Annotated in this window: 59 protein-coding genes and 1 other RNA gene (2 of these 60 running past the window's edge); 23 read left to right on the top strand and 37 right to left on the bottom strand. The window is 44.2% G+C overall.

What is annotated here, in order from left to right:
* The 4 genes from pepF (ACE1TF_RS13420) to ACE1TF_RS13405 all read right to left on the bottom strand — a co-directional run.
* On the bottom strand, window positions 1–1340 hold the 5' portion of the coding sequence (gene pepF / locus ACE1TF_RS13420) for an oligoendopeptidase F (RefSeq protein WP_375017441.1). It extends 457 nt beyond the left edge of the window; only the first 1340 of its 1797 coding nucleotides appear in the window; its start codon is at window positions 1338–1340; the stop codon falls past the left edge of the window.
* 47 nt (window positions 1341–1387) lie between these two features.
* Complete coding sequence (locus ACE1TF_RS13415) at window positions 1388–2329, bottom strand: ATP-grasp domain-containing protein (protein WP_375017439.1); 942 nt, start codon at window positions 2327–2329, stop codon at window positions 1388–1390.
* Between the two features lie 293 nt (window positions 2330–2622).
* On the bottom strand, window positions 2623–4431 hold the full coding sequence (pepF, locus tag ACE1TF_RS13410) for an oligoendopeptidase F (RefSeq protein ID WP_375017437.1): 1809 nt from the start codon (window positions 4429–4431) through the stop codon (window positions 2623–2625).
* Window positions 4428–5357 (bottom strand): ketopantoate reductase family protein, encoded by a 930-nt coding sequence (locus tag ACE1TF_RS13405; protein WP_375017435.1) that lies wholly within the window; start codon window positions 5355–5357, stop codon window positions 4428–4430. The genes pepF (ACE1TF_RS13410) and ACE1TF_RS13405 overlap by 4 nt, the downstream gene beginning before the upstream one ends.
* A gap of 118 nt (window positions 5358–5475) precedes the next feature.
* Here ACE1TF_RS13405 and ACE1TF_RS13400 point away from each other — a divergent pair, with 118 nt between their 5' ends.
* The 6 genes from ACE1TF_RS13400 (at window position 5476) to ACE1TF_RS13375 (ending at window position 10662) form a co-directional block, all read left to right on the top strand.
* Window positions 5476–6648, top strand: coding sequence for a pyridoxal phosphate-dependent aminotransferase (locus ACE1TF_RS13400; RefSeq protein WP_375017464.1), 1173 nt, complete (start codon window positions 5476–5478; stop codon window positions 6646–6648).
* Window positions 6649–6662: 14 nt separating this feature from the next.
* Window positions 6663–7448, top strand: coding sequence for a carbon-nitrogen family hydrolase (locus ACE1TF_RS13395; RefSeq protein WP_375017433.1), 786 nt, complete (start codon window positions 6663–6665; stop codon window positions 7446–7448).
* Between the two features lie 15 nt (window positions 7449–7463).
* Complete coding sequence (locus tag ACE1TF_RS13390) at window positions 7464–8330, top strand: fumarylacetoacetate hydrolase family protein (RefSeq protein WP_375017431.1); 867 nt, start codon at window positions 7464–7466, stop codon at window positions 8328–8330.
* 18 nt (window positions 8331–8348) lie between these two features.
* Window positions 8349–9140, top strand: coding sequence for an SDR family oxidoreductase (locus ACE1TF_RS13385; RefSeq protein WP_042396678.1), 792 nt, complete (start codon window positions 8349–8351; stop codon window positions 9138–9140).
* A gap of 407 nt (window positions 9141–9547) precedes the next feature.
* Window positions 9548–10003, top strand: coding sequence for a dTDP-4-dehydrorhamnose 3,5-epimerase family protein (locus ACE1TF_RS13380; RefSeq protein ID WP_375017429.1), 456 nt, complete (start codon window positions 9548–9550; stop codon window positions 10001–10003).
* 89 nt (window positions 10004–10092) lie between these two features.
* Entirely contained in the window at window positions 10093–10662 is a 570-nt protein-coding gene (locus tag ACE1TF_RS13375) for a histidine phosphatase family protein (RefSeq protein WP_042396674.1), read from the top strand.
* Here ACE1TF_RS13375 and ACE1TF_RS13370 read toward each other — a convergent pair.
* Window positions 10657–11628: a YeiH family protein gene (locus ACE1TF_RS13370; RefSeq protein WP_375017427.1), complete on the bottom strand. Its 972-nt coding sequence runs from the start codon at window positions 11626–11628 to the stop codon at window positions 10657–10659. The two genes, ACE1TF_RS13375 and ACE1TF_RS13370, sit on opposite strands and share 6 nt — an antisense overlap.
* 104 nt (window positions 11629–11732) lie before the next feature.
* On the opposite strand from ACE1TF_RS13370, the gene ACE1TF_RS13365 reads away from it, so the two are divergent.
* From ACE1TF_RS13365 to ACE1TF_RS13320, 10 genes are all read left to right on the top strand, one after another.
* Window positions 11733–12635 (top strand): LysR family transcriptional regulator, encoded by a 903-nt coding sequence (locus tag ACE1TF_RS13365; RefSeq protein WP_042396671.1) that lies wholly within the window; start codon window positions 11733–11735, stop codon window positions 12633–12635.
* 11 nt (window positions 12636–12646) lie between these two features.
* Window positions 12647–13456: an inositol monophosphatase family protein gene (locus tag ACE1TF_RS13360; RefSeq protein ID WP_375017425.1), complete on the top strand. Its 810-nt coding sequence runs from the start codon at window positions 12647–12649 to the stop codon at window positions 13454–13456.
* Window positions 13457–13469: 13 nt separating this feature from the next.
* Complete coding sequence (gene purU, locus ACE1TF_RS13355) at window positions 13470–14354, top strand: formyltetrahydrofolate deformylase (RefSeq protein WP_375017423.1); 885 nt, start codon at window positions 13470–13472, stop codon at window positions 14352–14354.
* Window positions 14355–14431: 77 nt separating this feature from the next.
* Complete coding sequence (locus ACE1TF_RS13350; RefSeq protein ID WP_375017421.1) at window positions 14432–14746, top strand: c-type cytochrome; 315 nt, start codon at window positions 14432–14434, stop codon at window positions 14744–14746.
* A 194-nt stretch (window positions 14747–14940) separates the two neighbouring features.
* Window positions 14941–15882, top strand: a complete 942-nt coding sequence (locus ACE1TF_RS13345; protein WP_375017419.1) for an ABC transporter substrate-binding protein — start codon at window positions 14941–14943, stop codon at window positions 15880–15882.
* Between the two features lie 10 nt (window positions 15883–15892).
* Window positions 15893–16819 (top strand): ABC transporter substrate-binding protein, encoded by a 927-nt coding sequence (locus ACE1TF_RS13340; protein WP_375017417.1) that lies wholly within the window; start codon window positions 15893–15895, stop codon window positions 16817–16819.
* A 7-nt stretch (window positions 16820–16826) separates the two neighbouring features.
* Window positions 16827–17840 carry a FecCD family ABC transporter permease gene (locus ACE1TF_RS13335; protein WP_375017415.1) on the top strand — a complete coding sequence of 338 codons (1014 nt, stop codon included), beginning with the start codon at window positions 16827–16829 and terminating at the stop codon, window positions 17838–17840.
* A 2-nt stretch (window positions 17841–17842) separates the two neighbouring features.
* Window positions 17843–18841, top strand: a complete 999-nt coding sequence (locus tag ACE1TF_RS13330; protein ID WP_375017413.1) for a FecCD family ABC transporter permease — start codon at window positions 17843–17845, stop codon at window positions 18839–18841.
* A gap of 16 nt (window positions 18842–18857) precedes the next feature.
* Window positions 18858–19655, top strand: a complete 798-nt coding sequence (locus tag ACE1TF_RS13325; protein ID WP_042396659.1) for an ABC transporter ATP-binding protein — start codon at window positions 18858–18860, stop codon at window positions 19653–19655.
* Between the two features lie 2 nt (window positions 19656–19657).
* Complete coding sequence (locus ACE1TF_RS13320) at window positions 19658–20668, top strand: NAD(P)/FAD-dependent oxidoreductase (RefSeq protein ID WP_042396657.1); 1011 nt, start codon at window positions 19658–19660, stop codon at window positions 20666–20668.
* A 163-nt stretch (window positions 20669–20831) separates the two neighbouring features.
* On the opposite strand, the gene ACE1TF_RS13315 is transcribed toward ACE1TF_RS13320, so the two are convergent.
* Together ACE1TF_RS13315 and nhaC are read right to left on the bottom strand one after the other, a co-directional pair.
* Complete coding sequence (locus ACE1TF_RS13315; protein WP_042396655.1) at window positions 20832–21185, bottom strand: tautomerase family protein; 354 nt, start codon at window positions 21183–21185, stop codon at window positions 20832–20834.
* A 75-nt stretch (window positions 21186–21260) separates the two neighbouring features.
* Entirely contained in the window at window positions 21261–22646 is a 1386-nt protein-coding gene (nhaC, locus tag ACE1TF_RS13310; RefSeq protein WP_375017410.1) for a Na+/H+ antiporter NhaC, read from the bottom strand.
* Between the two features lie 127 nt (window positions 22647–22773).
* Here nhaC and ACE1TF_RS13305 point away from each other — a divergent pair, with 127 nt between their 5' ends.
* Together ACE1TF_RS13305 and ACE1TF_RS13300 are read left to right on the top strand one after the other, a co-directional pair.
* The gene (locus ACE1TF_RS13305; protein WP_375017408.1) at window positions 22774–23229 is read left to right on the top strand and encodes a hypothetical protein; all 456 of its coding nucleotides are present in this window, start codon (window positions 22774–22776) and stop codon (window positions 23227–23229) included.
* A gap of 187 nt (window positions 23230–23416) precedes the next feature.
* On the top strand, window positions 23417–24094 hold the full coding sequence (locus tag ACE1TF_RS13300) for a DUF421 domain-containing protein (protein ID WP_375017406.1): 678 nt from the start codon (window positions 23417–23419) through the stop codon (window positions 24092–24094).
* Between the two features lie 69 nt (window positions 24095–24163).
* Here the strand turns inward: ACE1TF_RS13300 and xerS are convergent, their stop codons facing one another.
* Window positions 24164–25249 carry a tyrosine recombinase XerS gene (gene xerS, locus ACE1TF_RS13295; RefSeq protein ID WP_042396653.1) on the bottom strand — a complete coding sequence of 362 codons (1086 nt, stop codon included), beginning with the start codon at window positions 25247–25249 and terminating at the stop codon, window positions 24164–24166.
* A gap of 306 nt (window positions 25250–25555) precedes the next feature.
* Between xerS and ACE1TF_RS13290 the strand changes: the two genes are divergently transcribed.
* Entirely contained in the window at window positions 25556–25921 is a 366-nt protein-coding gene (locus ACE1TF_RS13290) for a hypothetical protein (protein ID WP_375017404.1), read from the top strand.
* Here the strand turns inward: ACE1TF_RS13290 and ACE1TF_RS13285 are convergent.
* The 14 genes from ACE1TF_RS13285 to ACE1TF_RS13220 all read right to left on the bottom strand — a co-directional run bounded on the left by ACE1TF_RS13285 (window position 25918) and on the right by ACE1TF_RS13220 (window position 36076).
* Window positions 25918–26223: a M23 family metallopeptidase gene (locus ACE1TF_RS13285; protein WP_375017402.1), complete on the bottom strand. Its 306-nt coding sequence runs from the start codon at window positions 26221–26223 to the stop codon at window positions 25918–25920. The two genes, ACE1TF_RS13290 and ACE1TF_RS13285, sit on opposite strands and share 4 nt — an antisense overlap.
* Window positions 26220–26624 carry a hypothetical protein gene (locus ACE1TF_RS13280; protein ID WP_375017400.1) on the bottom strand — a complete coding sequence of 135 codons (405 nt, stop codon included), beginning with the start codon at window positions 26622–26624 and terminating at the stop codon, window positions 26220–26222. The genes ACE1TF_RS13285 and ACE1TF_RS13280 overlap by 4 nt, the downstream gene beginning before the upstream one ends.
* A 326-nt stretch (window positions 26625–26950) precedes the next feature.
* Window positions 26951–27373, bottom strand: a complete 423-nt coding sequence (locus ACE1TF_RS13275; protein WP_042396639.1) for a GNAT family N-acetyltransferase — start codon at window positions 27371–27373, stop codon at window positions 26951–26953.
* Between the two features lie 17 nt (window positions 27374–27390).
* Complete coding sequence (locus ACE1TF_RS13270) at window positions 27391–27579, bottom strand: hypothetical protein (protein ID WP_375017398.1); 189 nt, start codon at window positions 27577–27579, stop codon at window positions 27391–27393.
* 281 nt (window positions 27580–27860) lie between these two features.
* Window positions 27861–28178 carry a hypothetical protein gene (locus ACE1TF_RS13265; RefSeq protein WP_375017396.1) on the bottom strand — a complete coding sequence of 106 codons (318 nt, stop codon included), beginning with the start codon at window positions 28176–28178 and terminating at the stop codon, window positions 27861–27863.
* A 70-nt stretch (window positions 28179–28248) separates the two neighbouring features.
* On the bottom strand, window positions 28249–29364 hold the full coding sequence (locus ACE1TF_RS13260; protein ID WP_375017394.1) for an NADH:flavin oxidoreductase: 1116 nt from the start codon (window positions 29362–29364) through the stop codon (window positions 28249–28251).
* 4 nt (window positions 29365–29368) lie between these two features.
* Window positions 29369–29875, bottom strand: a complete 507-nt coding sequence (locus ACE1TF_RS13255; RefSeq protein WP_375017392.1) for a glycosyl-4,4'-diaponeurosporenoate acyltransferase CrtO family protein — start codon at window positions 29873–29875, stop codon at window positions 29369–29371.
* Between the two features lie 10 nt (window positions 29876–29885).
* A complete protein-coding gene (locus ACE1TF_RS13250; protein WP_375017390.1) occupies window positions 29886–31004 on the bottom strand; it encodes a glycosyltransferase family 2 protein in 1119 nt (372 codons plus the stop codon).
* Entirely contained in the window at window positions 30997–32502 is a 1506-nt protein-coding gene (locus tag ACE1TF_RS13245) for a phytoene desaturase family protein (protein WP_375017388.1), read from the bottom strand. The genes ACE1TF_RS13250 and ACE1TF_RS13245 overlap by 8 nt, the downstream gene beginning before the upstream one ends.
* A 16-nt stretch (window positions 32503–32518) precedes the next feature.
* Complete coding sequence (locus ACE1TF_RS13240; protein WP_042396629.1) at window positions 32519–33397, bottom strand: phytoene/squalene synthase family protein; 879 nt, start codon at window positions 33395–33397, stop codon at window positions 32519–32521.
* Window positions 33398–33409: 12 nt separating this feature from the next.
* A complete protein-coding gene (locus ACE1TF_RS13235) occupies window positions 33410–34930 on the bottom strand; it encodes a phytoene desaturase family protein (protein WP_375017386.1) in 1521 nt (506 codons plus the stop codon).
* A 28-nt stretch (window positions 34931–34958) separates the two neighbouring features.
* On the bottom strand, window positions 34959–35156 hold the full coding sequence (locus ACE1TF_RS13230) for a hypothetical protein (protein WP_042396627.1): 198 nt from the start codon (window positions 35154–35156) through the stop codon (window positions 34959–34961).
* A 118-nt stretch (window positions 35157–35274) separates the two neighbouring features.
* The gene (locus ACE1TF_RS13225) at window positions 35275–35892 is read right to left on the bottom strand and encodes an RraA family protein (RefSeq protein ID WP_375017384.1); all 618 of its coding nucleotides are present in this window, start codon (window positions 35890–35892) and stop codon (window positions 35275–35277) included.
* Window positions 35893–35914: 22 nt separating this feature from the next.
* Window positions 35915–36076, bottom strand: coding sequence for a glycine zipper domain-containing protein (locus tag ACE1TF_RS13220; RefSeq protein WP_375017382.1), 162 nt, complete (start codon window positions 36074–36076; stop codon window positions 35915–35917).
* 152 nt (window positions 36077–36228) lie between these two features.
* On the opposite strand from ACE1TF_RS13220, the gene ACE1TF_RS13215 reads away from it, so the two are divergent.
* Window positions 36229–37452: an MFS transporter gene (locus ACE1TF_RS13215; RefSeq protein ID WP_375017380.1), complete on the top strand. Its 1224-nt coding sequence runs from the start codon at window positions 36229–36231 to the stop codon at window positions 37450–37452.
* 45 nt (window positions 37453–37497) lie between these two features.
* Window positions 37498–37914 (top strand): hypothetical protein, encoded by a 417-nt coding sequence (locus ACE1TF_RS13210; protein ID WP_375017378.1) that lies wholly within the window; start codon window positions 37498–37500, stop codon window positions 37912–37914.
* 16 nt (window positions 37915–37930) lie between these two features.
* Here the strand turns inward: ACE1TF_RS13210 and ACE1TF_RS13205 are convergent, their stop codons facing one another.
* The 6 genes from ACE1TF_RS13205 to parE all read right to left on the bottom strand — a co-directional run bounded on the left by ACE1TF_RS13205 (window position 37931) and on the right by parE (window position 45840).
* A complete protein-coding gene (locus tag ACE1TF_RS13205) occupies window positions 37931–38857 on the bottom strand; it encodes an alpha/beta hydrolase (RefSeq protein ID WP_375017376.1) in 927 nt (308 codons plus the stop codon).
* A gap of 2 nt (window positions 38858–38859) precedes the next feature.
* Entirely contained in the window at window positions 38860–39798 is a 939-nt protein-coding gene (locus ACE1TF_RS13200) for a phosphotransferase enzyme family protein (RefSeq protein ID WP_375017374.1), read from the bottom strand.
* Window positions 39799–39808: 10 nt separating this feature from the next.
* A complete protein-coding gene (locus ACE1TF_RS13195) occupies window positions 39809–40810 on the bottom strand; it encodes a D-alanyl-D-alanine carboxypeptidase family protein (RefSeq protein WP_375017372.1) in 1002 nt (333 codons plus the stop codon).
* A gap of 81 nt (window positions 40811–40891) precedes the next feature.
* Window positions 40892–41407: a metal-dependent hydrolase gene (locus ACE1TF_RS13190; protein ID WP_375017370.1), complete on the bottom strand. Its 516-nt coding sequence runs from the start codon at window positions 41405–41407 to the stop codon at window positions 40892–40894.
* Window positions 41408–41426: 19 nt separating this feature from the next.
* Window positions 41427–43871, bottom strand: a complete 2445-nt coding sequence (parC, locus tag ACE1TF_RS13185) for a DNA topoisomerase IV subunit A (protein ID WP_375017368.1) — start codon at window positions 43869–43871, stop codon at window positions 41427–41429.
* Between the two features lies 1 nt (window position 43872).
* Window positions 43873–45840 carry a DNA topoisomerase IV subunit B gene (gene parE, locus ACE1TF_RS13180; protein WP_375017462.1) on the bottom strand — a complete coding sequence of 656 codons (1968 nt, stop codon included), beginning with the start codon at window positions 45838–45840 and terminating at the stop codon, window positions 43873–43875.
* A 302-nt stretch (window positions 45841–46142) separates the two neighbouring features.
* Between parE and ACE1TF_RS13175 the strand changes: the two genes are divergently transcribed.
* Both ACE1TF_RS13175 and ACE1TF_RS13170 read left to right on the top strand, forming a co-directional pair.
* Window positions 46143–46919: a gluconate 2-dehydrogenase subunit 3 family protein gene (locus ACE1TF_RS13175; RefSeq protein ID WP_375017366.1), complete on the top strand. Its 777-nt coding sequence runs from the start codon at window positions 46143–46145 to the stop codon at window positions 46917–46919.
* 45 nt (window positions 46920–46964) lie between these two features.
* Window positions 46965–48674 (top strand): GMC family oxidoreductase, encoded by a 1710-nt coding sequence (locus tag ACE1TF_RS13170; protein WP_375017364.1) that lies wholly within the window; start codon window positions 46965–46967, stop codon window positions 48672–48674.
* 50 nt (window positions 48675–48724) lie between these two features.
* On the opposite strand, the gene ACE1TF_RS13165 is transcribed toward ACE1TF_RS13170, so the two are convergent.
* From ACE1TF_RS13165 to pabB, 9 genes are all read right to left on the bottom strand, one after another.
* Complete coding sequence (locus ACE1TF_RS13165) at window positions 48725–49138, bottom strand: CoA-binding protein (protein ID WP_042396930.1); 414 nt, start codon at window positions 49136–49138, stop codon at window positions 48725–48727.
* 355 nt (window positions 49139–49493) lie between these two features.
* Window positions 49494–50621, bottom strand: coding sequence for a THUMP domain-containing class I SAM-dependent RNA methyltransferase (locus ACE1TF_RS13160; RefSeq protein ID WP_375017362.1), 1128 nt, complete (start codon window positions 50619–50621; stop codon window positions 49494–49496).
* A 102-nt stretch (window positions 50622–50723) separates the two neighbouring features.
* An RNA gene (gene rnpB, locus ACE1TF_RS13155) (RNase P RNA component class B) lies at window positions 50724–51102 on the bottom strand.
* Between the two features lie 54 nt (window positions 51103–51156).
* The gene (locus tag ACE1TF_RS13150) at window positions 51157–51570 is read right to left on the bottom strand and encodes a ribonuclease HI family protein (RefSeq protein WP_042396610.1); all 414 of its coding nucleotides are present in this window, start codon (window positions 51568–51570) and stop codon (window positions 51157–51159) included.
* On the bottom strand, window positions 51563–51913 hold the full coding sequence (gene gpsB, locus ACE1TF_RS13145; RefSeq protein ID WP_042396608.1) for a cell division regulator GpsB: 351 nt from the start codon (window positions 51911–51913) through the stop codon (window positions 51563–51565). The genes ACE1TF_RS13150 and gpsB overlap by 8 nt, the downstream gene beginning before the upstream one ends.
* A 166-nt stretch (window positions 51914–52079) precedes the next feature.
* On the bottom strand, window positions 52080–52448 hold the full coding sequence (locus tag ACE1TF_RS13140) for a CotD family spore coat protein (protein ID WP_042396606.1): 369 nt from the start codon (window positions 52446–52448) through the stop codon (window positions 52080–52082).
* Window positions 52449–53364: 916 nt separating this feature from the next.
* On the bottom strand, window positions 53365–54576 hold the full coding sequence (locus tag ACE1TF_RS13135) for a ribonuclease H-like domain-containing protein (protein WP_375017359.1): 1212 nt from the start codon (window positions 54574–54576) through the stop codon (window positions 53365–53367).
* A 14-nt stretch (window positions 54577–54590) separates the two neighbouring features.
* Window positions 54591–56846, bottom strand: coding sequence for a DEAD/DEAH box helicase (locus tag ACE1TF_RS13130; RefSeq protein WP_375017357.1), 2256 nt, complete (start codon window positions 56844–56846; stop codon window positions 54591–54593).
* Window positions 56847–56909: 63 nt separating this feature from the next.
* Window positions 56910–57671: the 3' end of an aminodeoxychorismate synthase component I gene (gene pabB, locus ACE1TF_RS13125; protein WP_375017355.1), read on the bottom strand. It continues 963 nt past the right edge of the window; 762 of the gene's 1725 nt are visible here — the last part of the coding sequence; its start codon lies off the right edge, out of view; it ends in the stop codon at window positions 56910–56912.

The following is a 57671-nucleotide window of genomic DNA, read 5'->3' as shown; positions in this document are numbered from 1 at the left end:
TGGTTAAGCAAGTAGGCGCGTTTTTTTTGATCGGTCGTTTCTTTTAGTAGGTGCTGGATGAGCAACACTTCATTCACTGTAGAGGCAACTTCGGCGACAAAGATTTTGTACGACGCTGAGATTTGTGGCTGCATTTTGCTTGAATAGTGGCTATGGAGCGCATGGCCCATCTCATGTACGAGTGTGAACAAGCTGTTTAAGTCATCATTGTGATTTAAAAGAACGAACGGGTGAACACCGTAAACGCCCATGTTATACGCTCCAGACTTCTTTCCTTTCGTCTCTCGAACATCGATGTAGCGCTTGTCTTTAAATGCACGGAGCTGCTCGATATAATCTTCGCCAAGGGGCATAAGCGCCTTGATCATCGTCTCGTACGCCTCGTCATAAGGGATGTCTTCTTTAACACCAGCGACAATCGGTGCACTCAAGTCATACTGACGAAGTTCTTCAACCGCTAGACGTTCTTTGCGAAGCTTCGCATAATCGTGTAGTGGTTGGCTATTGTCTTTTGCGGCTTGAAGAAGATTCTCATATACTTCACTCGGAATGTTGTCGCTAAACAACGCTTCATCCAAGGCTGAGTTGTAATTGCGGATCTTTGCGAGACTGGCATTCGTTTTCACTTCGGATGCATAGTTCGTCGCAATCGTATTGTTCATCTCCAAATACGGCTTGTAGTATGCTTTGTACGCTGCTTTTCGAACGTCTCGGTCTTCGTCTTCAAGCATTTTTGAGTACATGCCTCTTGTAAGCTGAACCTCTTCGCCTTCTTCATTGTGAACCATGCCGAACTGGATGTCGGCATTATTATACATATTGTACGTATTGCTCGGAGCTCCAATCGTCTCGCTCAGTTGAGAAAGTAGCTCTTCTTGTTCTTTTGAAAGAACGTGTGGTTTATAGCGAAATGATTTCCATAACTCATCTTCAAAGTACTGCAACTCTTTTTCTTTGTTGATGTAAGACGTTAGCGTATCTTTGGACAAGCTGAGCAGAAACGGCATAAAAAAGGCGGTTGCTTCACTCATTTTTACGCTGAGCTGAGCTGCTTTGCCGCTTAATCTTTGCGCATTTGTGTCACGAGTATCAATGTCAGACAAAAACATGCTATACGCAAAAACTTTGCGGGCAATGAGGGAAAGTTGCTCTTGTTTTTTTAGATAAGCGAGAAGGGAAGAGGCATCTGTAATGTTATCTTCGAATTGAGCCAATTCATCTGCAAGCTGTTTGCACGTATCCACATCTTTTTGCCAAGCCTGTTCGTTTTCATATAAATCGGTTAGGTCCCATTTTTCTTGTTCAGGTACGTCTTCTCTCGACGTGTACGAAGTTGCCATGAACAATCACCTGCTTTTCATGAATTTAGGGAACGCTCTTTTGGCGTTCATGCGTTTTGATGCAATTCTGACGCTAAAGCCGCTACGAGTTGGTCAGCGACATGCTTCATCCCGTAGATGCCGACTTTTTCTTCAGCGTCTTTGTTATAGTTTGTGTTCGTGTTGACGTCGTATGTGTACAGTGTGCCGAACTCATCACGAATAAATTCAATCCCTGCAAAAGATATGCGATGTGTTTGCAAAAATTGCTCATATTTTTCAATGATTTCGTGTTGGAAGTTCGGGATGATTGAGAATTTATCCCGAGGCTGATCGGTTGTCGGGCAAAAAGCATCATCGATCTGGCACACATCTGCTGGGCAAAGTTCAAAGCCATCAGACGTGTCCACATTCACTGCATACAGAAACTTCCCGTTTACGAATTCGCACCGTGTAATCAAAGAGTCGGGGTTGTTAATGTATGTTTGCAAAAGCGTAATCCCATCAATGGAGGGTTCAAAATCTGTCTGTAAGTAGCGTTCTAACCCAGCTGTGTCTTGGAAAAGATGAACGCCAAGTCCTTTACCTGCCCGGTTATGCTTCGTAATAAAAGAGGTGCTCCCCATCTGTTTACTCGCATCGAGAATTGCTTGTTTTCCGCTAGCTGCAATCGTCTCTGGCACACGAATGCCATGTGAAACCAAGCTCGTGTATTGAGCCGCCTTACTTAATTCTAGCTGTAACGCTTCTGTACCGTTGAAAACGGTGCGATTGTAGCTTTCTAACCAACGAAGGACCGCAGCGGTATATTCTGGAGCGTACCGGTGTCCCCGTGTATGTGAAGACGCGCTCATACGGTTGTAAAATACACCTTCAGGCGGGGCTTCCATTAAGTTGACCGACCCTTCATGCAAGTGCCACAATTCAAATTCTGCCCCAAGCTTTTCAAGGGCGGTTTTTAGTGGAGCTGTCCATTCATCATTTTCATGGAGTACATAGATTTTTGCCATTATTTCACACCCTTTTCTATTTCTGATTGTAAAGCAGTTGACCAAGCAGTGCAAAAAAAGCGATTGCAAAGAAAGGGCGGAAAATATACACCGTGAAAAAGAAAAGTGACCGAAAAAAACAGGAGATGGGCTCAATCAAATCGCACTTCGGCTCGATGCGTTAGGGCAGAAAGGCGAGCGACTTTTTTGGTCAAACACGACCATGGTCGTCCGAGCATGGGAAGGTGAAGAATGAACTTCTTGGCATAGAAAAGAGCCGTCGTCTAGAATAACGGCTCTGATCGAAACGATGGTTATGCGTAGCTTTCTTCTAACTGCTGCACGAGCGAACCGACATAATTAACGGCTTCAGAAATCGGCTCTGCGGTAGAAAGGTCAACCCCTGCAATACTGAGTAGCTCAAGCGGAGATTTCGATCCCCCAGCTCGTAGCATGTCTAACCAACGCTCGACTGCTGGGGCTCCTTCTTCAATAATTCTTCTCGATGCATAGGTGGATGCGGTGAGACCTGCCGAATACGTGTAAGGATATAAGCCCATGTAATAGTGAGGCTGGCGCATCCATGTAAGTGCGGCGCCTTTATCAAAAGTAACCGTGTCCCCCCAAAAACCTTGAAGTGTCGCAAGTTTGAGTTCATTCAATTTGTCTGCTGTTAAAATCGTTCCTTCTTCTGCAGCTTGATACACTTCCCGTTGGAAATGGGCTTCAAGTAAGTGGGTCACAAAGTTATGATAATACGTACCTAATAATGAGAGGACCACCCACCGTTTCATCTCTTTGCTATCCGCGGTTTTTAAAAGGTGGTCACCGAGCAGCATTTCATTCATCGTCGAAGGCGCTTCGATCATGTACGTTGACGGTCTGGCGCTACCAAGCTTCTGATGTTGATGCGCTGTATAAAAGTGGCCAGCGTGCCCGAGTTCATGGGTGAGGATAAACGTGCCGCGCATCATGTTTGTCCATGTCATGAGAATATAAGGATGCGCACCATAAGGGCTCGCGCAAAACGCTCCGTTTTGTTTTCCGACATTCTCCGCTCGGTCAACCCAGCGCTCTTCATACGCTCGGTCAATCATCTTGTTGTAGTCTTCACCCATGACTTTTAGTGAATCTTTAATTAAGGAGAACGCTTCTTCAAAGCTGATTTCTGGATCGTAGTCTGGGTCAAGCGGTGCTTTTAGATCAGCGAAAGTGAGCTCATCGAGCCCGAGTACATTTTTCTTTAACGTCGCATATCGTTGCATGTATGGACTTAATTCGTTGTAGATCGTATCAATTTGTCGGTGGTACATTGCCGGCTCCACATCTTGTTCATGAAGGAGCATGTCAGTGACAGAAGGGTAGCCTCGCAAACGAGACACGTTCACTTGTCGCGTTACTTCTGCGGCGTATGTTCCTGCAAACGTGTGCTGATAGTTGCTCAGCCCATCAATAAAGGTTTTGTAGGCATTTCTTCGGATACTCGCGTCTTTTGAGAACTCGTATTTATCTTCAAAAAGAGCAAAAGTAAGCGGGTGAGTATTTCCTTTGTCATCTTGAAAGTCAGCGAATGAAAGGTCGGCTGCCTTGCCCTGTTTGTAGATTGAAAACGGAGCGCGGAGTGATTCATTTAAGGCAGCAAGTACTTCCTCAGTTTCATCAGAGAGCATGTAATCTTTATTTTTTCGGATTTTTTGGATTTGTACTTCATACGTGTGTAGCTCGTCGTTTTCATTAAAAAATTGGTGCAACGTCTCATCGTCTATTTTAACGATTTCTGAATTGATAAAAGCACTTGCTCGGCTAAAGGCTGCTTGAAGTTGACTTACTTTCCCTTGCCGGCTTTGATTGTTCGCATCACTTCCATCTGCGGCTACTTTAAGCATCGCGTAAGTGGCGACTGGAATGAGCATTTGCATCATGTTTTCGTACGTTTTCAAGCAGTCCAGTAGCTGTTTGGCACTTTCATGTAGCGTTCCTTGATAAGGCTTTAACCGTGGAAGAATCGTTTCCAGTTCTTCATAGGCTTTCTCCCACGACTTGTCTGATGCAAAAAGATCCGTTAAATCCCATGTCTCTTCAGTTCGGACATCTTGTCGGTATTGTTGAATCGCTTGTGTCATTGAAAATCACCCTTTCGTTTTTGTTCGTAAAGTTCAAGATTGGCATACACGACTTCTAATGCAGGCGCGTCCAAATGATACGCTTTCGCTTTGTCCAACAGGTAACCTTGAATATGCTCATACTCGACGGCTTGTCCTTTTTCTTTATCTTTTTGCATCGATGCTTTAAAAGAAGCGTCAAGGTTTTGCCATTGGCGAAACGCTTTTTGTTGCAAACGCTCAGCGTCCATTTCTGGTGCAATCCGTTCAATCAACCTAGCAACTTCATTTATGTAGCGATCGATAAATGCCCCTGCACTTGTAGAGGTTCGGATTGTGCCGACATCGGTATGAAAAAGGGTCGTTGCTCCAGAAAGAATTGTGATGAGCATATATTTTTGCCACATGTCACTTTCAATGTTCTCTCGAGACTTAATATCAGAAACAGAAGAAAGTGCTTTTTCAACCTGAGTTGCAGAGGGCGGAGCAGCGTGTGATCTATGACCATACATCATTGAGGCATTCGCCCCTTGATGAAGGATGTGCCCATCTTCGGACAAGGTCGATTCAATAAAGGCAACCCCTCCATACACTTGTGTTTTGGAAAAAGCAGAATCGAGCACATCGAGATGTTGGACGCCATTAAGCAAAGGAATGATGATTGTCTCTGAATGGACAAAAGGCAATACATCTTCGATTGCATCATGGAGGTGATACGATTTTGTGCTCATAAGAACCACATCAAAAGATCCGACATCTGCTGTCGTGATAAGATGAGGGTGGGAAATGTTCAAATCACCGTTTCTGCTTTTTACGATGAGTCCATTTTCTTGGAGTTGAACACGTCGCTTCGGTCGAACGAGGAATGTTACTTGTTGTCCCGCTTCATGAAGCCTTGCGCCGAAGTATCCTCCGACGGCACCAGCGCCGACGACTAAAATTTTCATCATATTGCCCTCCTTTCTGTATTGTTTAGTATATCGAAGAAAAAGAAAATTAGAAATACATATCTATGAACACATGTTAGACTGAAGAGAAATGAAAACGGAAGGTGTTGAACAAAAGGTGAAACAATACGCGGCTTCAACGATGATTCGTCGTTTGCCCGAACAGTATTTTTCGAAATTGGAAAAATCCATTGTGTCATTAAAGTCACAAGGGGCAGATATTATAAACCTAGCCCAAGGTAGCCCGGACCAACCGACACCAGACCACATTATCAAGTCTTTACAAGAAGCGGCAACAGACCCGCAATTTCATCGGTATTCACCGTTTCAAGGTTTCTCGTTTTTTAAAGAAGCGGTTGCCGAATTTTACAAAAATCAATATGATGTGGACCTAGATCCAAATGAAGAAGTGTGCATTCTTTTTGGGGGCAAAGGCGGCCTCGTTGAAGTGAGTCAATGTTTATTGAACCGCGGGGATGTTGCCCTCGTTCCTGACCCTGGGTACCCTGACTATTGGTCTGGGGTTGCGATGCAAGAAGCGAACATGCACATGATGCCACTGCGCCACGAACACGGATTCCTTCCTCAGTATGAAGACATTCCGGCTCGGGTGCGAGATGAGGCAAAATTGCTATTTCTGAACTATCCGAACAACCCGACAGGGGCGGTGGCGTCTTCTGCTTTTTTTGAAGAAACCGTCCGATTTGCTAACGATCATGACATCTGTACAGTCCATGATTTTGCATACGGAGCCATTAGCTTCGATGGCGTGAAACATCCAAGTTTTATGCAAACAAAAGGGGCTAAAGAAAACGGCATTGAGATCTATACACTTTCTAAGACGTACAATATGGCAGGGTGGCGCGTCGGCTTTGCGGTCGGGAACCGCTCGGTCATTAAGCATTTAAATGTGCTTCAAGATCACCAATATGTAAGCCTGTTTGGGGCGGTTCAACGAGCGGCGACGACCGCTTTAACATCGTCGCAAGCAGGAGTAACAGAGCTTCAACAAATGTATGAGAAGAGAAGAAATGTACTCGTTGAAGAAGCGAAGCGAATTGGGTGGGCACAAGAGGCACCGAAAGGCTCATTTTTTGCATGGTTTAAAGTACCAAATGGAATGAGTGAAACCGAATTTGCTACACAGCTTCTCCACGAAGCTCACGTCGCCGTTGCGCCTGGCAATGGCTTTGGTGAACACGGGCGTGGGTACGTGCGTATCGGGCTTGTGAACGACGAAACGAAGATTAAAGAAGCGATGTCAAGAATCGAAGCATTAAATCTATTTTAAAAAGGACGATCCAAATGAAAGTCTTACAATATCAAATGCGTGTAGTAGCAGGAAGCCCTCTTCAAAATCGACAACGGGTCGAAGAGTGGATGCGTGAAGAAGTGAACAAATATGCACCTGACGTCGTTATTTTACCTGAGATGTGGACGACCGGGTATGCGCTCGAACAACTTGAAGACATTGCCGAACAAGAAGGAGGGGTGACGGAGTCGTTTCTAATCGAGCAAGCGAAGACGCATAATGTGATGATCGTTGCCGGCAGCATGGCTGTGAAAACAGCGGACGGCATCGTGAACCGTAGTCTTGTTTATGATCATACCGGTACGTGCGTTCATCGGTATGACAAAATCCATCTCGTGCCGATGTTAAATGAGCCTGACTATCTCGTACGTGGCCAAGAGAAACCGACAGTCTTCCCTGTATCATCTGCTCGAGCTGGCGTATTGATTTGTTATGATTTACGTTTTCCTGAGTTGTTTCGATCGCTAGCGTTGCAAGGAGCGGAAGTGATTTTTGTCGTTGGAGAGTGGCCAGCGGCAAGAAGAGACCATTGGGATACGTTGTTAAAGGCGAGAGCAATCGAAAATCAATGTTATATTGTCGCGTGTGATGCTGTTGGCTCACACAATGACGTAGATTACTCTGGAAATTCATTAGTCTATTCTCCGTGGGGGAACTTGATTGTCCGTGCGTCACCCGTTGACGAGGAGACGGTCGTTGCCGATCTGGACTTTTCAGAAGTACAACAGTTTCGAAAAGCAGTGCCAAATTTAACGAATCGCGTGCCATCACTCTATTAGAAATGGGGAGTTTTCGTGAAGTTAGTGACGGTTATTGAAAATGATCAAGAAAAAGCAGGAATTTTACTTGACGATGTGGTCGTGCCGATTGAGTGCATTAACGATCATTATCGGTTAGACTTTGAAGTGAAGATGAAATCGCTGATTGAAAACGACCAACTCTCGGAGCTTGCCAGGTGGGTAGCGAACAAGCAACACATCGCCACTGAAATACGTGGGGTATTGCCTCTTGGTGAAGTCACTTGGGGACCTCTTTACCGAGACCCTGAGAAAATATGGGGGATCGGCCTTAATTATGTCGATCATGCCGCTGACTTAAACGAAGTGGCCCCCAATACAGAACCGGCAAGTTTTATGAAACCTGTAACGACAATTATCGGTCCAGGAGAGGCGGTACAATTGCCTCCACAATCCGAGCGCACGACCGGCGAGGCAGAGCTAGGTATAATTATTGGGAAAACGTGTAAGGACGTTGAGGAACATGAGGCATTCGATGTGATTGCAGGTTATACGACGATTATTGACATGACAGCAGAAGATATTTTAGAGAAGAATCCGAGGTATCTTACGCGGTCCAAAAGCTTTGATACGTTTTTCAGCTTCGGTCCGGTCTTTTTGACCCGTGATGAGGTAGAAGATCTTCACAGTCTCGAAGTGCGTACGATGCACAATGGCGAGCTACATCGAAAAAATACGATTGCTCACATGACATTCTCGCCAGAGATGCTCGTATCCTTTCATTCTAAAGTGATGACACTCCACCCTGGGGATATTATCTCGACGGGTACACCTGGTGCTGTACATCTCCAAGAAGGGGATATTGTCGGGTGTGAGATTGACGGCTTTTTACCGCTCACCAATCCTGTGAAAGCAGCTGATTAAAAAAAAGGATGTGTTGGCATGAATCTATCATTAGACAATAAGCGAGTGCTCGTTCTCGCTGCGAGTAAGGGACTAGGTCGTGCGATTGCGACGGCTTTTGCGCACGAAGGCAGCCACGTCGTTATTACGAGCCGAGACGAAAGTGCTCTAGAAGAAACAGCAAATACGATCAAACAAGAAACGGGGAACGAGAACGTTCATTTTTTCTCAAGTGACATTACGAAGGAAAAGGATTTACAAGCGCTTGTGAATGAAACCGTTGAAACACTTGGCGGAGTCGACATCCTCATTAACAATAGCGGGGGGCCAAGAGCAGGTCTGTTTGAAGATATGACGGGTGAAGATTGGCAGCAAGCGTACGAATTGAATTTACTTAGTTATGTACGGACGACACAAGCGGTGTTACCTTACATGAAAAAACAACAATTTGGTCGGATCGTTAACATTACATCGTCGTCAATTAAACAGGCGCTTGACGGAATGGTTCTCTCCAATACGTTTCGCGCAGGGGTGCTCGGCTTGACGAAAAGCCTTGCTACAGAACTTGCTGGGGAAGACATTCTTGTCAATACAGTAGGACCTGGACGTATTGCAACCGACCGGGTGGCAGAGCTTGACGCTATTGCGGCGAACAAACAAGACAAAGAACCTGAAGACATTAAAAAAGAGTCAGAGAAAAAGATTCCGGCGGGTCGCTACGGAGAACCAGAAGAGTTTGCTAAAACAGTTGTGTTCCTCGCATCAGGAGCGAATACGTATGTGACCGGGCAGTCGTTACTCGTCGATGGAGGACTCGTCCGCTCATTATAGTCTCTTGACTTTTCTCCTCAATATGGTATGCTAGACGTTGTGTAGTTGCTAGCTACTCACACAGATCCCTCGACTTTACCCTTCCCATGTGAATTTCACGAGAAGAGAATGGAAGCGAGGCTTGTGCTCATATTGAGCTTAAATAAGCAAGTTGACGTAACATAAGATAACGACCATTCAACCATTTCATCCAGATCTTTAAGGGGCGGCCATTGGAGCCGTAAGGGCAAAAGAGCAGGTAGGGCTTTTGTTGATCTGGGGTACATTGCTATGAAATAAACGTGATAACCATCAACCCCGTGTGGAGCTGATGGTTTTTTGGTGTGCCTAGTGAACCGGTTAGGTGTGGTCATGAATCAAGGTCCAGTTGAATAAGATGAGTGATGAATGTGAAAGGAGAGGTTCCTTTGATCGAAGGTGTCAAAGTAAAACAGATCGTAAAACATCATGATGATCGCGGCTATTTTGCTGAACTTGTCCGTGAAGACGAATCGATACTCACGCAATTTGGCCAGATGTCTTTGTCAATGAGTTATCCAGGCGTTATTAAAGCCTTTCATTATCATGAAAAACAAGATGATGTTTGGTTCTTTCCAGCTGGAAACGCACAAGTGGTTTTGTATGATACACGTCGGTCTTCACCGACGTACAAAGAAACCGATGTGTATTATATGGGCGAGTCCAATCCCATTGTGCTTCTTATTCCCCGTTTTGTTGCCCACGGATACCGAGTGCTTGGCAACACGCCGCTCTCAATTATCTATTTGACGACGCACGCGTATGAAAAAGACGAACCCGATGAAAAGCGCATCGCTTGGAATGATCCCCGAATTGGGTTTGATTGGAACACGAAACATTATTAAATGAGAAAGGGCGCTATCCAAAGATAGCGCCCTTTCGCTCGGCCTCTGTATGTTAAACTAAGGGAAAATGACTAAAGGGAGTGGGAAGTGTGACGACAATTGGATTTATTCGACACGGTCGGACAGCGTGGAATCATACAGGGCGGGCACAAGGAAGTTCTGATATTCCTTTGGATGAAGAAGGGATCGTTACAGCTGAACGCTTAAGAGAACGACTCCGTGATGAACAATGGGACCACGTGTACGCCAGTGATCTAAGGCGCGCCTATCAAACCGCAGACATTGCGAGTGGCGATCATTTGCCTCGCCCGATCCACACGGACGAGCGTTTACGCGAAATCGGTGGAGGTTTGATCGAAGGAACGACTGAAGCCGAGCGAATCGAGCGGTGGGGAACAAACTGGCGAGACAAAGACTTGCAAATGGAATCTGCTGAAGCGGCTGCCCGACGTGGGTTGCTCGCGATCGCTGATATTGTAAACAACCATCCTGGTGAGCGTGTACTAATCGTCGCTCACGGAACACTGCTCAGACTTTTAATTGAGAGCATGACGGAAACGAATGATCGGTTACCTTTAGACAATACGTCGGTAAGCTATGTTTCGAAGATAGATGAACGTTGGACGTGTTCAGTTTATAATTGTACGAAACACTTATAGTAAGATTGTGACATAAACATACCCAAATACGAACAAGACGAGCGAAGCAAGGATGCAAATCAAGAATAAGCGTTTGCCGTGTTTTAGTGAACCGATGCTCACTTGTAGACCAAACCCTGCCATTGCCATACCGATCAATACGTACGCGATTTGCACGAAAATCTCAGACATAGCTGTCGGCAAAATCCCTGTCGTATGAATGGCACTTGTGAATAGAAAGCCGAATACAAACCAAGGAATCGGGAACTTGCCAATAGGTTGGCTATTTCTGTTTGACTTCTGAAAAACAAAGGCGAGGATGAGTAGCAAAGGGATGAGCAATAGTACACGGGTCAATTTAACAACGAGTGCATGATCAAGTGCTTCTGAAGTCCCTCTTGCTCCAGCTGCTGCAACGTGGGCAATTTCATGTAAGACACCGCCAGCAAGCATGCCGTATTGGCTGTCTGTCATACTTAATAACGGGTAACTTACGATGAGCAATAGCGTAAACAGTGTGCCGGTCATTGAAATAATGGCCACTGCTGTGGCGACTTCAGTTTGGCGGACGTTCATTTGCGTGCTCACGGCCCCAATGGCCGCTGCCCCGCAAATAGCGGTTCCTGATGCAACAAGAACGCCTGATGAGCGATCAGTATTTGTAATCATAACAAGGATGATGACGGCGATAAATCCGACGACAGTCGCCAAAATCGCAAACTGCAAAGTTTCAGTTCCGAGGGAGAGAATGTCGCCAAAGTGAAGACGAAACCCAAGGAATACGATGCCGATTTTAAGCAGGATTTTTGTGCTAAGTGTTACGCCAGACTGACACTCGTTTTGCAAACCGAAGATTGATCGGTATAACATACCGATAAATAACGCTAAAACGAGCGGTCCGATAATGGACAGTAACCCCCATTGACTAAGGAGCAGCGCGATTAATGTAAGTGCGAATGTGAGTAGAATTCCTTTTATGTAATGCACGAGTTTCGCTCCTTTCCTCATTACTGTACATAAAGATTGATGATAAATGAAATACATAATTATAATGCTTATCATTATAAATCTTAATGAATGGGGAGTTGTAGATGGTAGATGAACGACTCAAGATTTTTGTTACTGTTGTTGACGAGCAACATTTTACGAAAGCGGCTGAAAAATTGTTGATTTCACAACCAAATGTGAGCATCGCACTAAAAAAGCTTGAGGAAACGTACGGGACGACCCTTCTCATTCGATCGTCAAAATCGGTAAAGCTCACACCGACGGGTGAGCGGTTATACGTAAGGGCAAAGCAAATCTTAGCTTTGTACGAGCAAATCCATACAGAAATTGATACACTACATAATCATGTGCAAGGAAAGCTTCATATTGGAGCTAGCTTTTCAATTGGAGAATACCTCGTACCGAATATGTTGCACGATGTATACACTGACTTTCCGAATCTTGAAGTGGAAGTCACGATTGCCAATACTGAAGAAATCGTACAGAAGGTTGCAAATTTAGATGTTGAATTCGGGTTTATTGAAGGGAAAACCGAGCATAAAGATGTGTGGGTACAGCCTTTCATGGAGGATGAACTCAGAATTGCTGCAAGTCGACATCATCCATTGTTGGCGCGTGCTACCATTGATATACAAGATCTTTACGGACAAGCATGGGTGATGAGGGAACGAGGGTCTGGGACGCGTAACTATTTTGATGAGTTTTTATTTAAACATCACATCCAACCTAAATCGGTGACGACAATCGGAAGTAACCAAGGCGTTAAAGAAGCAGTCATGAGGAATTTAGGGTTATCCATTTTATCGAAACACGTCATTCAACAAGACGTTGAACGAGGGACGCTCGTTGTCATCCCGCTTGATGCAGTGAAGATGCAGCGAATGTTCTCGTTCATTTCTTCTAAAATATCATCCACGAGTCGTAACGAGCAGGCATTTGTTCACGTATTAAATGAGCGATGGGGAACAACGATAAAAGAATGGTGAGGGGAATCCGGATGATCAATGAAGCTAAATCCGTGGCAATAGCCGCTGCGCTTGAAGCAGGAAACTATATGAAACGTCAATTTTTGCAACCTTCTTTTGTTCATGAAAAAGGGAACGATGGTGACCTCGTTACGAATGTCGATTTTGAATGTGAGCGAATTATTCTCCAACATATTACGGCGACGTTTCCAACTCATCAAATACAAAGTGAAGAATTTGGGGATAACGGCTACGAAAGTGAATGGCTATGGCTCATTGATCCCCTTGATGGAACGAACAACTTTGCGTTAGACTTGCCGTTGTTCTCCGTATCCATTTCGTTAATGTATAAAAAGAAAGCAGTGTTGTCGGTCATCTACGAACCGATGGTTGATCAATTGTATTGTGCAATCGAAGGCGAAGGGTCTTACGTGAACAATGAGCAGTTTACAATGACACGTACTGAAAAAGAGCTGCGGCAACTATCTGTTGCATGGATTCAAGGACATCATGTGCAGCGAACGAGAGAAGCCGTTTTACTCCGCCAACACATTGACACGTATTGCAAACGAATGATTCGGACGTGGGCACCGACGTTAGTGTGGAACATGCTTGCAAAAGGAAAGCTAGACGGCATAGTTCTTTATGATTCTGAAGGATATGATCTATACTCGGGCATGTTAATGGTAAAGGAAGCGAGAGGAGAGATCATTGATTTTGACGGTCGTGACGTCTCTCAGATGCTGAGTCGCCCAAAATTGATTGCTTGTCACGCAAATAAAAAGTCACAAATGTTACAGCTCGTAAACGAAGGTTTACAGAGCAAGGAACCGATTAGATAAAGGAAGTGCTTACATGAATAAACACGAACAGCTCCAAGACATTTATAAAAACCGCGGTCGCTTGTTGATCAGCTGTGAGGACCAACCTGGTATTGTATCAGCTGTATCATCTACACTCGCAAATCATAAAGCGAACATTATTGAATCCAACCAGTATTCCACCGATCCCCATGGAGGGAAATTCTTTATGCGCATCGAGTTTGAATGCGCAGATCTTCAGGCGCATAAAGTGAACATAAAAAAAGACCTTGAAGCGATCGGACAGACGTTCCAGATGAAGTGGACGTTAACAGATGTACAACAATTAAAACGCGCGGCGATTTTTGTTTCAAAAGAGCTTCATTGTTTACGTGAAATTCTATTGGAGTGGGAAAATGGAGATCTTCCCATTGAAATACCTGTCGTAATTAGTAATCATCCTAGTGCTCGGGAGTTCGTCGAATCATTTGATATTCCTTTCGTGCATATTCCAGCATCTAGAGACAACCGTGAACAAAGCGAAAAAGAACAATTGAACCTTCTAAAACAGTATGAGATTGATGTGGTCGTGCTCGCGCGTTATATGCAAATTCTCACTCCCGATTTTGTCGAGCAATACGATCAGCGGATTATTAACATCCACCATTCATTTTTACCTGCATTTGTAGGAGCAAAACCGTACGATCGTGCCTATGAACGAGGGGTGAAGCTCATTGGAGCCACGTCCCATTATGTGACGAATGATTTAGATGAAGGTCCGATTATTGAACAAGATATTAAACGAGTCAATCACCGAGACGGGGTTGATGACTTAAAAAAGAACGGTCGGATCGTTGAAAGAAGTGTACTCATTCGCGCATTAAAATGGCATGTGGAAGACCGTGTTATGGTGAATGATAATAAAACGATTGTTTTCTAGGATGTAGGGTTACTTCATGATGAAAAAGGGTATTCCTCCCATATACTTACTTTTTAACTGACGAGGAGGATACACACATGAAAAAGATCAGTTCGATCCTAGTTGGAAGTCTTCTCGTTTTGGCTGCGTGTGGAGACGATGATGGATCAGAAGAAGCGACGGTTGATATGGACGCTGGGCAGCAACTTTATGAAGAGCATTGCCTAAGTTGCCACGGTCAAAACATGGAAGGGGACGTCGGCCCAGACATTACGATATATCCGTATCGTGATGTGCTTACTGCCATCGAGGAAGGACCGGGCACGATGCCTGAAGATATTATTGAAGGCGAAGAGGCGGAGACGGTCGCTCAGTACGTAGAAGCTGTAAATCAAGAAGATGAGGAAGAATAAGAAGAGCTGATAAAGGCGGGTAAGGATGAGTGAACATCCTTACCCGCCTTTTTTTGATGACAGTGAGGCGAGCGAACTTGCTCATTTCTACTGTTTTTAGTGAGCGGGTTCCTTTATTTTAAAATATAGATTGACAGTGATAATCATTATCACTTACTATGATTGAGAATACATTTCATTAAACGGAGGAAATTATGAAAAAAATTTACCCATATATGAGCGGGATTTTGTTAACCGTTGCTTTGACGTCAGCTTGCGGAAACGGCTCGGCGGACTCTGATGCAAGTGAATCAGCGCAAACATTGACAGATGGAGCAGGAAACGAGGTCCAAGTTCCAGATTCACCGGAGCGAATCATTGCCCCTTACTTAGAAGATCCATTACTTACATTAGGTGAAACCCCCGTCGTCCAATGGTCGGTTATGAATGGAAGCAGTCATCAAGATTATCTAGAAGAATCGCTCACAGATATTCCATTTATTGATTTTGAGTTGCCACTAGAGTCTGTCATTGAGGCAGATCCAGACCTTATTATCGTCCCAGATTCAGCTTCTCTTGGCGGGGGAGAGTACAACCAATACGATCAAATTGCTCCGACATATGTTCTCAGCAGCGACACTGAAAATGACTGGCGAGCGGCACTGTTAGAAGTCGGTGAGGTACTCGGTGAGGAACAAGCTGCCAATGAAACGATTGAGGAATATGAAGCCCATGTAGATGAAGTGAGAGAAGAGTTGATGAGTGAGGTAGGCAGTGACAAAGTCGCCGCACTATGGCTAACAAACGGCACATACTTCATTGTTGCACCGAGTGTGGCAAGTGGTACAGTACTGTTTGATGATTTAGACTTAGAGCCTGCGAATGCCATTGCGAATATCCCAGCCGATGCGGAGGCGCATTGGAATGAGCTGTCTCGAGAAGCACTTGCTGAATTAGATGCTGATTATATTTTTCTCGTCAACAGTGATGGTGAAAGCAGTGAAGCACTCATGACAGAAGATGTGTGGTCAAACATTCCTGCTGTCGACCAAGATCAAGTGTTTGAAGTCGATCCTGACGGTAGTTGGTTATACAATGGTTATCAAGCGAATCGCCAAACCATCGATGATGTTGCCGCTCATATTCTCGGGGAATAGGGGGAGTATGATGAAAAAAACACTGTGCTTAGCGTTATGTGGAATTGTTTTAATGGGATGTTCAGACGGTGCGAAAAGTGAAAACGAAGAAAGTATGCGGTCGGTTGAGATTGGAGACACCTCCTATGATGTGCCTGCCAACCCGGAGCGTGTCGTGACCGATTATTATGCAGGAGAGTTGCTTGCTGTTGACGCTGAAGTTGTAGGTGCGACAACGACTGCTTTTGACAATCCATTCCTTGAAGATCAACTCGCAAGCACTGAAAATATAGGCGAGCCGATTGATGTTGAACGCGTTTTAGAGTTGGATCCAGACTTAATTGTTGTCATGTATGATGACGACTTGGAACAATTACGAGAAATTGCACCAACAGTTTACATTCCTTATAATACAGCGACATCGATTGAAGGGGTAACAGAACTGTTTGGATCTCTGATGAATAACGAAGAAGCCGCTGCTGGATTTCTAGAAGGGTATGAGCAAGAAGCTAGAGAAGCAAGAGCGGAGCTAGAAGATCATTTGAATGGCGATGAGACATTTGGATTGTATGAAGTGACGAATCAACAAGAACTGTATGTTTTCGGTGAAAATTTTGGAAGGGGAGGACAAGTCATTTACGATGCACTTGAATTGCCTGCCCCACAATCAATCGCACAAGACGTGATGGAAGAAGAGGACGTGCTACAATTGTCCAGAGAAGCAATTCCTGACTACGGTGCAGATGTGATGTTTGTTACGAGCTATGACCCAGAAGGAAGTCACCAATCGTTAGATTTTTTTGTGGACTCGTCTGTATGGCAAGGGTTAGATGCGGTCGAAAACGACCGTGTCGTGATCAATGATTTTGATACATTTTATCCGTATGACCCGATCTCAATTCGTGGCCAGATCCCACTTTTTACAGAAATGATTATGGATTTAAATCTCAATAGGTAGTGACAAAATGAAGCAATCAGCGCCAAAAAAACGAGCAACATTTACAATCGTCTTTCTGCTAGGCACAGTACTCCTTTTCTTCGCAACGATACTATCACTTACATTTGGAGCGGCCTCGATTACACCAGCGGTCGTTTGGGACGCGATTTTTTATTTTGATCCGTCTCTTACTGAACATCAAATTATACGAGAAATTCGCATTCCACGTGTATTAGGCGCGATTGTCATCGGATCGGTTCTCGCGGTCTCTGGGGCGGTAATGCAAGGAATGACGAGAAATGCATTAGCAGAACCGTCGATTATTGGGATTACGGACGGTGCTGCCCTTGCTCTTGCCATTATGTTTGCCTTTTTTACTGCTGTGCCGTACGTTGGATTGTTGTTTGCTTCATTTATCGGTGCAGGTGTCGGTACAGTGCTCGTCTTCTTAGTCGGAACACTTGCAAAAGGAGGACTGACCCCAGCCAAGTTAGCGTTGGCAGGAGTCACAATTGGCGCGTTCTTAAGTGCAATATCTTCAGGAATTGCGATTTACTTTGACGTTGCTCAAGACATTAGTTTTTGGTTCGCTGGTGGTCTTGCCAGCATGGATTGGCGAACGCTTCAGCTTATTGTTCCGGCGTGCCTCATTGGTCTACTCATCGCTCTTTTTCTTGCTAAATCAATTACAATTATGAGCTTAGGCGCGGATGTGGCAAGAGGGTTAGGTCAAAGAACAGCGGTCGTCCGTGTTCTTGGGATTGTGAGTGTTATGTTAATGACAGGTGCAGCGGTGGCAGCAGCGGGAACCATTGGTTTTATAGGCCTTGTAATTCCTCATATTACAAGGGCGCTAACCGGTATGGATTATCGGTTTGTCATACCGGCATCCGCGGTATTAGGTAGTTTATTACTACTCGTTTCAGATATTATAGCAAGAATGGTCAACGCCCCCTATGAAACGCCTGTAGGTGCGATTACAGCCCTCGTTGGGGTTCCATTCTTCCTCTATCTTGCTAGACGAGAGGGGAGGGGCGTCTAATTATGCAAAAGCGACGAACCATGATCATTTCTGTTCTTTTGATCTTTATTGTATCAACGTTTCTTATAAGCATGACGCTTGGAACATTTACGATGTCGCCCGCTGAAGTGTTTCAAACGTTTTTCGGTTTAGGTAGCTCACAGCAGGAACTCGTGTTGTTCCAATTTCGTTTACCAAGAATGGTGCTGGCCATTCTTGTCGGTGCAGGTTTAGCTGTTTCAGGTGCAATTCTTCAAGCCCTTTCAAGAAATGACCTTGCCGACCCCGGAATTTTAGGAATAAATGCCGGTGCAGGGCTTGCGATTGTGCTGTTCATTTACTTCTTTCAAGGTTCTTATGCAGACTTAGGCTGGTCCATTTATATGTTGCCATTATTTGCCTTTCTAGGAGCGCTCGTAGCCGCTTTTCTCATTTATACAATTGCTTGGAAGCAAGGGGTTACGCCGGTTCGGTTAGTGTTAGTCGGCATTGGTATTAACTCAGGGTTTATGGCGTTGCTCATTGTGTTCCAATTACGCATGAATCCAAACGACTTTATGCAAGCGACCATCTGGTTGACAGGAAATATTTGGGGTTCAAGTTGGACGTACGTCCTTGCCATCTTCCCTTGGTTATTCGTGTTAATGCTTCTCGTTTTACGGGATGCCAATACGTTAAATGTGATGCGGTTAGGCGATGCTTCATCTGTATCTTTAGGCGTTCGGGTGGAACCAGTGAGGCGGCGTTTACTCGTTTTTGCGGTAGGTTTAGCAGGAGCTTCGGTCGCTGCAGGTGGAGCGATTTCCTTTATCGGTCTCGTTGCTCCCCACATTGCGAGAAGGCTCGTAGGCCCAAGACATGGGGTAATGATTCCAGTGGCTGCATTGGTCGGTGCTTTTTTCTTATTGTTCTCAGATATGATCGCAAGAAACGTGTTATCCCCGTCTGAAATACCGGTAGGTATTATCGTAGCAATGATTGGGGCACCTTATTTTCTCTATTTGCTTATGAAAACCGCATGATAAGGAAGGGATCCATATGACTGTATTACAAGCAGAAGCAATGTCGGTCCGTTATGACAAGGTGGATATCGTAAAACAGCTTCATTTATCGATACCCGCAGGTCAGATTACGACGATTATTGGCCCGAATGGTTGTGGGAAATCGACCATACTAAAGACGATGGCGAGAATACTAAAGCCTTCAAGTGGCGCTGTATACCTTGATGGAAAAGCGATTCATAGGGAACCTACAAAACAAGTTGCGAAAAAAATGGCGGTATTGCCGCAATCCCCAGAAGCGCCTGCGGGTTTGAAAGTGAAAGAGTTGGTCGCCTACGGGAGATATCCTCATCAGAGCGGGGTGCGTTCACTTACCGGTGAAGATCATCATGTCATTGAACACGCACTCGAGCAAACAGGAATGGAAACGTTTAAAGATCGAGAAATTGAAGCATTGTCAGGTGGCCAAAGGCAAAGAGTGTGGATTGCGATGGCTCTGGCGCAAGAAACGGAAGTTTTATTGTTAGATGAGCCAACGACATATTTAGACCTCGCTCACCAACTAGAAGTGTTGCAAGTATTAAAGACACTGAATGAAACAAAAAGAAGAACGATTGTCATGGTCATTCATGACCTGAACCACGCTGCACGCTTTGCAGATTATATGGTTGCTTTGAAACAAGGAGCGATTATGCAAGCAGGTTCACCTGAGGAAGTCATGCAAAAACAAGTGCTGAAAGACGTTTTTCATATTGATGCTGATGTCGTTTTGGACCCTCGAACAAATAAGCCATTTTGTTTAAGTTATGATCTGTTAAGAACAGGAGGCGAGTAGCGATGGAACTGTATGATGTGACAATTATTGGTGGCGGGCCTGCTGGACTGTACAGCGCATTTTACAGCGGTATGCGCGATCTCAAAACGAAGATTATTGAAGCGGAAGACCATTTAGGTGGCAAACTAAATGTGTTTAAAGAAAAAACGATTTGGGACATTGGCGGTCTGCCTCCAACGAAAGGGAAGCAAGTGATTGCTCATCTCATTGGGCAAGCGAAAACATTTTCGCCACACATCGTTTTAGGAGAACAAGTCGTCGATTTCTCTCGTGAAAAAGACGGGAACTTCCTCATTAAAACGAATCGATCAACTCATCGCTCTAAAGCAATCATCATTGCATCAGGTTACGGCATACTTCGGCAAGCAAAGTTAACGATACACGGAGCAGAGCAATATGAACAAGACAATTTGCTTTATGCGGTGACCGACATTGAACGTTTTCGTAATAAAGATGTGATGATTTCAGGTGGGGGGAATTCGGCGGTCGATTGGGCGAATGAAATTGAACCAATTGCGAAAAGCGTCACGGTCATCCACCGTCGTGATGAATTTGGCGGTCATGAAAAATTCGTTCAACAAATGCGGCAATCGAACGTTCAAGTGATGACACCGTTTCAAGTAAAAGGCCTTACCGGGTGCAGTAACAACTGTCGTGTAGAAGAGATAGAAATTGAACATTGCGAAAGCAGGCAATGCGAACGGCGAAAAATCGACGCACTCATTGTGAATCATGGTTATGATATTGATCTCTCATTTATGGATCAAGCGCCAGAGGGACTTGTGCTTGAAGAGATGAGAATTCCGACCGAATCGTCGATGCAAACCTGTGCACCAGGAATATTTACTGCAGGTGACATTTCTGGACACCCAGGGAAATTGCCGCTGATCGCCGGTGCATTTACCGATGCAGCATTAGCAGTCAACGCGGTGAAGACGTACATTACGCCAGAAGCGAATGCATTCGCGGGTGTGTCATCACATGATGAACGATTACAAGAACAAGGAAGTTAACAAATGGGTGCCTCTTTATATAAAAGGGGCACAGATTATTGTGCATCTGTTAATTTCACGTACCGTATTCAGTTTATGGCCGTGTTGTATAGACAGCAGGGGAGTTTGTCAATCCAACAAAAAGTGCTCAAAAAGGAAAAAATCATAATTTCACGTACTGTAATTAACTAGAAAAATAAAAAACAGGGGAGAAGCCAACAATTTTCACGCTAATATGTAAAGAAGTCGTTTGTAATACTGGCTGAAGTTGATTAGTAATGGCAGATGTGACCTGTTCTCCTAGTTTTTGCAACTGTGAATCATCATATGAACGGTCCAAGTCAATCGTAACCCGGCAAAACTCTTGATGCGCTTCACCATTGAACACATACGTTGATATCGGTTCTGCTCCGATGATGATTGGCTCGCTGCTCGTAACACCGGTATGATGAGCGGCTTCGTGAATTTCTTTTAACAGTATACGAATAGAGGTGCGCTGCTCCAAAAACGAAGAATAGCGAGTATGTATGTACGCCAATAAGTTCACCCCTTTGTGTCATTATATCCTACAGAAGAGTCGATGTTAATCAAAAAACAGATGATCAGTATGCAATTACTGATCATCCTCATCTCGTTCTTGAAGTGTAAATCCAGTATAAGCATAAAACAATGCAATGATCGGAGTGACAAGGCTAAGGAAAACAAAAAATACATAATCCACGCCGACATTAAGCGTCGTCATTACATACGCGCCAATAATCCCCCAAGGGACGAGAGGATGAAGAATCGTTCCGCCGTCCTCTAGTGTTCGGCTTAAATTCTTTGGATGCAACTGATGGTGAGCGTACACTTGCTTATACGTCTGTCCAGGCAAAATGATTGACAAGTACTGTTCGCCAGTAACGAGATTAATACCGAAGCAAGACAGCATCGTAGAAAGAATCGTATTTCCACGCGTTTGTAAAAAAGATTGGATGCCTTTGATCATGGCGTTGGCAATACCTATGCCGTGAATCAAACCTCCAAATGCAAGGGAAATCATAATAAGTGAAACACCGAACAACATGTGTTCAAGTCCGCCAATCGTTAACAGATCATCGATGTTTGCATTTCCCGTAGCGGGTTCAAATCCCGAATGAGCAGCTCCCATTACATCAGCTAACCCACTGCCAGGTGACGTAAAGAACGTCGTAAGTCCTGCTACGACGAGTCCGAAAACAAGTGCAGGAATTGGCTTCACTCTACATATGGCAAGCAAAATAATGACCGCAGGAGATAACAAGGTTACCGGGTGAATCGTAAATGCATCATTTAAGACGGTAATCATCGACTGTATCTCTCTATCATCTCCAGTTTGGCTTCCATACATAAAAAAACCTATCAGGCCAAAGATGATAATCGTAATAATGAGTGCAGGAATCGTCGTCCATAACATATGGCGGATATGTTCAAATAGATCTACCTCGGCCGTAGCCGCAGCCAAATTCGTCGTGTCAGACAATGGGGATAATTTGTCACCAAATATTGCACCACTGACGATTGCACCGGCGGTCATTGCTGGGTCGATGTCCATACCATACGCCATACCCATAAATGAAACGCCAACGGTCCCGATGGAGCTAAGTGAGCTACCAACCATCGTAGAAATAATGGCGACAATAACGACCGTAGCTGCTAAAAAGAATGTAGGGGATAATAAGTTTAGTCCGTATGACGTCATCGTTTGGATCGTTCCGTTTAACGCCCAAACCCCAATTAACATCCCGATAAGTAACAAAATGAGCATCGGGATAATCCCGTGTGAGATGGCTCGGATCATGTGTTGTTCAAGATCCTGCCAAGGTTGCTTCACAATGAGACCGTAGGTAGCCGTCACGATGGCCGCTAAAAGAATAGGGATATGCGGGTAGACCCCGTAATAAAGGATGCCAACAGACAAGATGGTAAGAATGATAGCTAAAACGATAAATGAACCTCGTATTGAAGCAGTTCGATGCATAAGGCAAGCTCCTAGTCTAAACTATATTACTTAAACGCGGTAAAGCAAAAAACCATTCATATACTATAACATGTTACAATAAGTATGCCAAAGGAAAAGATTACTATTATAGAAATGGGGAATCCAATTGGTACAAAAAACGATGCTTTCACAGATGACCGCGATTTTGCTTGAACATGCGTATCGTAAAACGCCTAGCGAAATCGAGTTGCAAAATGCCTTACAAGAGAAAGACACCGATTTCTTGCGGCAGTTAGCCGATGAAAGAATGGATTATAAAGACTTCTTTTCATACATGGAAACGCACGATGAAGATGCGGCACTCGCGTTAAAAGAAGGTTACGAAATTAAATTTAATACACTCAAAGGATTGAAGTTGTGGCTCCATGAGAAGTTTAATTGGGTAGAAGATGTAGATTACAAGCAATCCGAAGATGCCCTCATTGATTTTACCATTCATTCAGATCAACTCGGACAATTAAATACCAGTTTGGCAAAGAATTGGGTCGTCAAAACGAACGATGAAGATGAGAACAAGGAGTGGCGAGACGTAAGCCTTGAGATTAACAAATTTTTAGCATAAAAGTAAAAATTAAAATTTCACGCACTGTATTAAGGGAAGAAGGAGGTGAACTCGTTTAACCATTTTTTAACAGAAAAGTTTAACACCCATTACATGAATTTCACATACCGTATATTTATATAATAAGAACAATGCGTTTAGAGCAATCCATTGTTGACGATAATGATTTATAAAAAGCAGGGATTTTATGAATCTATTACAAACAGCTTCAGAGTTAATCGTTGGATTCGTAGCATTGCTTATCATGTTAAAGCTGCTAGGGAAGGCGACATTAGCCCAAATAACGCCGTTTGATTTTATTTCTGCATTAATTCTTGGGGATTTAATCGGAAATGCTATTTATGAAGAGGAAGCTAGAATTGGATCTATTTTATTTTCAATAAGCGTTTGGGGTGGGCTCATCTATTTATTAGAATGGACAACGCAAAAATATAGAGGAACGAGAAGCATTCTAGAAGGCAAACCATCGATTATTGTACGTGACGGACAATTAGATCGATTAGAACTAAAAAAGAATAAGCTTGATATTAATCAATTGCAGCAATTATTACGGCGGGTGAATGTATTTTCCATTCGAAATATTGCGTACGCCATTCTTGAAACAGACGGTACCGTTAGTGTGTTGCAAAAATCAACGTATGCAACCCCAACAAATGCCGACTTACACGTTCCTGAAAAGCAAGTCTCATTGCCAATTTCATTCATAACAGATGGCAAAGTTGAATGGGATAACCTAAGCCAAGCAGGTTTTGATGAACGATGGTTACTCAGTCGTTTACAAGAGAGGAACATTTATAACTATTACGACGTGCTCTATATGGATTGGCAAAAAGAAGAGGGCATTCATATTCAGAAAAACACTTAGCAGTTTGCATCAATGAAACTGCTAAGATCTTAAGTTTACATAATATATATATTGTAAATCAAAATGAAATTACTCATCATCTTTAGGCAAATCCATCCTGTCTACAGCATTTTTCAAATCATCGTTATGAATGTGCGTATAAATCATCGTCGTTTGGATCGATGAATGGCCAAGTTGACGTCGCAACTTCGGTACATCATTAATTTCGTTATGATACCTCGTTGCAAATGAATGCCGTAATTTATGAACAGATAATGAGGGTTTGCCAAAAGCAGTTGAATACTTTTCAACTAATTTCTCTATAGAGCGTGCCGTTAATCGTCTTGGGGTTCCTTTTGGGCCCATAGCCGCCGCGACAAATAACGCTTTGTTCGTTTGCTTGATTTTGTAGCGCTGTGCTCGAATTTGCAAATAGTCATCTAAGTCCGCTTTTGCTTGTTTGCTGAAATAAACGAATTGTTCTTTGTTCCCTTTACGAATCACTCGTGCGGTATATTTGCTATGATCAATATCATCAACATTTAGATTAACAACTTCTGAAAGCCGTAAGCCTGAACCTAAAATGAGCGACACAACCGCTGTATCTCGTTCGCGGTTCCTTAAATGAAAATTAACGAGTTTTTTGTTGTCAGTAACAAGCTTCCCGTACTCAGACGCAACAAATTGGCGAAATTCTTCATACTCATCACCAATTAAGATGTTTCCTTCCATTTTATTTGCCGTCGTTTCCATACTCTCTTTAATATCATTAAATTCAAGCTTTGCCATCACATTACGTTTTAAATAGGGCTGCAAATCACGGGTTTCAGCGATATTTTGAAGGTAATTGAAAAGCGATTTTAAGCCAGACAGCTTGCGATTAATGGTCACTTCTTTATTTTGCAATTCATATTGAAGAAACGTCAAAAATTGCTCGGCTTCTTGAACGGTCATTGATTCAAGCAACTCAAGAGGTAGTTCCTTTAGGTCACCAGGATAATCATTTTCCGTAACTAGCCAATGAAAGAAGATTTTATAATCGTGTACGTAGTTGAGTAGTGATGCTACGGATAATTTTCGTTTTTTATAATTAACATATTCTTCAACAAACCACGGAAGATCCTTAACATGGGTTTGAAGCTTCGTGTACATTTGCTGCTTAGACTGATTTTCCAAATGATCACCTCATAACCATATTTTACAAGATCCGATTCAAAAAAGCAATTTATTACGTCAAATTTATATTTTACGTAATAAAGTTATATGAAGGAGATTTAGACAAAGTCATTCATTGTATGCTTCCACTATACGACCTTGCTCGTCAACCTCTTCATCACTCTTCTTTTACTTCAGGTTTTCATACAATTTGTGTAAAATGACTATAATTCTCCGTATTCTCTTGTGCTATAATTAATCATCTTTGAACTCTGATTAAGGGGCGCGATTATCATACTAAAGTTCACTCGTTTAGGGATCTTATTCTTGCTGTTAATTGGCTGCAGCACTACTGGTGAAACGTTGGCTGTTGGCAGTTACAAAGACTCGAATACAATTGCATTCCACGATGAAGAAATTAGCGAAGAAAAAGTCATTGACGAAGTTAAAGGTGTCGTAAATGCTTCTGATGAAGCAACTGAATCCCCTGACGGGACTCCAAACATAGTCATCCATGTTAATGACCGGCAAGACTCCACAATGGTTATGAGCATTTATTTGTGGACGGATAGTGGTTCTACACCTATCTTGCTCAGAGGTCATTTGACCGACTCTGAAAAGCAATTTTACCAACTATCTGAAGAGAGCTGGTTCGAAATTAAAGAATTACTTGACTTAGAGGAATACCTTTAATCTACTCCACCAACGCCCATAAATCTTATTCTATCCTTACGTGTTGGAATTCCTTTGTTGACTGTTTCCCATAAGCCATTCTCAAATCTCTCATACTGTTCAAACGCGCAAGGTAATCCGTTTGCAATAGCTATGTCATCGTGATCCATTAATTGAAAATGTAAATGTGGAGCAAAGGAGTTACCAGAATGTCCGACTCTACCAATCAATTCTCCTTGATTTACTCGCTGACCAACTGACACTTGTATTGACCCGGTCTGAAAATGCACGAATGCAGCAAAAACATGCTCAGCACATTTCATAGTGATATAGTTACCAGCAACGGATTGAATGTCATTTTCCTTCGGATTAAAATTACGAGCATTTTTATGAGCGTTACGCAGATCTGAAAGCCACTTCGTCTTCGCTCTTTACACCCGTCCTCTGCTTTAACAACGATTCCGTCACAAGGAGCAAACACTTCTTGACCCCAACAATAATAGTTCTCTATTGGCACACCAAAAAATAAATACTGCCCAAAATTCGTTCGATAGGCTGGCCGACCCTTTCGTTTCCAATCTACTTGAACGAAATCATACGCATACCTTGATCCAAATCGATTCGTGCCGTGACTTGGAATTTTATTGCCTGGTGTGTTTGGACAATACCACTCCCCTCTCAAAGGGAATTCCAAACTGACAGGTTCACGCTTTGCATCAATCATCAGATGCCCCTCCCAAACCCTGCTTTAGACGTCAAGTTCTATTTTACACTCCTAGTTAAGAATGTTTGTTCGAATTTTTCATTCGATAACTTGCCTTATAACTTCCCTCTATAATTGTATGCGTTATTATACCCACTGTTCATGATTCCTGCTCTTCCTTGCCCACATGATGACGATGGAAAATGCAACGATTGACAATAGTATATGAACGAATGTATTACTAGGCGAAGGAACCCAAAAAAAGATTGGCATGCTCACGCTGAAAAAGATGCTATACACGATAATAATTTTCAGCCAATGCCTCTTTAACACACCGAGCAAGCTGCTCACCTCTCCCTATGATTTAGTTTGGCAAATGCGACTAAACTTCCTTGATCACAAGACGTGAATGCATGCTTTTCGTAAAAGGAACGCACCGCTGGTTCATCGTCGGTTAACAATACGAGTTGTCGCACGTGCTTGAAGTCGTTAATCACTTTAGTTAGCAGTGATGACCCTATTCCTGAATGCTGGTACGCTTGTAATACGAGAAGATCTTGGATATAAACGATCGTTTCTCCATCACCTACGATTCGTACAAAACCGATTAATCGGTTTTCGTGCCATGCTGAAACGATCGCTAATGATTGTTCGATTCCAGCCATTAGAGTGGATATATCTTTCGTATATTCCGTCCAGCCTGCATCTTTATAAAGAGCGAGCACGTCTGCACGGGGTAACGTTTTGCTTTTACTGTATGAAATGTTCATTCCTTCAACTCCAATGTTTACTGTTTGTTCATTGATGTAGAGATTTTGTGCAATTCGACATAAATAAGAAGTAGCCAGCCTACGATAAATCCTAGTAAAATTGTTTGAGCAGTTTCAAAGTTCAATGACAGCAAATCAAGAAAAGTGTATACAACAAGTATTAAAATAACGCCACCGAGGGCACTAAAAATCAATCGTAAAAGCATGACCTCTTCACTCCTTCTCCACATGGAATGCTTAAAGTTACTCTTCCCTTAAAAATAGTAAGAATAAACGATTAATTTTATCTATGGTATGTGAAATTATGTTTTTGGCTACCCACTTCGATTTGCTTACTAGGTAAAACAAGAAAAAACCGCCCTAGGCTGGACGGTTTACTTGGTAGGGTCAAACAAAAGGTGGTCTAGCGCTTACCAATATTTGAAGCACATATTAACCATAGCATAGACCTAGTACAATGATCAAATAAAAACACTTAAATCTTTAATTAGCGGAATTTGGCTGGCCATTGTCGAAATACATCAACCCCACGACCATCGGTAATGGAAACTTCCGCATCGTTTGATTGTTGCTTTACTTCTACACGATAAACGAGATGACCCGTTTGATTTTCTTTTTCAAATAGTTCAAGTGTGTACGTTTGATCATTTGCCTTTTGCGCACGATATGATTTCCACGGCAATAGCAAAAGCTGCTCATGCATCTGTTCCAGCTGTTTTAATACCTTCTCTTCACTTTCGTTTCCCGCATTTTCCACAAGCGCAATTGGTTGGTTGCTACGCTTCGTTGTTGTGTATTTGTTCATGGTGCTTCTCCCTCCTGTCAACTTGTCTCTCTTCTACTTCTATACCGCAAATGGCAATCGGGTAAACCTTTTAGACGAGTTCGTTTTCGCGCTCTTTTGAATAAGGGATGACTTGATCCAGTTGTCCTTCTTTTAATTTTGTTGGCCACGCTGCATCAGCAAGTAAGGAGCGGCCGATGGCAACATAATCGAAGTGCCCTTGTCTGATCTGCTCTTCAGTCCAATGGATGTTATCGGTGATGGACGGGTCATGGACTTCTTCGCTTCGGTATGCGCGATCAATACCAATGGAACCGACAGCAATTACCGGTTTCCCTGTCAACTGCTTTGTCCAGGCAGCTAAGTTCCGCTCACTGTCTTCCTCCGGGAACTCCGCTTCCCAAATCCGGCGAGTCGAGCAATGAAAAATATCAACGCCAGCTTCAACGAGTGGCTTCAAAAACGTAGATAATTCCTGTGAATTGCGCGCAATTTTTGCTTCGTAATCAGCGCCTTTCCATTGAGAAAAGCGAAAAACGATTGGGAATTCCGGGCCTACAGCTGCTCGACAAGCACGCACAATATCGATGGCAAACGTCATTCGTTTTTCAAGGGTTCCTCCATACCGATCGGTACGGTGATTCGTACGGGACCAGAAAAACTGATCAATTAAGTATCCGTGTGCTCCGTGAAGTTCAATCCCGTCGAAACCGATGTCTTTTGCATCTTTGGCCGCATTAGCATATTGCTTCACTAAATCTTCAATTTCGGATGCTGTTAACTCATGGATCCCTTCTACCGGTTCCCCTTTTAAGCTGTAGCCAGAAGGGCTTACTGGAGCCGCTTCGGGATTCGGCAAACTGCCCGCTTTTCTCGCTGCCCCGACGTGCCAAAGTTGTGGAATAATTTTTCCACCGGCTCGGTGAACTTCAAAAACAACTCGTTTCCATCCTTGGAGGGCGTCATCACCATGAAAGCGTGGGATTTGATCGGACATGACCGCCGCCGGATGATTGATCGCTGTTCCTTCAGTAATGATTAAGCCGACACCGTTGGTCGCGCGTTTTGCGTAATAACTAGCCACATCTTCACCTGGTATGCCTTCTGGTGAAAACATTCTTGTCATCGGAGCCATTGCAATTCGGCTTTGCAAGTGACTGTTCTTAAACGGGGCTTGGTCGAGTAGTGTGCTACCTAAGTTGTTCATGTTCCTAAGTCTCCTCTTTTGTTCGTTTTCGTTTTTTCATTCTCACGACCCGTGAAAGCCGTCCGCGGTTGAAGCGTTGCAATATAATGATCGGTACGTTGATCACGAGTGCATAAACGACCATGAGCCAAGCTGCCCATAATGGGTTCCATAAAAAGAATAAAGCGGCAGGAACAATGCTTAACCAATGAGTAACTTCCGCACGTTTTGACTCCGTGATAAAGTTGTCAAAATAACCAATACTACGGTCCTGCAATTCCCTCTTTTCAAAACCACCCTCAAACATTTTTGCACCGTCAGGGACGATATGTTTCCACTTTTTTACACGTGTGAGAGTTTGCCAAACCTCCCCTTCTCGCTCCCAATTTCGGATACGTAATAAGCGGATGTTCTTTTGAAAAAAATGATCTGGAACTTTTAGCATTGCGTAAGAAACGGCGATATGAAAGAAACCCCAAGCCACAATATTTACGACGAGAAGCCAAACGAATGAAAGTTCTACAAGTGGCATAAAGATCCCCCTACACTCGGATTTTTCGACCGCGCCAAGTGACCGTTTGCTTCACTTTTGTATAATAGACCGACCGCATAAAGAGTAGGGTAAAGAAAACAAAGAAGATAAAATGCAATGGATATACCCACCAGTGAAAGCTTCCAACCTGTCGACCGACCGCATACAGTTGCAACGTAAACAGTGCGAATAACAGTACACTCGTTGCGACAAAAGCGCCATTCCCAACGACGAGCGAAAGGACGAGTGCAGGCAAAGCTAAAAACCCACCGCTAATCCAAATGCTGATTAATGTTGTGACGAGGGGGTGCGTCGATTGTGATGCGGTGGCGAAATTCTTAGTCCATCCTTCAATGAGTGGACGCAACCCTTCAGGATACATTTGAAAATGAATCAATCCTTTGCCACTGAAACAGTCGACGGGCAAATCAACGTGCTGGTAAGCCTCACCGAGTGCCAAATCATCCATCACTGCCCCGCTAATCTTCTTATGTCCCCCCGAAGCGAAATAGTCTGTACGGTTCGTCACGATACATGGCCCGAACGAGCCCGCTCCTTTAAACGACCACGGGGTAAATACATTCATCCCCGCCATTACGATCATATTAAAAATAAACGATAGGTTTTCATATGGCTTTGTAACCGTATGAAACGGTTGTACGGAGAGAATGCCGCGAGAGCCCGATGTTTGATAAGCACCGATGAGCTCATCTATGCTCGTGTTTTTATAAAAGCGCGTGTCTGCATCCAGGAACAATAAAATTTCGCCACTCGCAGCAGTTGCTCCTTGCCAACATGCCGCAGATTTACCAATCCAACCGTCTTCCACTTGAGTGTTGGCAATCACTCGTGCTCCAAATGAACGTGCAAACTCCGCTGTCTGATCGGTAGAGTCATCGTCAATGACGAGCACTTCCATGTTCGGGCGACTTTTAGGCTGAATGGACGCGAGTAGTGGGCCTAGCCGTTTTTCTTCATTTCGAGCTGGGATAATAATGGATACTTGTGCTTCGCCAGACGTTTCATGCGGTTCGTCTGCAATTTTAGGCATGCGCCAAAGCATGAGCAAACAACTTACAGTTGCCATAAAAACGAAAGCAAAACTAACGGTCAACCCCCATTCAATCATCGTTTGCCCCCTGTTCAGCTTGAACAATACGTTCACTAACTTGTTGACCGCTCAGTGTAACCATTGGCATCCCGCTACCTGGATTTACCGTACCGCCAACAAAGTAAAGGTTTCGATATTTGCTGCTCTGTTTCGGGTGTTTGAATCCTTGGTTTATTTTTTTATTAGAGACCGTTCCATAGATTGAGCCTCGATGGGAATAATAATTTCGTTCAATATCTTCAGGCGTCCAAAAATCTTCCGTAATAATGTGCTTTCTTAAATCTTTCAAACCCATGCGCTCCAGCTTTGTGAGCACAACATCTCGAAATTCTTCATAATCTGCACTTGTAAACGGGCGGTCTTGGATCGGTGGGATGTGCGGGAGAATCTTAATGTTTTCGCACCCAGCGGGTGCTTGTGAAGGGTCTGTTTTGTTCACATTCACAAGATAAATCGTCGGATCTGTCGGCAGTTGCTTATCGTGAAAAATCCGCGTCATTTGTTCCTTAAGGTTGTCTGGATAAAAGAAATTATGATGAGCGAGCTCGGGATACGTCCGGTTCACACCGATGTGCATGACTATACCCGAACTAGAAGGCTCGAATTTCTTTTCTAATTTCTCAACAAACGGTTCATCCTCTTGCAGTAAATGCTTGTACGCAGGAATCACTTCCATATTGGAAACGAAATAATCCGCATGAATTTGTTCACCGTTTGCGAGCTCAGCGCCTACAACCCGATGATCTTGAGTATGTAACCGTGAGATTTCTGTCGATGGATGAAAGTTAACCCCCACTTCTTTTCCTAAACGGACGAGAGCTTCTGCTAACTTGTGCATTCCCCCGTGTATGTACCATGCGCCTTCTTTGTGTTGCATGTAAAGAAGCATGTTCAATATTGCTGGAGCGTCGTACGGTGAGGATCCAACATACTTAATCATGTACGCCAGCATATCCCGTAAGTGTGGGTTTTTAATCCGCTTATCAATACCGTCAAACATCGAATGAAAAAGATCAAATTGCGTTAACGTCTCTTTCATTCCGTGATGCTTGAGAATATCACGAACGTTGTCACTTCCTTCACCAAAATACCCTTTCTCCGTTACATCGTATAACTTTTTGGAGTAAGCTAATAGCTTTTCATAGTCTTTCTTATCTTCCGGTGTTAACGACGGATTGTGTTCGGAAAACATCTGTTGTAGATTCTGGTGCAGATCGATTTTTACCCCGTCAGGGAAAAATGAGCGCCACTCCACATCTAACCTGGATATCGTAACATAGTCACTCATCCGTTTGTCGCTACGATGAAAAAGCCGCTCAAAAATCCGCGGCATCGTTAAAATTGACGGACCGAGATCAAAACCGAATCCGTCTTGTTCCAAGCGATTTAGCTTGCCACCTAAATGGGCATTCTTCTCGTAAAGAGAGACGTCAAATCCTGATTGGGCAAGTGAAATTGCGGCTGATATGCCACCTAGCCCTCCGCCGATAACGACGATTTTCTTCGAGGTTGTCACACTCGTCTGCCTCCATTCATGATTCGGACTGAACCGTCTCGAGTGATAGTTCCCCCGTAAGTCGAATCATTTCTTCTTTTCGTACATAATTCCTTGTCGTAAAACATTGATAGTCATTGTCTCGCACCGCATTTAATATGGCACGGTAAACGGTAGACGCATAGCCGACAGGTAATTGGCTGTCAGCATCAAAATGGTGAAGCTCGCTCATAAATTCATCGTAGCGACTTTCTGCGCGTGCAGCCATTTGTTCCCACAGCATAATAAAGTTGTCGTTGATCGTTGATGTTGATAAATCCTCGATCGTGTAGGCAAATCGATTCATTTCTTGTACAGGTAAATAGACGCGCGACATCTCACGATAATCCTCGCCTATATCCCGAAGAATATTCGTAAACTGCATACCGATACCGAGGCTGATTGCTTGAGACGTTAAATCGCGATCCGTCTCACTTGCAATAATCGGCAGCAACATTAAGCCTACTGTACCCGCAACATAATAGCTGTACTGTTCGACGTCCTCAACCGTTTCTAATCGCTCAAATGCAATATCCATGCGTTGACCCTTGATCTGATCGAAAAACGGCTGAATATCCATTTCGTAACGTTGGAAAACGTCTCGTAGAGCTCGCCACATCGGTTGATCAATCACATACCCTTTTTGGAACAAGCTTAAATCGTGCTCCAGTTGATCGACTTCATGTAATCGTTTATTCGCCGGTGCATGTTGGTCAGCGCGATCGTCTGCAAATCGACAGAACGTATAGATGGCAAAGACCGCCTTTGCTTTCTCTTTAGGCAATTGCTTAAATGTGAAATAAAAGCTTTTCGAGTTCTCTTTAATGATCGATTCACAATAGGTATAGTCCCGTTCAAGTTGTGCTAGATTCGTCATACCGATTCCTCCTTAAGAAGTTGCCTGTGTTCCTCTGTCATCTAAGAGCAGCTCCTCTGTAGCAATCTTTGCGGAAAGCAATACAATCGGCACCCCTGCACCAGGATGTGTACTACTACCCGTAAAATATAAGTTCTCGCAGTTCTTTGCTTTACTTTGCGGACGTAAATGATTGCTTTGGGTAAGCGTTGGTCTCAAGCCAAAGCATGCGCCGTTGTATGCATTAAACTTGTCTCTAAAGTCAATCGGCGTCATATACGATTCAGATACAATCTCATCCTCAACGGATTTGAAAGGCTCCATTTTTGCTATTGACTGCAATACGTGATTGCGGTAATAGGCAATCGTTTCTTCGTTCCATTGATCTTTGGACGTGGAAAGCTCAGGAACGGGGACGAGGATGTATAACCCATCTTTCCCTTCAGGGGCAAGGTCCGCATCCATTTTGGAACCAATGTACACATAAAATGACGGGTCTTCCAAACGCTCTCCACTAAAAATATCGTCCAAATTTTTTCTTAGATCATCACTAAAAACGAAATTATGGACGTTTTTCACATCGTCATATTTTCGGTCCATTCCAAGATACATAATGAAACAAGAACATGAATATTTCATACTGTCGATCTTTTTATCGGTATACTTCCCTTTTGCCACCGTGTCCTTCACGAGCGTTTTCATTGCGTAAGGGAAGTCGGCATTGCACATGACAAAGTCGCTGTTTATCACTTCTCCGTTTACACGAATGCCTTTTGCTTGCTGATTGTGAATGACAATTTCATCGACATTCGTGTTGTAGTGCACACGTCCACCGAGTTCTTTAAACAATCTTTCCATCGAGGTAGCCATCGTATGCATGCCACCTTTAATGAACCATACTCCGTACAACATCTCAATCATCGGAATGATCGTATATAAAGACGGCCCTTGAAAAGGCGAAATACCAATATACAGTGTTTGAAAGCTTATCATGTGTTTGAGCCGCTCATCTTTAATGTACTTACTAATAAAACGGTCTGCACTTCCAAATGTTTTCAACTTCAACCCTTGGCGAATCATCGCCGGTGTGTAAAAATCCGAAGCATTTCGAAATGGGCGTTGAATAAAGTGATTCTTCGCAACGAGAAACCGCTCATAAATCTTTTCCAAGTACGTGAAAAACCCTTGCGTATCTTCCTCGCTAATATTTTCTAACGTCTCCGTTAATTTGACGAGGTCTGTAGACACTTCGTGATGGTCGTCCTTTTGTTCACCGAAAAATACAGAATACAATGGATCAATCGGCTCCATCGGTATGTAGTCATCAGGGTCTTTACCTGCAAGTTCGAACACTTCTCGATACAATTCAGGCATCATAACGATGCTTGGCCCGAGGTCAAATTGATAGCCATCTTGTTTAATGACGTTCATTTTACCACCAGGGGTTGATTCTTTTTCATATAAGTCAACTTGGTAGCCAGCGTGCTGAAGGCGAATGGCGCTCGCTAATCCTGCTACACCTGCACCAATGACGATTACACTTTTCTTATTCATGGATCATTTACCGCTCCATTCGTTTCAATTACTCTGATTGTGGATTTCTTAAGGCGTGTACATGTGAAACGATAAATGTTTCTAAATCGATCTGTGCGTCCCCTTGATCGGCGAGACGATGCTCATCAAATGCTCGGCCAATTCCTACATAGTCATGCTCGTATACTTGAGACTGTCCAATTTTCATTGCATCTAATACATTTTTAATATGGGATATTTTCACCATAGAAATGTGCACCTCACAATTTAGATGGATTGTATCGCTACTTTATTCACTGTTTATAAAGTGCCATTCCCCTTCTGTTCATTTTAAAACCTTTTCAGAGTAAAATACTCTTCTTTCCTTACTGTTTTGACAAAACAGACCGAATGTATTCGTCGACTTTTAAAGGATCTTCTCCAATATGGTTTGCTCGTTGCTCATCTTTATCTAATTTGTTCATTGCCGCTCGATAGACTTCTTCCATTTGCGATTTTGGAACAACGACGACACCATCTCTGTCTGCGACAACGAGGTCTCCTGGGTGAACAACAACCCCGCAAACAGAAATGGGTATTTGCAGTTGTCCTCTGACATTCTTTTTCCCTGCTGCAGGCGTAGTACCTAGGCAAAAGACCGGGAAATTAAGCGCTTGTATATCGGAAAGATCCCGGATAACGCCATTAACAACAATTCCGCCAAGTTTCTTCGTTTTTGCGAGCCCAATGATGAAATCCCCGGCAATCGCAGCATTTCGTTCTCCTTTACCGTCAATAACAAGCACATCACCAGGTGACGCAGCTCCAATCGCCTCGAGCACACTCACATTTTCACCACCTGGAATACTGACAGTAAACGCTCGTCCCGCTGTGTGCCACGACGCGGTTAGCGGAAAAATCCCTTGACTCATATGATTCAAACCTGACAAACCATCAGATATCGCTGTCGTCGGCAACTCTTTAAATGATTCCCACGTAGACATGTTTTCGTTCACTCCTTTACGTTTACTTTGGTTTTTTAAATGCGACAGATCCAACACCAAATAATAGCCCTAAGCCGATGCCGACTGCGAGATTGTTAATGACCAACCCAACGACCATGCCGATCAAAAAGCCAATCCCAATTCTAGCGGCAATCTTCTTGTTCTTTTCTTTTTCTTCACTCATGAGAAAAATCCTCCTGTTTCTAGATGTATTCACAATGTATCATACTCGAGTCACTGTAGAATCTAGAAAGGCTTACAAGTTTTTGATTTTTTTCGTCAATGACTTCGCTTGTTACGTTGTCTAAAGAAAGCAACCGTTAAGGAGCGTTTATCGTGACAGAAACCGTTTGGCGTAACAAACCGTATGGACTGATGATTGTATCGCAAACATTTTCTTCGTTTGCAGATTGGATGTTTCTCCTCTCCGCCCTCACGATTGCAGGCGTTCATCTGAATGCGAGTTCTATTGAAATGTCGCTTTTAATGCTTGCGTTCATCTTACCTCAACTTCTTATTTCTCCGATTGCTGGAAGTCTGAGTGATCGGTTTGACCGGAAACGAGTCATTATCTTCTCGAATATCGGCCGATCAGTGGTCGTCTTATGCGTTGTGTTTGCCGTTTTTAGCATGTGGCAATTGATGATTATCATGGGCTTGCTTAGTACGTTCTCCAGTCTTTTTATTCCTGCAAAAAACGGAAAGCTTAAAGAAATACTAAGTGACGACCAATTGCAACAAGGCGTTGCGATTAGCGGAATGATCGACAATGCTAGCAAAGTACTCGGCCCTTCGCTTTCCGGCTTCCTGCTCGCACTCTTCTCTACCCAGTCTTTGTTTTTATTTATTAGTGGAAGTTACGTTCTATCTGTGCTCACACTCTTATTTTTAAATAAGAGTGTGCCGATTGAGCAAACAGAAGAAAAACCCGCGGTTTCATTCAGCCAAGGATTCCGAGAAATCCGTGTTCATACCTCTATTTACACCGGCTTAATGGTACTTGCAACGTGCATGTTTTTCTTACAACTCGTCGACTCTCAACTCGTGATCTTTCTCACTCAAACGATGCAATCCGCTGAGCAAACGTTAGGAATGGCGATAGCGGCAAGTGGGTTCGGAACACTCATTGCAGCGTTTTACTTGAGCAAAAAAATACTTGTCCATTTTGAAAAATATCAACGCGTTGCTACAAGCGTATTAGGATGTTCCTTTTTATTCATCTTAGTCGTAAGTGTACTACCTGAGGAATTAATGATGGTATTGATTCCCATTTGCTTTTTGTTTGGTGGAGGAGCTTTTGGTTGTGTGCTTGTGTCGTTTCAAATCTACGTGCAAAAAACGATTCCTGTTCAAAGTACGGGTCGCATTTTCGGTGCGATTTCAAGCGTAACGAGCGGTGCATCGATTTTTGGCTTATTGCTCGGTGGAGTAAAGGCTGAACTGTTTGGCGTCCATTTTGTCTACTTCGTCGTCGGTACAGCTCTCGTGTTGTTGTCACTCGTTTTATTTATTAAACAACGGGCGGTTGCGCGTCGAAATCGTGAAAATCAAACGATGTAACAATGATAGACCGTTCACCGTCTAATCGAAAAAGGGGGTATTGAAATGAGTTGGAAACGGCTATTGGTTCTTTTGCTCATAACCTTATGCGCAGCGTGTACCGATACGAGTGATCCGTATTCAGATAATTATGAATCCAAACTAGCTACTGCTCATATCGATTCGGTCGCGTTATATGAAATGGTTAGCTTCAGAGATGTCGGCGAGCCCATCGTGACATTTCATGACACCGACACCGTTCAATCCATCCAAGGGTTGCTCGTTGAAAGAGAGAAAGAGAGTCAACCGAGTGTTGTTGATACGGTTGACCCTCCGTATTTACTCGATTTCGACGGCATCAAATACCATCTTTGGCTTTTTGAACAAGGGGTTGCAAGCTTCCAGTATACTGAAAAAAATGATGCTCATTTTAGCTTTACTGAAAACGAAACCGAGCAACTACGTGGGCTTCTCGGCATGTAATTGCTCGGTACGATCGTTAACTGTGCTGTGAGATCCATGAAAAAACGCGATCTTCATATTCTTGTGGATCGGTATGATAGGAATTCCCGTGCTCAGCACCCGTTACAACATAAAGTGCTTTTTCACCAGCTGCTCGTTTATACAACTCATACACCATCGACGTTGGCACAAAAGAGTCGTCTCCTCCATGAATGAATAGCGTTGGCAGTGTAGAACGCTGAACAAAATCTACCGGGGACGCATCTTTAAATGAATAGCCTGCACGCATTTTCGTAATCACACTCGTTAAAGGAACGAGTGGGTATCGAGGCAGTTTATACATCCGTTGCAGTTGATAAGCGAGCAAAGGGCTTAAGGAAGAGAATGAGCAATCGGAAATAACGGCTTTTACCTGCTCGGATAACGTTCTTTCGCCACTCGTCATGAGCACTGTCGCAGCGCCCATTGAAACACCGTGCAAAATAATGCTGTCGTTCGGTCGTCGTCTTCCAATCCAATTGACCCAAGAGACGTAATCTTCACGTTCATGATAGCCAAAACCGATGTAATTCCCTTCACTCTTCCCGTGACCACGTGCGTCAGGGAGCAGCACGTTGTATCCTTTTTTTACATACATCTGAGCCCAATCTTTCATGTCTTGAGCTTGTCCTGCATAGCCGTGGGCGATAATGACCGTTTTTCCTAGCGTAATGTCACCATTAATATAAAACCCATGAAGACGAAAACCGTCCGTGGATTGCTCGTTCACTTCCACAGCATCGTAAGCCCGCAACCAATCGTCCGTAACATCCTGATGCTCAAAAAAGTCATCTTGCAAATCTGCACTACCTTCCAAGAAATCTTTCGGTGCTCGTTTGATCGCGACAGAGTAAAAATATGTACCCGCTCCAATCAAACCTGCGGCGGCTGCAACTCCACCAGCTAGCCAGCCTTTTTTCTTCATTCTTATTCCTCTTTTCTCCCGTCGATTCGAAACTGGTCAATATTTTGGACGATACTGACTGCACTTTCAAATCTGCTCACTTGCTCTTGACGCGCCCAATCCTCTTCCACTTCTGCCATTAACCACATCACTTCGTCAAGAAATACGTGTTTAACTGCTTGATGCCACCAGGGAAGGTCTGATGCGCCTACTTCGTAGTATTCATTGTACCCTTCCATAAACGACGCCCATTCATCCGGAGTAAATGCACGATGAGGGGCAGAAGCCATTTCATTATGGAATAATAATAACACCAACGCGAGATCAAAAATGGCAGGTACGTAACCGGCATTATCAGGGTCAATGAGTACCGGTGATGAATCGGTATAGAGTAGGTTGTTCGCTTTATAATCATGTGGGGTTAACACGTATTTGAGCGGTGCATTGCCGAGCTCGTCTTGAGCATCGACCGCGGCCGCAAACGTTTGCTCGAGTTGGTCAAGAGGGATCAGAGACTGTGCACGAATGGCATGCTCACGAATTTTTGCCATACTTTCTTTTACCTCATGGTGATAAAAATCAAACACATCGTATACTGGCAGTTTCCACGTATTTTGACCTTCGGATTGTTGATGGATTTGGCCGAGTAGCTTTCCAGCTTCTCGAATTTGCTTTTGTGTGCCGGTATATGCATTTCCCTTTATGAAAGGGTACACGACAAAGCAATCGTCACCAACCTGAATGGGGTTTGGTGACGAAAGTAGGGCAGGTGTTACAATTCTCACACCTGCTTCTTTAAGTGACGTCGTAAATTGCATGAGCCGTTTTGCGTTGGTTAAAGGGCTTTGGGTTTTCTTAATCACGTATTCGCCGACTCGATATACCGGTGCATATGCGTACAGACTCTCAGGCGAATGCGTTTCATTAAGACCAAATGCGTCGATCAGTGATTTTATTTCCATACCGCACCCCTTAATCGTTTGTTGAAGTAAGCAAACTTCCGTTTCCATAGTGGGAGAAACCTGCTTCCAGCAGTTGCTCGGTTTGTTTGAAGCGTTCGCTAGAACTACTCGTACGCATCACAACAGAAATCAGTCGCGTCCCTTCACGCTCTGCGGTACCAATAAACGCATATCCTGCCGCTCTCGTATAACCTGTTTTCAAGCCATCCATTCCTGGCATGCCAACTTCCATGAGAAATGAGTCGTCTGGCCATTCTCCATTTTCGTTCCAATCATCTTCACGTTCAAGTAGTTGATTGGTATTAATAAATCGTTCATTCGTAAAAGAAAGAGAAAAAAAGGGCTGTTTCGTCAATTCAACCACTTCCGGGAAATGTTGCAACAAATAAAAACCTAGCAATGCTGTATCTTCTGCTGTAAGTGTTGACTCAGTACCCCGACCATCGAGTGGAAGACCGTGACTATTCACGAAATTGGCGTGTGTCGACAAGCCTAATTCCTCTGCTTTAGCATTCATCCGATCAACAAACGCTTCTTCCGAACCAGCCAAATGCTCAGCAAGTGCCACGGTCGCATCGTTTGCAGAAGCGAGTGCCATCGCCGAAAACAAATCTTGAACTTGCCATTCTGACCCATATTGAAGGTACATCGTACTTCCCCCGGTTTCGGCTGCCGTCTCACTAATCGTCACAAATTCATCGCGATCGACTTCTCCATGAGTAACTGCTTCCAACACAAGGTACATACTCATCATTTTAGACATGCTCGCAGGTGGCAACGGTTGCCTGGCGTTCTTTTGCCACACGAGTTGACCGTTATCGGCATTAATGACAATGGCAGCGTCAGCCCCAATGTCACGCGGGCTAACGTCTGAAAGCATTGAAATATTAGACTTTTCTGGAGGTGTGAGTTTCTTTAGGCTCAGCCCATCAGTAGCTGCTTGTGCGCCAAACGTTGAAAAACATACACTCACGATGAAGAAACAAAGAAGTGACTTCAAAAATGTTTGCATCAGCTCTCCTCTTTTACATAAGACCTTATACACATAGTATATGACAATTGTCATTGTTCGACAACGCTCATTTGGGTGTGACTAGTGAATCACACCCATAACCGTTAATGTGTAATAGCTAACCCAAAGAACGCACACAACCCACACACTTCCCTCTCCTAGCAATGATCCCGTTCTTGTATGAAAAGGAAAGCGGACGGTCTGGCTGATTGGATAGAAAAGTTGAATCCCGCGGGATGTAAGCATATCCAATAAAAAATGACTAATCATCCCGAGCATGATTCCGACTTGCAGCATGAGGCCAAATTGACCGGGGATTAAACCAACAACAACCCCAATGATAAGTAAAAAAATAAGACTGTGTGTGAAGGTTCGATGTCCGAACAGGCGCCGGATGGTTGTAGATAGCAGCGACACGCGACTGCCTGCTTTTGAATTCGGCTGACAAATATCAGGGAGCAGCCCTCCAAAGAGAGCTGCTCCGCCGTAAACAGCCAATTCGACACCTGTTGCTGCAGTGGCCCAGTTGTCTGGAGCAAATGTATCATACGCTGCGGCAAGGGCCAGCGCCCCGACGAGATGCGTACCGGCTTTCATAATTGTTCTCCGTTCTATATTATTCTTCTTTCGTCAGTTCATGATGAATATATGGCCAAACGTCGACGACTTCTCCATTTGCTTCTGTGTCCACCAAATAAGAACCTGTCTGATAGCGGTCATAATCTTTAGTTGGTAAGTCGGCAATCTTCAACATGTCGTTCTTGTCGGTAAATACCATCACTTCGTGAAGCTCATCTGTATTCGGATACACACCTACCGTCGTGTGTGGGCTTTTCTTCAATTCTCGTAACATCGTGAGGCCCCGTTTGGCTCGGTTTGCAACTGGGAATTCACTCACTTTCATTCTCTTTACCGCCCCGCGTTGCGTCATGAGTAGTACGTGACGAAGCGATTGCTCAAGAAATGTGAATGCAGAAACGACACAATCATCTTCTTTAAGTGACATTCCTTTTACACCTGAAGCACGCTGGCCGACAACATTTACATCTGATTCCTTAAATCTGAGTCCATAACCTTTTTGCGTAAACATCATTAACTCGTGCGTGCCATCGGTTTGCGAGACATGAACGACTCGATCATCACCTTTTAGCTTAACCGCAATGAGTGCTCGAGCAAATCGCTGCGACTGATACTCATTTAATAAGGACCGCTTTGCCATCCCATTTTTTGTGAAAAACACTAAATAGTGATCGTCTTTAAACTCGGAAATCGGCATCGCCCGAACAATTCGATCGTCCGCGGCCACATTGGCAAGGTTTGCGATATGCTGACCGGTATCTTTCCATCGAATGTCTGGAATTTGATGCACAGGGATATACATGTATTGTCCTTTTTCCGTAAAGATGAGCAACGTTTCCGTCGTGTTCATCTCTTTAAAAAACTGCAAGTCATCAGTATCTTTCATCCCGGGCCGTTCGCCGTTGGATGCAGTGAAAGATCGCACGCTTGTTCGTTTTATATACCCTTCACGACTGACCGTAACAATGACGTCTTCTTGTGGAATCATCGTTTGCATATCAATCTTTAACTCTTCAACTGCAGCTTGGACAATGGTTCGTCGCTCATCTTTAAATGTCTTTTGTATATGTTTCAATTCTTTCTTGATCGTCTGGATGAGTTTCTTCGGGTTCTCAATGATTTGTCGGAGCTGTTCAATCGTCTCCTGTAGTTTTGCCGCTTCCTCTTGTAACGTTTGAATATCCGTGTTCGTCAAGCGGTACAGTTGCAAGTTCACAATCGCTTCTGATTGCGGTTCGCTAAACCCAAAGCGCTCCATAATGTTCTCTTTTGCATCGCGTTTGTCTTTAGACTGGCGAATAAGTGCAATTAGTTCATCCAATACACTAATCGCCTTGATCAACCCTTCAACGATATGCGCACGGTTTTGTGCTTGATTAAGATCGTGCTGGCTACGATTTAACACGACTTGTTTTTGATGATCCAAAAAAGATACGAGAAGCGCTTTTAAGCCCATCAACTTAGGCGTTTTTTCTGATATGGCTACCATATTGAAGTTATAGTTCACTTGCAAATCAGTATGCTTGTATAAGTAATGCAAAATGCTTTTTGCATCGGCTTCCTTTTTCAGCTCCACAACAATTCGAAGCCCTGTTCGATCCGTATCATCACGAACTTCAGCAATGCCATCGATTTTTTTGTCAAACCGAATTTCATCCATACGCTTGACGAGGCTCGCCTTAACAATTTCATATGGAATCTCGGTAATGACAAGCTGCTCTTTCCCGCCACGTAACGACTCAACGTCTACTTTCGCACGGAGAATAACTTTGCCTTTACCTGTTTCATATGCTTGTTTTAACCCTTCTGTTCCTTGAATGGTTCCACCACCAGGGAAGTCAGGACCTTTGATGACAGTCATCAAGTCGTCGACATTCGCTGTCGGTCGATCCAAAACAAGCATCGCACCGTCAATCACTTCGGCGAGGTTGTGCGGAGGAATGTCTGTTGCATACCCCGATGATATTCCGGTTGAACCGTTAACGAGTAAATTCGGGAAATGACCCGGCAAAACAACCGGTTCTTCTTCGGTGTCATCGAAGTTTGGAATGTACTGTACGGTATCTTTTTGGATATCGCGAAGCATCTCTTCTGCTAAAGCTGACAACCGCGCCTCTGTGTACCGCATTGCAGCAGGTGGATCTCCATCAATTGAGCCATTGTTTCCGTGCATGGAGACAAGCGCATTGCGTATCTTCCATGATTGGCTCATTCTCACCAGTGCTTCATACACTGAAGAATCCCCGTGGGGATGATAGTTACCAATAACGTTCCCGACGGTTTTCGCAGCTTTTCTAAAAGGTTTGTCAGAGAGGTTGTTGTCCCGTAACATCGCGTAAAGAATTCTTCTTTGCACCGGTTTTAGTCCATCTCTTGCGTCGGGAAGCGCTCGTTCTTGAATGATATATTTACTGTATCTTCCAAACCGATCACCTAGCACTTCCTCAAGGGGCAAGTCTAAATACTTTTCCGCTTCATGCACCTTAGTCATCCTCCTCTGACATTAACATTTCATTATCGAGGATATTCGTTTCCTCATTCAACCCAAACGCAACATGGGATTCAATCCACTTACGGCGTGGTTCCACTTTGTCGCCCATTAGCGTGGACACACGTTTATCCGCCCGAGCAATGTCTTCAATACTTACCCGAACGAGCGTACGCGTTTCTGGGTCCATCGTCGTCTCCCATAGTTGAGAGGCATTCATTTCTCCAAGACCTTTGTATCGCTGGATCGTATACCCTTTGCCGACAGACTGAATCGCTTTTTTCAGCCCTTCCTCGTCCCAAGCATATTCGAGCTTTTGTTTTTTTCCTGTTCCTTTTTCAACTTTGTAAAGTGGCGGCAGAGCAATAAACACTTTGCCCGCTTCGACGAGAGGACGCATGTACCGATAGAAAAACGTGAGCAACAATACTTGAATATGAGCCCCGTCTGTATCTGCGTCGGTCATAATAACCACTTTATCGTAGTTGCTATCTTCCAATGAAAAGTCTGTACCCGCACCCGCGCCGATGCTATAGATGATCGTACGAATTTCTTCGTTTTTCATAATGTCATCGAGCTTTGCTCGCTCGGTATTAATGACCTTTCCACGAAGAGGCAAGACGGCTTGGAACTTTCGGTCCCGCCCTTGTTTAGCAGAGCCTCCAGCAGAATCCCCCTCTACAAGGTACAGTTCATTTCTCTCGGGATTTCTTGATTGCGCTGGCGTAAGTTTACCACTGAGCAGTGCATCTTTGCGGCTATTTTTCTTTCCACTCCGGGCTTCTTCTCGCGCTTTTCGTGCAGCTTCGCGCACTTCTTGGGCTTTAATTGCTTTCTTAATAAGCTGCGTGCTAAGTTTTGGATTTTCTTCAAAGAAATACACGAGCTTCTCAGACAGCAGTTGATCGACGCTTGCTCTAGCTTCTGGGGTCCCGAGTTTACTCTTCGTTTGGCCTTCAAACTGCAATAGCGCTTCGGGAATATGTATCGACAGCACGGCAGTAAGGCCTTCGCGGATATCATTCCCATCCAAATTCTTATCCTTTTGCTTAAGAAGTTGCAACTTTCTCGCATGCTCATTCACAGCCCGAGTGAACGCAGCTTTCATTCCAAATTCATGCGTGCCTCCGTCGCGTGTGCGAACATGATTGACAAATGACAATATATTTTCGGTGTAAGCATCGTTAAACTGAAACGCAAAGTTAATTTCAATGCTTTGGTGATTTCCAGAAAAAGAAGCAACCGGATGAAGCGCGTCCTTATCTTCGTTTAAATATTCAACAAAGGCATCAATGCCCGTTTCGTATTGATACGTTTCTTCGACTTCTTTGCCCGCGCGTTCATCTTTTAACGAGATCGCAGTTCCACCGAGGAGAAACGCACTTTCGCGAAGGCGTTCAGACAACGATTCAAATTGGTAGTTCGTCGTTTGAAACATTTGGTCATCAGGCTTAAAATGCACCGTCGTTCCTGTTTTCTTCGTGTTGCCGATCTTCTCTAACGTCGTTTTTGGAATGCCACCATTAACAAACTGCTGACGGTAGGAATGGCCATCTCGGTGAATTGTTAGCGTAAGGGATGAGGAGAGCGCATTGACGACTGAAGCACCGACGCCGTGAAGTCCCCCACTTGTTTGATAGCCGCCTTGTCCGAATTTACCCCCGGCATGCAGCACGGTCATGATCACTTCTGGGGTCGGACGACCCGTTCGGTGCATGCCTACAGGCATACCTCTGCCTTCGTCGTGAACTGTAATGCTATCATCGGAGTGGATGGTTACCCCGATACGCTTTCCATATCCTGCCATTGCTTCATCAACGGCATTGTCTACAATTTCATATACGAGATGATGAAGTCCGCGTGTGTCTGTGCTACCGATATACATACCCGGTCGCTTACGTACTGCTTCCAAACCTTCCAGTACTTGGATCGCATCATCATTATATTCAAGTGTCTTGTTCATATCTTGACTCACGAATCTATGAGGCCCCTTTCCAATCCAACATGAATAAAAAACTGTTTTGGCAGCTGGCGATTCGCGCCACAATGCCTAATCTACTCTCTATACAATACATGCTAAGAACGTATGTTTTCAAGCTCTATTTCATCTCACACCTGTTTTTCCGTCCGAAAGTCGGTCGATTTTTTCTTGGCATTTTTTATCTTTTGTGTTCGAAATGATACTTTTTTGAGTAAATTTACCCATAACTGGGCAAAAGTAAAAAGGCAATTGTGTAGACTTCCAAACATAAAGGAGTGATTAAAATGGCTGAAGAGCAAAACAATGACACGAAGACCGATGGTGTTACCCGAAGAGACTTCTTGAAAAACAGTGGTCTTGTCGTAGGCGGGGTCGTCGGGGGTGGCCTTTTAGGTGGCCTCATCACCAACACATTTATGGATGATGGGCAATCTGTATCCCCTGCCGCCGATAACGGTGATGATCCTCAAGATGCAGAACAATTAACAAAAGCGCGGATGTTCTTTAAACGAGCGGAAGATTTCCGCGTGCTAAGTGCAGCTGTGGAAAGGATTTTCCCAGAAGACGACATCGGCCCTGGAGCGATTTCATTGGCCATTCCTTATTTCATTGATAAGCAATTGGCAGGTGAGTATGGCTTTAATTCCCGAGAATACATGGAAGGACCTTTCTTTGAAGGCGCACCTACTCAAGGCCCACAAACAGGCATGCGAAGAAGAGAAGTGTTCCTGTACGGTGTATCCAAACTGCAAGAAATGGCACAGAGTGAGCATGACGAATCCTTTTTCGATTTAGAAGGAGAAGCCCAAGACGAGATTCTCGGCGCTTTTGAGCAAGGAGACGTTGACATGACTGGCGTCACTTCAGATGCTTTCTTTGCGATGCTTCGCTCCTCTACATTGGAAGGCGCTTACTCAGACCCAGTGTACGGCGGAAACTTAAACATGGACGGTTGGAGAATGAAGCAGTATCCAGGTGGGCAAATGGCGTTCTTTGACGTCATCGAGTCTGAAGAGTTCGTAGAAATGGAACCTGTAAGTTTACACGCACATCATACGTAAACAAGCGTTGTTCTTGTGATGATCTGAAAGGAAAGGTGAACGATTATGGCAACAGAATTGCCAAGAAAACAAGTCGCCGTCGTTGGCGTCGGTTGGTCTGGAGGCATCATCGCTTCAGAACTAGCTAAAGCTGGGATTGAATGTATTGGTTTGGAGCGTGGTAGCGAGCGCAAAATCAATGATTTCATCATGCAAAAAGATGAACTACGCTACGCGGTTCGTTATGAACTGATGCAAGACCTTTCGAAAGAAACGTTAAGTTTTAGAAATGACCAAGATATGCGAGCACTTCCAATGCGGCAGATGGGTTCGTTTCTTCTAGGAACAGACCTCGGGGGCGCAGGGATTCATTGGAATGGCCAATGCCCAAGGTTTTTCCCTTATGATTTTGAAATTCGTTCGCAAACGATTGACCGTTACGGTGAAGACCGGATTCCAGAAGACATGAGCTTACAAGACTGGGGAATCTCTTATGAGGAAATTGAAGAGCATTTCGCACACTTTGACGATACGATTGGCACGTCAGGTGAAGATAATGAAATGACCGCTGAACGCTCAAGTGATTTCCCTACACCGCCGATGAAAAAAACACCATCGATTCGGCTTTTTCACGAAGCTGCGGAGAACTTAGGGCTCCACCCATATATGAGTGCTTCCGCCAACCTTTCTGAAGCCTATACGAATCCAGATGGCAAGACGATTAACCAATGCATGTACTGTTCATTTTGTGAGCGATTTGGTTGTGATTATCAAGCGAAATCCGATCCACTCATAACCGTTATTCCGACCGCTGTGGAAACGGGGAATTTTGAGATTCGCACGCATGCGAATGTGCGCTCCGTCTCTTATGACGGAGAGCGGACGGACGGTGTGTATTTCGTTGATACTCGTACAGGAGAAGAATTCTTTCAACCTGCTGATCTTGTGATTTTGACTACTTATGTGATGAACAATACGCGTTTGCTGTTGCAATCAGGGATCGGAGAACCGTATGATCCAGACACAAACACGGGCGTGATCGGAAAAAACTACTGCTATCAAATTATGGCCAGTGCCCAAGGGTTCTTTGACCAGCAGTTTAATTTGTACGCGGGTGCAGGTGCGCTCGGTGGACAAGTTGATGATTATAATGCGGACAACTTTGACCATTCCGACCTTGATTTCCTTCACGGCGGAACGATTCAACTCACCCAAACGGGGATTCGTCCGATCAGTACGAACCCCGTGCCTCCAGGTACACCGAATTGGGGGAGTGAGTTCAAGCAAGCCTCCGCTCACCACTTTTATCGCACGTTATCGCTCGGCTCACAAGGAGCTAGCCTTCCGTATCGATACAACTATTTAGATTTAGATCCGACCTACACAGATGCGCTCGGTGACCCGCTTCTGCGCATGACGTATAACTTTACGGAACAAGACCGCAATCTCGCTGCTCATCAAACGGCTAGACTTGAAGAGATTATGCAAGAGATGGGCGCAAACGAAGTGGCTTCGAATCCAGACATTGGCGACTACAACATTATGCCTTATCAAACGACCCATAACACCGGAGGAGTCATTATGGGCGCAGAGCCAGAAACGTCTGCGGTGAACAATTACTTGCAAATGTGGGATTGTGAAAACTTGTTTGTTGTCGGTGCTTCAGCGTTCCCTCACAACAGTGGTTACAACCCAACTCCTACAGTTGGGGCGCTTTCTTACCGAGCAGCAGAAGGCATTTTGCAGTATTTAGATAATCCAGGTCCATTAGTTTAATTCAATGTTAAAAAAGGAAAGCGCCGTTAACGTTGGCGCTTTCCTTTTTATTATACGGTAATGCTATGCTCCACTTTGATGCAACGATCCATTACGACGTCCATGCCGTGATCTTTCGTAATTTGATAACCTTCTTCACTCACAACATCAAGCTGTGTCCAAAATACCTTTGCATTTACACGAACCGCCTCTTTGGCAATCTCTGTCACAAATTCACTTCGTCGAAATACGTTCACAATATCAATCGGTCCATCAATGTCTTCGAGTGAATCAACCGCTTTTACGCCTAATGCTTCCTCAATCATCGGATTGACTGGAATGATTTCATACCCAGCGTCTTGCATCGCTAGGGACACACTGTTGGACGTTCGGTACGGATCATCAGACAAACCGACAACCGCAATCCGTTTTGCATTCTTTAGAATTCGACCGATCTCTTCTCTTGAAGGGTTTTCCATTTTCACACAAATCATCCTCTCTCCTATGTGCAATTGTTCTTACTCGTAACCTTACATGATTTCTTGACCGTTGTCAGAAACAAAGAACTGCCGCATTCAGCTGTAGCGGCAGTTCTTTTTATTAAGCTGATAGTTCATCGCTTGGTCGTACCGGATGTTGGCAGCCAAAAGCGCTTGATCTATGTTTTTTCTTTGATCCTCTGAAAGTTGTGATTCCACAACGGCTTGTTCGACGTGCAACATCGCATGTTGAATTCGTGAAAATATCGAGTAATCAACACAATCAGCGTATATAAGTCATGTCCCCTTCCAAAAAAACATGTGACCAGTATACGCCGAAAGAATGAAACTTATTCCTCATTTATCGTTTTCTTTTTGCCCAGTATTGATAATAGTCGGTTTTAATGTTGCCATTATAAAGCTTTCTTTTTTTCGTAGCATCTGCTCCATATAGTGATTCAAATTGTTCGTTTGCCGTGAGCACATATACAGACCAGTCATCATACGCTTGCCGTACGCGAGTTCCCAATTGACTGTAGATCTTTTGGACTGCTTTTTCATCTTCTAGTCTTGTCCCATAAGGCGGGTTCATGACGAGCACCCCTCTTCCGTCGATCGCTGGAAGCTGATCAACGGCTGACCGCGAGAAACGGATCTCCGGGACGTGAGCCAACTCCGCATTGTTCTCACTAAGTTTAACCATCTCAGGGTCTTTATCAAATCCATAGATATGGACGTCTCGATCATTAATCTTCTCTTTCGCCTTCGCTCGTGCCTCACTCCACGCTTGCTCTGGTACCCATGACCACTGCTCGGATGCGAAATTTCGGTAAAGCCCTGGCGCAATGTTTTTTGCCATGAGTGAAGCTTCAATCGGAATCGTGCCTGAGCCACAAAACGGATCAACAAGCACTTGGTCATATCGCCAATTGGTTAGCTTAATTAAAGCAGCGGCTAATGTTTCTTTTAGTGGAGCCATGCTGTGTAAATAGCGATAACCTCGTTTATGAAGACCTTCTCCTGACGTATCAATTGTAAGTGTGGCTTCGTCCTTTAAAAGAGCCACTTCAATTTTAAACTGCGGACCTTCTTCTTGAAACCAGTCTTGGTTGTACGTTTGTTTCAGCCGTTCCACGATCGCCTTTTTTACGATTCGTTGGCAATCTGAAATACTAAACAACGTGGACTTAACCGAGCGGCCGTCAACAGGGAATTCTCCATATACTGGGATAAACTCTTCCCAAGGCAGTGCTTTCGTCTGCTCGAACAAGTCGTCAAACGTGTCGGTATGAAACTTTCCAATCACAAGCTTCACACGATCTGACGTCCGCAACCATAAGTTGGCTTCAATCATGGCTTCAATTGGGCCTTCAAACATGACCTTGCCATTTTCAACTTCTGTATCATAACCGAGCGCTTGAATTTCTTTGGCAACAATGCTCTCTAGACCCATCGTTGCGGTTGCAATATACGTATAAGTTTTAGACATAGCTAGAACCTTCTTCCTTAAACAGTTTCTCATCTACATTATCACGGGTGGATGGTTAAAGTAAAAAAACCCCGAATACGGGGTCCTTCAGAGGCTGGAGGGCTCGATAAGCCATGTTCTGTATCGCCGTGCTGCGGCTATTCACCTCACATGACGATGGCAATCATCTATCTGCGGCTAAAAGCCGCCTTCTTCTAACGTTTCCGTTACAGAAATGCCCCTACCATATTTTTGGGTTTCTCACTCGCGGGGTTTACCTCGTTCCACTCTTCTCGTTTCCGAGAAGACTACGTCACTGTGGCACTTTCAGATGGTCGACCGTATACCCAAAGAGGATACGTAGGTGTTCCAATCGCCGTCAGTATACAATACTGCCTTGACTTATGGTTTCGTCAAGCACGAACACTACAGCCATTTCAGGCTGTGTGAGCATGGACTTTCCTCTCTGCTCCTTTAAGAAGCAGAGCGATTGCCTGAGCCCGATCCAGCGTATGCGCAAGCTGTATTATATCGCGAATGGCAGAAATGTGCAATGCTACGTTTCGAGTTGTTTATGAATGGCTTGTTTCGCTAGATGGTCTGCCTCTTTATTCCTTGCATTAGAGATCCAGGAGACAATGAATAAACGAAACTCGATGCTCAGTAGCAAAATATCATGCAAGTAAGGCTTATACACTTGGTTTTTCACCTTGCCATCATGAACAGATTGGTCGACGAGTTGTGAATCTGTAAAAAACCGTGCATGCGTATATCCACGTGAAATCGCAAGGTCCATCCCTGCCTTTAACGCCGCAAACTCTGCTGCATGAATGTGCGTCAGGTGACTCGGTAGACTAAACCGTTCGACGTCTCCACTCGGATGTTTCAAGAAAACACCGAGCCCACATTTTCCTGGGTCCCCAGCACAAGCAGCATCAACATATACGTGCACAACCTCATCATTACTCACTTAGTTTCTTTCCAAATACTTCTTTCTCCAGGTTCGATAACCGTTTCAAAATATCATAGTTTGTTGTACCTGAAGCATTGTTTACTGACGGTTCCGCTGCTTGCGTTCGTTCTGTTTGAGCAGGTGCATTGCGTTGACTGCGTTGAACTGTTGTAGATGACTGCATTTTACGAAGTTGATCCACTTCTTTTTCAAGCTTAATAATATGTTCCTGAAATAGCTCATAGTCTTGGATAATATGATCCAAAAACTGGTCCACTTCTTCTTTGTTGTACCCTTTCATGCTCGTCTTAAAGTCTTTATCCAAAATTTTCTTTGCATCTAATTGTGCATTGGCCGGCATGATCCTCACCCCACGCATTTAATCTCTTGCATCTTCTATCCATTTATTTTTTCAGAATACCGATGAAAAGTCAATTTATTACATCGTAAATCCCCCGTAATACCTAAAAAGAAAAACACCGGTAAATGCTCTATACCGGTGTTTTTGCCTATATGGTTGTCCTTACTTACCAAGGGCGATGGCCGCAGCCTTTTCCTTTATGGTGATGACCACCCATATGGCCATTCCCGTTCATCATTTGTCCGCCAACCATTCCATTACCAGGTCCACAATCGTACTGCTCTGTTTCACACTCATATAAGTTCTCATTCGTGTGAGGATGGCTGTGAACATGCTTATACACATCTTTATGAACGTGCGTATGGTGCGATGGGTGCACCTCCGGAATAATATACTCTTGGTTGCTAAATGATGTGTCACACTTCGTTGGGTGAACTACAGCTGGTAATACGATGGGTTGGTTGTTGCACCCATTCCCATTGCCATTCCAATTTCCATAACCGCCAAAGTTGCCTTTACCACAATGTCTGCTCATGAATCTTCCTCCTTTTCTGTAAGCTTAGTGTTACTATATGAAAAAGATTGAGCAAGCGTTATCGTGCAAGCACCTATTTTCAAGGGAATGGGTATAAATCTATGCAGCATTCGACAAGGAATAACAAGCCCGCATGGAGAAACCGGATGGTTCTTGTTCGTTTTTGGGTTACCGTGCGCTTGCCCGGGAAATAATCGCTTGGCAATATTTCCCGCCAGCAAACGTGAAAAGGGAACCGCTTAAGAAGCAAACTGGCTTGAACGTTCCAGAGTGCTAAACGTGGCTTCAACGGATTTATATAGAATGAACGTAACATTTTCCTACTTGTCCAGTTTGTTGTTGCTAAACACATCAGGTGGATGCTTGTAGTCCAGACTACAAGTGCAACATCGGTGGCGAAACATCTGCCACCGTGTTTTCTATGTACTTCAGAGCACAAGGGCGACATTACCTCGCTACTTAGGTGTGTGGAAAGAAGCCCCAAATGCCCCATATATTCATTTACGCGACAATTTGGAAAGAAAAAGTCATTAATGTAAACGTGGATGCGCCCATAAACGGAGTCAACGGTCACAAATCAGGATCTATGTGACCGTTGAGGGTCGAAGGTGCACGGTTTAAAGGCTGGATTGTCACATAAGTGCCAGGAGATCACACGCTTGCGCCAGGTGGTGACATCGGTCACGTCTATTTACCATTCAGCAAACGTCTTCCATGTTGCCCACAACCCTTGCAGTAACGAACAACGATCGACATCGGAGTGAGATTTACTTCAACAGACGATCGGTAGGCGTTTGCCCGTAAAGACCGGTCTCGGTTATCCGGATTCAGTGAATATCTTTAGTTCAACTGATCTAGTACTTCCCCGCCGGCGTGAAATTCTACACAGATGACCACCCACTCGGATAATGGGTGGTCATCTGTGTGCACATTTCCCTTTTAAGCGATGAATCCGATGCTCCCACGCTGCTTTTTCTTTAGCTGGCTCATGCTCACACCAAAGACGGCCTTGGTATGCAACACTAAGCGCATCGTCGTACTGTTTCTTTTTGTGTTCATACCACATGGAAAGCACACGGGCTGCTTCGATTTTATGGATAGAGGCAGCCGTATACAACTGTTCGTAGAGCTTGACACTCTCTTCCTCATTGACATGTTTTCGTAGCAAGCGCGCACGTTCGACGACGGCCTCATTCCCATAACCTTTATCTACAAGAGAGGTAAATTGGTGTAGCGCTAAGCGCCATTCTCCTTGCTGCTTCCACCACCGAGCGATTTCAAATGCCTCATCAAATGTTTTTCCACCGCCTAGCACCCGGTCTGACAACTCGAGGTACAGCGTGAACAACGACTTGATGTCTTGTTCATTATGTTCAAACACACCAATAAGGTGGGTCGGGTCCGCTGTTTGTAAATAATCTTGATAATACATCGGCGCCAAGTAACCCGGTGTATCTTCCTCTCTGCCCATTTGTAGAATTTCTTCTTCTACGACGCTAAGTTGGCACGAGGGCAATTGATGTTTGAACAGTCGCCTCGCTGCGTGCAACAGATCAAAGTGACCAAATTCAGGAAGTCGAGGAAGCTCGTGTCTAAGCATCGTATGTCGCATTCTCACTTGTGGCCAATCAAATGCTTTGCCGTTATATGTTACTAAGGCATCCAGATGGTGAACTTGTTTTAAAAAGTAATCATAAAAAGCGACTTCGTTCTCTGGACCTGGCAACAAATATTGGTCAATGACCATTTGGTTACCCACAATTCTACCTGTACCAATCATAAAAATCATATTGCCTGCACCGTGGCTAAGACCTGTCGTTTCGGTATCCAAAAACAACAAATCACTTGGCTGTGTATGATCCTTAGGTTTAAGAGGGTGTTGCTGAACAGACAAGTTCGACCATTCGCTAAACACATGTGAAAAAGATAATGTATCCCTTTCGGCTACTCCGAGTGGATATGTGTTTTGGCGGTGAATGACCGTCCCTTGATCGGTTTCAATCACACTACATTGCAGATCAAGCCACTGCTTCGTTTCTAACGGTTGATGGTTTGTCGGAGGTTCTGGCTGAGCAGCCTCTGTTTGTAAATGCGGCTTCATACGCGCCAATTTCTTTTTAAAGTTCATGTTGTTCCACAACCTTACTCTATGAGTGTCGCAAGCCAACGGTTTACATCTTGCTTGAGTCCTTCGTGTTCGCCTGAACCTAAACAAGACGGACACCCATGCGCACATGGACACTGTTCACTCAGCAGAAGGCAGCGGTGAAGAATTTCATCCATTCGCTGATACACTTTTTCTGAAAGTCCAATCCCACCAGGGTAATGGTCATATAAGAAGATGGCTGGCAGCTCGGAATGATCGGCTTTAATTTGTACGGCTGTGTGCAAATCACTACGGTCACTCATTGTCATAACCGCTCCCAAATGATGAAGCATCGTACTCAGTGCTACAAGCATATGCTCAAACCGATTTTTGCCGAACTGGAGAAGTGCGGATTCATCGAAATCTAGCCAAACGCCAGACGTATGCAACTCTTCTTGAGGAAGATGAATTGGCCCAGAACCGATATTTTCGTAAGTCGATAGTTTCATTTTCTTGAAAATTGAAGGCATGATCGTGACAGCTACGTCGCCAAAAGATCGGCGATAGTGGGCGCGGGCAACCGCTTCGTCTTCTTCAATCACGAAAAGCTTGACATTAAGGTTCGCATCTGTGAAATACTCGACGTCCACGTGTTTGACATAAGCCTTCTTCTCTTCCCAATCCAATTCCTCAACTTGAAATTGTTCACCTTGGTGTAGGTAAATCGCTTCTTCATGCAAGAGCGTCATCGCACTAAAACGATCCATTTCCCCGATGACCGCTGTTTTACCTTGCTCAGATTGATCAATGATCACAATGTTCTCTTGAGAAGCAGATCGAAGACTTATATTGTGGGCGGGGAACGCTTGACTCATCCAGTACCATTTATCTCTTCGCAAATGGACAATTTGCTGATCTTTTAAATAGTCCATAATGTCATTAATTGGCACGCCTCCGTACTCATCGTCAACATGGAATGGTAGCTCGTATGCTGCACATTTCGCATGATCCATCAAAATGAGTAAGTTGTTCGGTTCAATTCGCGCTTCCTCTGCCGGAGAATCAAGCACGTACGCTGGGTGATTCATCACGTACTGATCGATCGGTGTGGAGCCAGCCACCACAATAACAAGCGCCTCTTCTTGGCGTCTTCCTGCACGTCCGGCCTGTTGCCATAGACTAGACACAGAGCCAGGATACCCTGTGAGTATACACACTTGCAGTTGCCCGATATCCATGCCTAGCTCCAATGCATTTGTACTCACCACCCCGCGTACTTCTCCATTTCTTAATCCTCGTTCAATTGCTCTGCGCTCACTTGGCAAATAGCCACCGCGATACGCCCGAATCGAAGCCGGCCCCCACTCTTGTTGCATCATTGATTGAAGGTCGCTATAGATGACTTCTACTCGAACACGGCTTTTGGCAAACACAATGAGTTGCGCCCTTGCTTCGAGCGTTCTTCTTGCCAACTGCCGCACCTTTTTGGAAGCACTCTGACGAATGTTTAATGCTTTGTTTACGACAGGCGGGTTGTAAAAAGCGACGTGTTTTTTCCCTGTGGGTGCTCCGTTGTTGTTAATCAACGAGAATGATTGTTCAGTGAGTCGCTCCGCGAGTTCTTTCGGATTTTTAATTGTTGCAGACGTGCAAATAAATTGCGGGCGACTGCCGTAATATTGGGCCAGTCGTACGAGACGTCGGATGACATTCGCTACATGACTACCAAATACCCCACGATACATGTGAAGTTCATCAATCACGATGTACTTAAGCTTTTCAAACAGAGATACCCACTTCGTATGATGAGGCAAAATTGACGTGTGCAACATATCTGGGTTGGTCATGACCACATGTCCAGCTTGTCGGATCTTTTGTCTGATTGCAGGTGCAGTATCACCGTCATACGTATAGCTGTTCACATCCATACCCGAGTCTTCAATCCATTCTGCGAGTTCACTTTTTTGATCCTGTGCGAGAGCCTTCGTTGGAAATAAGTAGAGCGCTCTCGATTCAGGGTCTTGAGCAATGGATTGAAGTACTGGTAAATTGTAGCAGAGCGTTTTGCCAGATGCTGTTGGAGTGACGGTTACAATATTTGATCCTGCCGTTGTCGCATCGATCGCATCACGTTGATGTGTGTATAAGGATTCAATACCTTTACGTTCCATCGCTTTAATGATCCGCTCGTCCAAATTAGGCAAAGGGGCATGCCTTGCTTCTTGAGGTGGGATCGTGTGCCAATGCACCACATGCTCGTCTTCTTTTAACTGAGCAATCAGTTGCTCAAGGTTCGGTTTTTCAAAAAGCATTTGATCTCCCCCTTTCATTCCATACCGTAAGTATAACACGCACGAACATTTGTTTGCATCACTTTAAGATAACCGCACCTTCACCCATTCACGTACACTATTAATAAGCCATAACTCATCGGCGAACAAAACGTCATCCACGGTCAGCACTTGTTCTTCAATCGTCCCTTGTTGTAATAAATGTCGACGGAAAACACCAGGCAAACACCCCGATTCCAACGGAGGTGTGACGTATTTCCCATTCACTTTGGCAACGACATTGCCGATTGTAAATTCGGTCACTTCATTTTCATCATTGTATAAAAGCACATCAAACACATTTGGAAGACGTCTCTCTTCATACACGCTGCGCAACGTCGTTTTATGGCGTAAAAACAGGTCACCGCGGTGGACAGGTCGGGTTCCCCAGCCCACACGTTCGACTGTCCGTATGCCCGAGTGTTCAATCCGTTGATGAGTGATCGACCATTCACCGGTAGGTCCAACAACTAACCGAACTTTGTACGTCGTTGAGTGATCAAGCGACTCCGCGTATTCCAACAGCGCCTTTTTTATATTGTCTTCGTCAAGCGACCGTGAAAATGTCATTTGAGACACGGCAAGCCGCTCAATATGTTCGTTCAAACGAGCGTACCGACCTTCTTTTAACAACATGCTTTCAAGCAGTGAGAAGTTCGATTTCACTTGCTCCACAACGTTTGTTTTAAGCAAAGCCTCCGCATACTCCCCCTCCGCCGTTGAATCGATCGTTACCCCACCCCCTGCACCGTAGCGAATGGATTCATTCATGATTGATGCGGTACGAATGCCCACATTAAATAGCGC

It is taken from the genome of Geomicrobium sp. JSM 1781026, from assembly GCF_041949955.1.
GTDB lineage: Bacteria > Bacillota > Bacilli > Bacillales > Marinococcaceae > Geomicrobium_A.
This window is presented reverse-complemented; position numbering and strand designations above follow the sequence as displayed.

Coding starts and splice junctions, on each gene's coding strand:
- gpsB (WP_042396608.1), bottom strand. CDS start 51,913: ATGCCGGCCAATGCACAATTAGATGCAAAGAAAATTTTGGATAAAGAC.
- ACE1TF_RS13230 (WP_042396627.1), bottom strand. CDS start 35,156: ATGGTGAAAATATCCCATATTAAAAATGTATTAGATGCAATGAAAATT.
- ACE1TF_RS13195 (WP_375017372.1), bottom strand. CDS start 40,810: ATGCAAACATTTTTGAAGTCACTTCTTTGTTTCTTCATCGTGAGTGTA.
- ACE1TF_RS13190 (WP_375017370.1), bottom strand. CDS start 41,407: ATGAAAGCCGGTACGCATCTCGTCGGGGCGCTGGCCCTTGCCGCAGCG.
- ACE1TF_RS13335 (WP_375017415.1), top strand. CDS start 16,827: ATGAAGCAATCAGCGCCAAAAAAACGAGCAACATTTACAATCGTCTTT.
- pepF (WP_375017437.1), bottom strand. CDS start 4,431: ATGACACAAGCGATTCAACAATACCGACAAGATGTCCGAACTGAAGAG.
- ACE1TF_RS13260 (WP_375017394.1), bottom strand. CDS start 29,364: ATGAACAACTTAGGTAGCACACTACTCGACCAAGCCCCGTTTAAGAAC.
- ACE1TF_RS13415 (WP_375017439.1), bottom strand. CDS start 2,329: ATGGCAAAAATCTATGTACTCCATGAAAATGATGAATGGACAGCTCCA.
- ACE1TF_RS13300 (WP_375017406.1), top strand. CDS start 23,417: ATGAATCTATTACAAACAGCTTCAGAGTTAATCGTTGGATTCGTAGCA.
- ACE1TF_RS13220 (WP_375017382.1), bottom strand. CDS start 36,076: ATGAGTGAAGAAAAAGAAAAGAACAAGAAGATTGCCGCTAGAATTGGG.
- ACE1TF_RS13285 (WP_375017402.1), bottom strand. CDS start 26,223: ATGAAATGTGCTGAGCATGTTTTTGCTGCATTCGTGCATTTTCAGACC.
- ACE1TF_RS13240 (WP_042396629.1), bottom strand. CDS start 33,397: ATGACGAATCTAGCACAACTTGAACGGGACTATACCTATTGTGAATCG.
- ACE1TF_RS13405 (WP_375017435.1), bottom strand. CDS start 5,357: ATGAAAATTTTAGTCGTCGGCGCTGGTGCCGTCGGAGGATACTTCGGC.
- ACE1TF_RS13170 (WP_375017364.1), top strand. CDS start 46,965: ATGGCAACAGAATTGCCAAGAAAACAAGTCGCCGTCGTTGGCGTCGGT.
- ACE1TF_RS13255 (WP_375017392.1), bottom strand. CDS start 29,875: ATGCCACTTGTAGAACTTTCATTCGTTTGGCTTCTCGTCGTAAATATT.
- ACE1TF_RS13130 (WP_375017357.1), bottom strand. CDS start 56,846: ATGCTTTTTGAAAAACCGAACCTTGAGCAACTGATTGCTCAGTTAAAA.
- ACE1TF_RS13205 (WP_375017376.1), bottom strand. CDS start 38,857: ATGAAGAAAAAAGGCTGGCTAGCTGGTGGAGTTGCAGCCGCCGCAGGT.
- ACE1TF_RS13365 (WP_042396671.1), top strand. CDS start 11,733: ATGGTAGATGAACGACTCAAGATTTTTGTTACTGTTGTTGACGAGCAA.
- ACE1TF_RS13140 (WP_042396606.1), bottom strand. CDS start 52,448: ATGAGCAGACATTGTGGTAAAGGCAACTTTGGCGGTTATGGAAATTGG.
- ACE1TF_RS13350 (WP_375017421.1), top strand. CDS start 14,432: ATGAAAAAGATCAGTTCGATCCTAGTTGGAAGTCTTCTCGTTTTGGCT.
- ACE1TF_RS13320 (WP_042396657.1), top strand. CDS start 19,658: ATGGAACTGTATGATGTGACAATTATTGGTGGCGGGCCTGCTGGACTG.
- ACE1TF_RS13200 (WP_375017374.1), bottom strand. CDS start 39,798: ATGGAAATAAAATCACTGATCGACGCATTTGGTCTTAATGAAACGCAT.
- ACE1TF_RS13395 (WP_375017433.1), top strand. CDS start 6,663: ATGAAAGTCTTACAATATCAAATGCGTGTAGTAGCAGGAAGCCCTCTT.
- ACE1TF_RS13280 (WP_375017400.1), bottom strand. CDS start 26,624: ATGATTGATGCAAAGCGTGAACCTGTCAGTTTGGAATTCCCTTTGAGA.
- ACE1TF_RS13235 (WP_375017386.1), bottom strand. CDS start 34,930: ATGAATAAGAAAAGTGTAATCGTCATTGGTGCAGGTGTAGCAGGATTA.
- ACE1TF_RS13265 (WP_375017396.1), bottom strand. CDS start 28,178: ATGAACAAATACACAACAACGAAGCGTAGCAACCAACCAATTGCGCTT.
- ACE1TF_RS13330 (WP_375017413.1), top strand. CDS start 17,843: ATGCAAAAGCGACGAACCATGATCATTTCTGTTCTTTTGATCTTTATT.
- purU (WP_375017423.1), top strand. CDS start 13,470: ATGAATAAACACGAACAGCTCCAAGACATTTATAAAAACCGCGGTCGC.
- ACE1TF_RS13250 (WP_375017390.1), bottom strand. CDS start 31,004: ATGATTGAATGGGGGTTGACCGTTAGTTTTGCTTTCGTTTTTATGGCA.
- ACE1TF_RS13160 (WP_375017362.1), bottom strand. CDS start 50,621: ATGTCTAAAACTTATACGTATATTGCAACCGCAACGATGGGTCTAGAG.
- ACE1TF_RS13210 (WP_375017378.1), top strand. CDS start 37,498: ATGAGTTGGAAACGGCTATTGGTTCTTTTGCTCATAACCTTATGCGCA.
- nhaC (WP_375017410.1), bottom strand. CDS start 22,646: ATGCATCGAACTGCTTCAATACGAGGTTCATTTATCGTTTTAGCTATC.
- ACE1TF_RS13360 (WP_375017425.1), top strand. CDS start 12,647: ATGATCAATGAAGCTAAATCCGTGGCAATAGCCGCTGCGCTTGAAGCA.
- parE (WP_375017462.1), bottom strand. CDS start 45,840: ATGAACAAGACACTTGAATATAATGATGATGCGATCCAAGTACTGGAA.
- ACE1TF_RS13225 (WP_375017384.1), bottom strand. CDS start 35,892: ATGTCTACGTGGGAATCATTTAAAGAGTTGCCGACGACAGCGATATCT.
- ACE1TF_RS13270 (WP_375017398.1), bottom strand. CDS start 27,579: ATGCTTTTACGATTGATTTTTAGTGCCCTCGGTGGCGTTATTTTAATA.
- ACE1TF_RS13325 (WP_042396659.1), top strand. CDS start 18,858: ATGACTGTATTACAAGCAGAAGCAATGTCGGTCCGTTATGACAAGGTG.
- ACE1TF_RS13135 (WP_375017359.1), bottom strand. CDS start 54,576: ATGAACTTTAAAAAGAAATTGGCGCGTATGAAGCCGCATTTACAAACA.
- ACE1TF_RS13385 (WP_042396678.1), top strand. CDS start 8,349: ATGAATCTATCATTAGACAATAAGCGAGTGCTCGTTCTCGCTGCGAGT.
- ACE1TF_RS13340 (WP_375017417.1), top strand. CDS start 15,893: ATGAAAAAAACACTGTGCTTAGCGTTATGTGGAATTGTTTTAATGGGA.
- ACE1TF_RS13175 (WP_375017366.1), top strand. CDS start 46,143: ATGGCTGAAGAGCAAAACAATGACACGAAGACCGATGGTGTTACCCGA.
- ACE1TF_RS13345 (WP_375017419.1), top strand. CDS start 14,941: ATGAAAAAAATTTACCCATATATGAGCGGGATTTTGTTAACCGTTGCT.
- ACE1TF_RS13275 (WP_042396639.1), bottom strand. CDS start 27,373: ATGAACATTTCATACAGTAAAAGCAAAACGTTACCCCGTGCAGACGTG.